Here is a 57,671-nt window from a genome sequence, read left to right as displayed (position 1 = left end):
CTTCTTGTACTTCTTGCCGCTGCCGCAGGGGCAGGGATCGTTGCGGCCTACCTTCTGGCTGGCGGTTTTGCGTACGGTGCGGGCCTTGTCGGTGCCGTCTGAGGAGGTGGAGGTGGGCTTGGCAATCTGCTCCCGCTTGGGCTCCTCCTGGGTGCGGATCTGCACGGTAAGCATCAGACGGGAGGTGTCTTCCCGGATGGCGTTAATCATCTGGTCGAACATGTCGAAGCCTTCCACCCGGTACATCACCACCGGATCCTTCTGGCCGTAGGCGCGCAGGTGAATGCCCCGGCGCAGCTCATCCATGTTGTCGATGTGATCCATCCAGTAGCGATCCACTGTTTTCAGCAGGATCACCCGTTCCAGCTCCCGCATGATCTCGCCGCCATACTGGGCTTCCTTCTTGTCGTAAATCGACATGGCCCGGTCGGTCAGGGTGTCCACCAAATCCTGCCGCTCCAGATCCTCCAGCCCCTGGGCGTCATATTGGAAATCGTCGTCCCCGGCCAGCCAGCCGCGGTAGTAATCCCGCAGCCCGTCCAGGTTCCAGTCGTCGTGGGTTTCATCGTTGGCCGTATAGGTCTTGACGGTTTCCGCAATGGATTCCTTAATCATGTTCACGATGCTGTCCCGTACGCTTTCGCCGTTGAGCACCTTGTCCCGCTGGCTATAGATGATTTCCCGCTGGCGGTTCATCACGTCGTCATACTGGAGCACGTCGCGGCGGATGCCGAAGTTGCGCTCCTCCACCTTGCGCTGGGCGCTCTCGATGGAATTGGTCAGCATCTTGTTTTCGATGGGGGTGTCCTCGTCGATGCCGAGGGCCTCCATCAGGTTGTTGATCCGATCCCCGCCGAACAGCCGCATCAGATCGTCCTCCAGCGACAGATAGAAGCGGGTGGCGCCGGGGTCGCCCTGCCGGCCGGCACGGCCGCGCAGCTGGTTGTCGATCCGGCGGGATTCATGCCGCTCGGTGCCCAGGATGAACAGGCCGCCGGCTTCCTTCACCTTTTCGGCCTCGGGCTTGATTTCAGCCTTGTATTTCTCGTTGAGCTCCTTGAAAGTGGCGCGGGCCGCGATGATTTCCTCGTTGTCCGTGTCGCCGAAGCCGGTGGATTCCACGATCATTTCCTCCGGGAACCCCATGCGGCGCATTTCCGCCTTGGCCAGGTATTCCGGGTTGCCGCCCAGCATAATATCGGTGCCGCGGCCCGCCATGTTGGTGGCGATGGTCACCGCGCCGATTTTGCCGGCCTGGGCGATGATCTCGGCTTCCTTCTCGTGATACTTCGCGTTGAGCACCTCATGGGCGATGCCCTTTTTCTTCAGCAGATTGGACAGGTGCTCGGATTTTTCGATGGAAATGGTACCCACCAGCACCGGCTGCTGCCGCTCGTGGCATTCCTCGATCTGCCGGATAACGGCGTTGAATTTGCCGGCCTCGGTCTTGTAAACGCTGTCGGGCAGATCGGTTCGGATGGTGGGCTTGTTGGTGGGAATTTCCACCACGTCCAGCTTGTAAATCTGCTGGAATTCGGTCTCTTCCGTCTTGGCGGTACCGGTCATGCCGGACAGCTTCTTGTACAGGCGGAAATAGTTCTGGAAGGTGATGGTGGCCAGGGTTTTGCTCTCCCGCTCCACCTTGACGCCTTCCTTGGCCTCGATGGCCTGATGGAGGCCCTCGTTATACCGGCGGCCGAACATCAGACGGCCGGTGAACTCGTCGACGATGATTACCTGATCGTCCTTGACCACATAATCCACGTCCCGGGTCATGACGCCCCGGGCCTTGATGGCCTGGTTGATATGGTGCAGCAGCGTGACGTTGTCCGAATCCATCAGATTTTCGAGATGGAAATACTGCTCGGCCTTTTTCACGCCCGCCTGGGTCAGGGTAGCGGTGCGGGCTTTTTCGTCCACGATGTAGTCGCCGTCCACCGTGTCCTGCTCCTCTTTGGCGTCCATTTCCTTGATGCGGGTGATTTTCAGGGTCTTGGCAAAGCGGTCGGCCTGCTCATACAGGTCGGTGGACTTGTCGCCCTGGCCGGAAATGATCAACGGGGTGCGCGCCTCGTCGATCAGGATGGAGTCCACCTCGTCGACGATGGCGTAGTTGTGGGGGCGCTGCACCTTGTTTTCCTTGTAGATGACCATGTTGTCCCGCAGGTAATCGAAGCCCAGCTCGTTGTTGGTGCCGTAGGTGATATCGGCGTTATAGGCGGCGCGGCGTTCGTTGTTGTCCAGCCCGTGGACGACCAAGCCCACCTGCAGGCCGAGATACCGATATACCTTGCCCATCCATTCCGAGTCGCGGCGGGCCAGATAGTCGTTGACGGTGACGATGTGCACGCCCTTGCCGCTCAGCGCGTTCAGATAGGCGGGCAGGGTGGCCACCAGCGTTTTGCCTTCACCGGTGCGCATCTCGGCGATGCGTCCCTGATGCAGGATGATGCCGCCGATGATCTGCACGGGGAAGTGACGCATGCCCAGCACCCGATCCGCCGCCTCGCGGCAGGTGGCAAACGCTTCCGGCAGAATATCGTCCAGCGTCTCGCCGGTTTCCAGCCGGTTTTTCAGCTTATCGGTCTGGGCCCGCAGAGTTTCGTCGGACATGGCGCGGTATTCCTCTTCCAGCGCGAGCACCTTGTCGCACAGGGGCTGGATGCGCTTGACCTCCCGCTTGCTGTAATCGCCGAAAAGAGTTTTCAGAAGTCCCATGGTTCCTAACCGTTCCTTTCGTTATCAAACTGGGCGTGTCTGCCGGCCCGGCAACCGCCGGCCGCCGGCCAATACCCGGATCGTTATAGGAATCGTACGGGCTTTCTATGGTTCCCAAGGACAGAAAGCCCGGCACGGTATCTTATATATCATACCATATTCCTGGAAGGGATACAACCAAAAAGTCGGCGGTATTGGCCGAAAACCTGAAATTTCTTCGGACAGGCGTTGACCCTTTTATCGTTTTGCGGTATAATAGCGGAGAAAAATGCGGACGATGGGCGGGCAGCAGCGCCCCGCCGCCGAATTCGGCATACCATTTTGGATAAAGAATGGACTTTCCGGGCATTCGTTTTCCCGGAGGGAAAGGACACGATTGCGCATGAAGACTGTGAGCAAAAACGGGCTCAGCGGTATCATTGAAGCGGCGCTTATCGCGCTGATGCTGGTGGCCCTGGGGCTGATGATTTCCCTGCCGTGGAGCATTACCGGCGTAACGGACAGAGAGCCCGGCATGGAAGGCTTTTTTTATGAAAAATATTTTGTGGTGCTGATGTTTTCCGGCCTGATGGCGGAGCTGATTCTCTGGCAGGCCCGGGGCATTATGCACAACGTCAATGTGGGCCGCCCCTTCTGCCGGGACACGGTGCGCCGCCTGCGCACCATCGGCACGGAATGCCTGGTGCTGGCGGTAGCCTATTTCGTCGGCATGTTCTTTGTGACCAAGTTTTTTATGGTGCTGATTTTCGTGGCTTTTTCGGTCATTGGGCTGATATTGTTCGTGTTCGCCGAGCTGTTCCGGCAGGCCATTATTTATAAGGAAGAAAACGAGATGACCATTTAGCGGCGGCGTGACGGCCGGTGTGAAGATGGATGATAGAGGTTGGGTAAACGGATGGGCATATTGGTAAACTTGGACGTTATGATGGCGAAACGGAAGATAGGGCTGACGGAACTGTCCGAGAAGGTGGGCATTACGTTGGCCAATCTGTCGATCCTGAAAAATAACCGCGCCCGGGCTATCCGGTTTTCCACCCTGGACGCCATTTGCCAGGCGCTGGACTGTCAGCCCGGCGACATCCTCGAGTTTACCGATGACGATAAGTAGTACCCGTATGGTATAAAAGAAGGCTGTTCCTGACGGAACAGCCTTCTTTTATACCATACGGTGCGCCGCCAGCCTGGCGGCCTCCAAATACGGGGCGGGCTCAAAATCCGGGCTGTCGGCTCCCACGGCGTGGACGCGCTCGGCCAGGACAGCATGAATAACGGTCAGCGGAGGCGCCAGCTGTTTTTCCAGCAGCGGCCCGCCCTCCGGCGACCCGCTGCCAGACGCGGTGAGCAGCACCAGCCTTTTCCCCTTCGAGATGGGCGGCCGTTTGCCAAGAATGAACCGGGCCGACCAATACCGCTGCAGCCGATCGATAAGGGCCTTGAGAGGGGCGGGAAAGGAAAGATGGTAGACCGGCGTGGCTATCACCACCAGGTCCGCCTCCTCCAGCGCGGCGTAAAAATCGTCCAAATCCCGCTTGGAGCATCCTTCCCGATGATAGCAGTACCGGCAGTCGTCACACGGAATGGGGCGGCGATCGTAGCAGGAAATCCGGGTGACGGCCGTTCCCTTTGGCAGCTCCGTCAAGAAAGCGTCCAGCATCCGGGCGGACAGCCCGTCCGCCCGGGGAGAGCCGAGAATGGCCAGCACCCGTTCAGCCGAGGAGGGTGCGTTCTTCGCAGTAGTCGCAGACAAGCATATCACCGCTTTTCCGGAAGGTATGGGGGAGATACGGTTCCGCATGGGTGATGCACCGGGGATTGGCGCAAACGTAACTTTCCCCCGCGGGGACGGCGTCCAGGTGCTTGACATCTCCCTCCAGCATTTTCATGATGAGGGCCATGCGGGCGTACAGGCCGTATTCGGTCTGTTCAAAGTATTTCGCGCGGGGATCGTCGTCTACCTCCTGGGTGATTTCGTCCACCCGAGGCAGGGGATGCAGCACCACCAAATCGGATTTGGCCCGCCGCATTTTGGGCTTGTCCAGCACGTAGACGCCTTTCTGCCGTTCGTATTCCTCCGCCGTTTCAAAGCGTTCCCGCTGGATACGGGTCATATACAGTACGTCGAGCAGAGGCATGGCCTCGGCCAAGTTGTCCATTTCCTGCCACGGACAGCCCGCCGCCGCCAAATAATCCTTGATGTAATGGGGAATACCGAGATGAGGGGTGGAGATCAGCACGAACCGGTTTCCAGAGAAGCGGGACATGGCCTTGATAAGGGAATGCACCGTCCGTCCGTTTTTCAGATCGCCGCACAGGCCGATGCACAAACCCGAAAAGGTGCCCTTTTCGTTGCGCAGGGTGGTCAGGTCGGTGAGGGTTTGCGTGGGATGGAGATGCCCGCCGTCTCCCGCATTGATAACCGGCACCCTGGAATACAGGGCAGCGGCCAGCGCCGCGCCGGCGGTGGGGTGCCGCATGGCGATGATGTCGGAATAGCCACTGACCACGCGGACCGTATCCTTGATGGTTTCCCCCTTGGCCACCGAGGAATTGCCGGGGTTGTCGAAGCCGATAATCCGGCCGCCCAGACGCAGCATGGCGGTCTGAAAGGACATCTGGGTACGGGTGGAGGGCTCATAGAACAGCGTGGCGAGAATCTTGCCGCGGCAGACGCCGTAATAGTCGTCCATATGCCGGCGGATATCGCTGGCCAGGGCAGTAATTTCCTCCCATTCGGCCACGGAAAGGTCGGATAAATCGATAAGATGACGGTTCTGCATAGGGACATGTCTCCTCTGCTGCGGATTTTTTTCAGTATAGCACGATCCCCGGCGGCGCGCAATGCCCCGTATGCGTAAAGGGGTGGGAGAATGCCGGAGTTTTTAGGGGTTATTGATAAACAATATGTACGAATTGTGAATCCCTGGAGAAAAGCGTTGCAAAATAGAAAGGGAACTGCTATAATATCGGTGTTTGTACCAAAATACCGGGGAGAAAATACCATGCAGTGACGAATAAACTGGGGTTTAAAGGAGATACGGACTTGAAAAAATACGACTATCTCATCGTGGGCTGCGGCCCCTTTGGGGCAGTGTTTGCCCAGCAGGCGACAGCGAAGGGAAAGCGCTGCCTCATTATTGAAAAGCGGGATCATATCGGTGGCAACCTCTACTGCGAGGATGTCAACGGGATTCATGTGCATAAATATGGCGCCCATATTTTCCATACCAACAGCCGGGACATCTGGGACTATGTTAATCGCTTTGCCGAGTTCAACCGGTACACCAATTCCCCCATCGCCAACTATAAGGGCGAGATTTATAATATGCCCTTCAATATGAACACGTTTAATAAAATGTGGGGTGTCGTGACGCCCGAGCAGGCCCGCGCGAAAATTGCGGAACAGCAGGCCGCCGTGGAAGGGGAGCCCCGCAACCTGGAGGAGCAGGCCATCCGTCTGGTCGGCTCCGACATTTATACCAAGCTGGTCAAGGGGTATACCGAGAAGCAGTGGGGCCGGGACTGCACCCAGCTGCCCGCCTTTATCATCAAGCGGCTGCCCGTGCGCTACACCTACGACAACAACTATTTCAACGACCGGTATCAAGGGATCCCCATCGGCGGCTACAACGTCCTCATCGAGGGCCTGATCGCGGGGGTCGAGGTGCGGCTGGGCGTGGATTATGACAGCGATCGGGAAGCCTTCAACGCCATGGCGGACAAGGTGGTGTATACCGGTATGCTCGACGCCTTTTATCAGTACCGGTTCGGCAAGCTGGAATACCGCAGCCTGCGCTTTGAGAGTGAAGAGCTGGACATGGAAAACTATCAGGGCGTGGCGGTTGTCAACTACACCGACCGCGAGACACCCTTCACCCGCATTATCGAGCATAAGCATTTCGAATTCGGCACCCAGCCCACTACCGTCATCACCCGGGAGTATCCCGAAACCTGGGAAGAGGGAATGGAGCCCTATTATCCCGTCAACGACGAGACCAACCAGGCGCTGTATCAGCAATATGCGGAGTTGACCAAAACGGAAACCAACGTCCTGTTTGGCGGCCGTCTGGCGGAATACCGGTATTACGATATGGACAAGGTGATCGCCTCGGCGCTGACCCTTTGCAGAAAAGAATTGGGAGAATAACAGCCGCCCTGGCCTTCCGGCCAGGGATTGCTATTTGCCGGGTTCGGCGTTGGAGGTAACAGAATGGATAACGCAGTCAAAGTCAGTGTCATTATGCCGGTGTACAAGGTGGAAAAGTTCGTTGGAAAGGCCATCGAAAGCATGCTTTCCCAGACGCTTTCCGATTTTGAGTTCCTGATTGTGGACGACGGAACGCCGGACAACAGCGGCAAGATCTGCGATGAGTACGCGCAGAAGGACAGCCGTATCCGGGTGTTCCATCGGGAAAACGGCGGCGCTCCCAGCGCTCGCAACATGGCGATGGAGGAGGCACGGGGGAAGTATTACTACTTCATGGATTCCGACGACTGGGCAGAGCCCACCATGCTGCAGGATATGGTTGAGCTGGCGGAAAAGCACGAGGCCCAGCTGGTGGTGACCGGCTTCTTCATCGATACTTACTACAATGACACCGAGTATTTGTCCCAGAACCAGGTGCAGCCCGACGCCGTTTATGACCAGAAGGCGTTCCGGGAGAATGCCTACAAGCTGTTTGATACCAATCTCCTGTACACCCCCTGGAACAAGCTCTACCTGCGCGCCTATATCGATGGCAAAGGCCTGCGCTTCCCGCAGACCATCTGGGATGATTTCCCCTTTAATCTTAGCGTCATCCGCGACGTGGAGAAAGTGGTGGTGTCCTCCAAACAGTACTATCATTTCATGCGCGCCCGGGCGGATTCGGAAACCGCCAAATATGTGCCCGCCATGTACCAGAAGCGGGAGGATGAGCACGGCTGGATGCTGGATTTGTATCAGCATTGGGGCATCCAGGACGGCCCCAGCATGGAAATGGTGGCGCGCCGCTATGTGGAACGGCTGGTTGGCTGCGTGGAAAATGTGACCAATGAGAAATGTCAGCTTCCCAAAGAGGAGAAGAAAAAGCAAATCGCGGCGATGATCCGTAGCGACAATGCGAAAACCTGCCTGAAGCTGGCCCGGCCGCGATCGACTATGATGAAAACGATGCTGGTTCCCATTAAATGGGGGAACGTATCCCTGACCATGCTGGAAAGCCGCGTCATCACCAAAATCAAAACCAAGCATACCAAAACCTTCGCCACCCTGAAGGCCAAACGGTAAACCCAGAGCGAAAGGCGGTTCCCTATGTCACAACCATTTATCAGCGTCGTCATGCCGGTATATAACGCCGGGGATTATTTGGATTCATCGGTTAGAAGCTTGTTGCAGCAGACATTTTCCGATTTTGAATTGATACTGGTGAACGACGCGTCTTCTGACAATAGTGGGAATATTGCCGACCGTCTGGCGCGGGAAGACACACGCATCCGTGTGATTCATAAAGAGGTGAACGCCGGCAGCAGCCTGGCGAGAAACACCGGCCTGGAATATGTAGTGGGTCGGTATGTGTTCTTTATGGATGCGGACGACGTTGTTGACGATACCCTGTTCGACCAAATCGTACGTTCTCTGGAGAAAAATCCGGCGCAGGCTGTGGTATTCGGACTTATAGAAGAATACTACGATGCCGAGGATCGCCTGCATCATTGTGTGCCGGTCTCTTGTGGGAAAGACCAGGTGTTGGATAGCCAGGAAGCTTTGCGCCGGGAGGTCATTTTTCTCGAGGAAAAGACCTTATATGGTTATGTCTGGAACAAGTGTTACGACACAGCCTATCTTCGTAAGTATCAGGTGCTGTTTGAGGTGGCGCCGCTCAATGAGGATTTCCTCTTTAATGTACAGGCTTTCATGGAGATGGAACGGGTCAATCTGCTGAGTAGCACGCCCTATCATTATAAAAAGCGAATTGACGGAAGTCTTACCAATCGCTTCGTGCCGGCTTATTTTGAACTCCATTATAAACGAGTGCGTTTATTATACGAACAATATCAATATTGGGGACTTCTGGATGATCAAGTCCGGCGAATCCTGGCCAATATTTATGTGCGTTATATCTTTTCTGCGTTGCAGAGAAACTGCGATCCCAGAGCCTCTATGTCGCATGCCGACCGTAAGCGCTTTTTAGCGGAACTGTATGAACAACCGCTTTTTAATGATTTGATTTCTTTCTCCCACGGAAGCAGCCGGTTAGTTCGCCTTATGGCCGCCTGGCTGAAAAAGCATCGCACCGGCCTTTGCCTCATGGGGGGACGAGGCATCTATATCGTAAAAAATAAACTGCCGATGGTTTTCGCCAAGGCTAAACAAAGCCGATAGGAGCCCTTGTTATGAATGTAAACTTAGCCTTTGCCATCAAGCGCTGTATACGGGGAATATTGCGTTTGATGCGGGTGTTTCCTGTCAAACACAACCGGGTGGTTTTTATCAGTTATGAGGGCCAGCGATATGCCTGCAATCCAAAGTATGTGTCGGAATATCTCCAGTGTGCCTATCCCGGAGAATGGGAGATTATTTGGGTACTGGATCACCCAGAACAATATCCTGAGTTAAAAGAACAAGGCATACGTGTCGTGAAAAACGACTCTCCAGCTTTTATGAAAGCTGTGATGACTGCTGGCGCCATCGTATCCAATAACGGTCTTGCCATGTACTTTCCTCCTTTGCGTAAAAATCAATGTATGGTGAACACCTGGCACGGTGGCGGCGCTTATAAGCGCGTTCTTAGTGATTGGAAAAAAGATCCCATGGAAAAAAAACTGAATGCCCTCATGGCCGAGCAAACTCGTTGGTTTATTTCCAGTTCCAAACGTTTCAGCGCCATTATGGCCGAGGCTGCCTCCCTATCTCCAGAAAAAATGAAGGAATGGGGAATGCCCCGTAACGATATTTTGTTTGATCCCCCACAGCAGGTTATCCGTAAGGTTAGACATACGTATGGAGTATCTGACGACTGTCGCATTGTTTTGTATGCCCCCACTTACCGAGGCGGCACCACTACGTCAGTGGAGGCGGCTACTCAGATGGAACCGCTCCATGTAGAGACCTGTCTGGTTTCGCTGAAGAAGCGTTTTGGCGGAGAATGGATTTTCTTTTATCGGGATCATTATTTTAATCAGCAACATCATGAACCGCAAGCAAGCGTGATAGACGTGTCGGACTATGACGATATGCAGGAGTTGTTATGTACAGCAGATATCCTGATAACGGATTACTCTTCCTCCATATGGGATTATTCCTTCACCCGCCGCCCTTGCTTCCTGTATGCCCCCGATAGGCAGCAATATCAGTCAGAACGGGATTTTTACACGCCAATTGAGCGTTGGCCTGCCCTCCTGGCCCAGAGCAATGGAGAGCTGGCAGAGCTCATCGAGTTGTTTGACGAGCAGGACTATGCTCGCCGTATACAGGAACATCATGAAGAGCTGGAGAGTTGCGAGACCGGTTATGCCGCCAAAACCCTGGGAGACAAACTCTACCAGGAGTGCTTTGGTAAGTAGAGAGGAGGGGGTTGCATATGAATGTCGCTACCATCTTTGCGGGAGGAACAGGACAACGTATGAAAACGGCAGCCTGTCCTAAACAGTTCCTCAAATTATATGGTAAGCCGATTATCATATATACCCTGGAGGTTTTTCAGCAGCATCCTGCCATTGATCACATTATTGTGGCCTGCGTTTCCGGCTGGGAAGACCGCCTTGAGAAAATGTGTACCGATTATGGGATTACCAAGCTGTATAAGATTGTCCAAGGGGGAAAAGATACCCAGGAGTCCAAGCTGAACGCCTTGTATGGCTTGGCTGATTTGTGCCAAGACGATGACATTGTGCTAATGCACGATGCCGTACGTCCCATGATTACCGCCCAGTTAATTTCCGATAATATCGAAGCGGTCAAAAAATATGGTTCTGCCATTACAGCCGATCCGTTTACCGAGACCGGCGTTGTCAGTACCGATGGCGTGACGGTGGAAAGTACCATTGAGCGCAGTAAGCTCTATATTGCTAAAGCGCCCCAGAGCTTTTATTATAAGGATGTGCTCTGGGCTCATGAACAAGGAAAATCCATGCCGGACAGCATTACGATTGACACCTGTACCCTGATGACGGCGCTCGGAAAATCCCTGCATTTTGTCCAATGCGATTTTGCCAATATCAAAATTACGCGTCCTGATGATTATTACATTTTTAAGGCCCTGGTGGATTTGCGCGAAAGCAAGGAGATTCTGGGACTGTAAAAAGGAGTACGCCATGCTGGATTTACATGCAGTTATCCTGGAGGATCTGGAGCATATCGTTTCCCAACCGGTTTCCTGGGACAAGTTGCAGGGGAAAACGGTACTCGTCACCGGCGCTAGTGGGATGATCGCATCCTATTTGGTGTTTACGCTGCTGTATTTGAACGACACACGACATCTGAATATTCGAGTGTTGGCGCTCGTGCGTAATGGCGAAAAAGCGAAGCAGCAGTTTGGGAATATTCTTGTTCGGTCCGACATTACGTTGCTGATACAGGACGTATCCCAAGTACTGGATTATTCGGGCCCTGTCGACTATATCGTGCATGCCGCCAGTCAGGCAAGTCCCCGTTTTTTCACTACCGATCCCGTTGGTACTATTCAAGCAAATACCATGGGTACTGAGAATATGCTGCGAACAGCGATGGAACGAAAAAGCGAAGGTTTTCTCTATCTGTCCACCCGAGAAATATATGGAAAGTTTGATGCCGATAAGAGTTCCATCTCCGAAGAGGAGTACGGCGTTTTGGATCCCACAGTCGTGCGGTCATGTTATCCAGAAAGCAAGCGTATGGCGGAAGCTATATGCCGCGCATACGCCCACCAGTATGGTGTTCCTGTCAGGGTAGCGCGCATAGCACATACGTATGGACCGGACTGGGTAATGGACAATGGACGCGTGTGGGGCGATTTTATCTCCAATGTTGTGCGCGGTGAGAATATTGTTTTGAAAAGTCAGGGAACCATGGAATTGGCCTTTACGTATATTAGTGATATGGTCGCGGGGCTCTTCCTCGTTTTGTTAAATGGTAAAGAATTCGTATATAATCTCTCCACTGATAAATCTACTACGGTGCGCAAGTTAGCGGAGCTGCTTGCCGAACTTTATCCAGAAAAAGGAATACGTGTAGTTATTGATATTCCCAAAGACACTAGTGCTTATCTGGCAAATCCAGTGCCAAAATTGGACTGTTCCAGAATTGTTTCATTAGGGTGGAAACCTACTATAACTCTGAAAGCAGGTTTTCAACGTACCATTGCCTATCAAGAATCGACGCATAAAGGAGGATAGTATAATGCCAGCTATCAGTGTAATTATGCCGGTCTACAATTCGGAAAACTACTTGCGCAGTGCCATTGACAGCGTTTTGAATCAGACTTTTCGGGATTTCGAGTTAATCCTTATTGACGACGGGTCAAAAGACGGCAGCGGTGCCATCTGTGACGAATATGGGGATAAAGATTCACGCGTTGTGGTGGTACATCAAGAAAATACCGGTCTGTGCGGCGCCCGTAATCGCGGGTTGACTATGGCTCAAGGCGAGTATTTGACTTTCATTGATAATGACGATTTGTATATGCCGACTCTACTGGAGGATAATTATAAGCTGGCGGTAAAACACCATGCAGGCATGGTTAAATTCGGTCGGGTTCGTGCGGATGTATGCGGAGACTCGCTGGAAAAGGTGATTTATGTCACCGCGCCAAATTTGTATGTCTATCAGGGGGAAGAAGTCCGGTCACAGTTTTTTCATATGCATGGACTACGGATATTTGACTATGTGTGGGATGGGCTCTATAAGGCATCAATAATTAGAAAATATGCCCTGCAATTTGATGAATCCATGCGTTTTGGCAGTGAAGACTCTAAAATGACTTACCAGGTTTATCAACATACCTCCACCTTGGTGATCAATCCACAGGCGTACTATATATACTTTAAAAGATTGTCACATAGTGTTTCAGCGCGCTTTGATCAAAATGTGATTGATTCTCTGCTTATTGTCTCTGATTTGCAATATGATATCTGGCAGTATGTATATCCGAATGGGCTACAGTATTCAGAGACCATCCCTCTAGCGATGACTGATCTTATTACTTTGTTGCAGCGGGCATTGCTGCATAAGTCTTGCCCATATTCCTTCGCGGAGAAGAAACGGCTTCTCCGCTCACTTAAAAAGCATCCTGCCTATGATTTCCCCTGGAATAAAACAATTTCCAAGCAGGTTCGTGCGGTCAGTAAAACTAAATGGCTGATGGCGGCTTTGTATGCGCACGCGAATTATGGCTTATTAATAAGTTTATCCAAAATATATCTGCGCTTTATTCTTGTGAAACAAAGAAAAACGATTCGGTACAATAAAATTCGTTTCGCAGATGATTTGGAAGTAATAACTCGTTGAAGTCTGCGTGAAAACTCGGAGGAATTATGGAGAAGTTTTTCGATTTAAGAACGTTTTTGATTTTTATTCTTAAAAGAGCAAAAGTTTTTTTACTAATTACCTTGCTGATTACCGTGGTGTGGGCAGGGATTCGTGCTGTTCCGCTATCTATACAATATCTCACTTATCAGGAAACACCTGCGGCAGAAAATACGGAGGAAATTTCAACGAGCGATTTGCCTTATCGCTATTCAGAAACGAGGCTTTTGTATATTGAAAAGGATGGCAATATCGATCAGACAAAAAGTCTGTTGAGTGTGTTTACCAATTTATCCAATACCAATGCTGTTATGAATCAGCAAAAAGAGTTGTTTTTTGCGAAAGCCAAAGAGGTTGATGCAGAAGATCGGCAGAAATTATTTAAAATGAAGTACCGGACTAAGCAGATTTTCAATTATCCCTTTGATTTTCAGACATTCAAGGGCTATTACAGTGTACAAACTGATGGAAACAATATGGTTAGCATCACCGTAACGACTGCGGACAAAACTCTATCTAGCGATATGTGTAAAGCCTTGGAAACCGTTCTGATTCAGCAAGTAACAGATGTCTGCGGCGATTTTTCGTATAAAACTGTTGGAACACGTTCGTATCAGGCGTTGCCGGAGCCGGATGCAGGCTTGATTCCTCAAATTGAGACAGCAAACACAGAGGTGGTGGCCGGTTCCCGGCCTAGTCTGTCCGGCATCTTAAAAAGTACGATTAAGGGTGCTATTTGGGGGTTTATGGCTGGTGCCATGATAGCTGTGGTTGTTTTGTTTTTTATGCAGGCGGTTAGTATTAAGGTATGGGAAGAAACCGATCTAAAGGAAGCTGGAATTTCGGTTTTGAGTGTGTGTCGAACAACTGGAAAAAAGCGCCGCCGAATGAAATGGCTTGATAGGTTAATTGATCGTCTGGAAGGACGCTGTGAGGCGGATATGAATGTTGATTTGTGTGCGAAAATGGTGACACAGACTCTTCAGGCTTTGGAATCTTGCCCCAAAAATATTCTTATCGCAGGTATTGCAGACCAAAAAGCCTGGGATGAAATGACTATCCCCTTAAGGGCCTGCCTGGAAAAGCAAAACTTCGCAATCGACCTTTCAAACGAAGCATTGAATCAACCGGCTGTCTTGGACAAAATTGGACAAGCAGATGGCGTGATTTTTATGGAAGAAGCGGGACGTTCTACCAAATTGTCAATTCAGCGCGAACTGGAAATATGCAATCAATTAAAAACGCCTGTGTTGGGTGCAGTTTTGCTGAAATGAGCCATTGGCCTGAGGCATAATAACCGGGAGAATATAACCATGGGAATATATGTGGCGTTGCTGGGAGTGACCATGCTGTTTGCCTGGTTTTGGAGGTGTGCAGAATGTCAACTGGCCCAGGAAATAGAGGGGGACTTTCGCGTAAACGCGAAACAGCATCAAATTCATTTATTAAAAAGAAATTTTTGGATTGCTATGACATTTTTCCCATTGTATATTTTTAATGCGGGAATGTATTATGTCGGCAATGACTATGTAAATTATGTCAAGGAGTTTGATAAGATTAGCAATGGCGGCTTATCTCAAATGGATATCGCTTATGTATGGTTGAACAAATTGGTTATTCATCTTGGTTTAAGCTTTCAATTTGTTTTGGTGTTTTTGTGTTTGGCAGCCTATATTTTGTTTTTTATCTGTATTCATAAGTATTCTGAGAACTATCCCATTAGCTTTTTACTTTATTTCATTATAGGTTATTTTTTTCTGCTAAATCTTAACCAAATTCGTCAATGGATGGCCTTGATGCTAGTAATGCTAGCCTATCAGTACATTGAGAAAAAAAGAGTAATCTCTTACATGGTATTGATTGCTTTCGCCACGATGTTCCATTTCACGGCGATTATTATGGTTTTGTTCTACTTTGTTCTTAGCGCTCGTTATAAATTGAGTGTTTATATTGTGCTGATGCTCATTTTGGCTCCGTTTAACCTATTCTATAATCAGTTGCTGCGGTTTTTGTTTGCTACTTTCCGCCCTTCGTATATTGGTTCGGCCTATATGGACAAAACATTGCAGGTTGATATGTTTATGATAGTAGCAATGTTTTCCGTCTTAATGATGATCCTGTTTTATTACGATACGATTGTTGTCAGTCGTATTCAAACGATTTTCATGAATGCTTTCTTTGTGGCACTCTTATTGACTATTTTTTGCGGCTGGATTCCAGAAGTCACGAGATTTACCTATTATTTCTATCTGCCGATGATTTTCTTAGTTCCAAATACTCTGCTAAAGGAAAAGAGACAAAGTCAGCGCTTTATTTGGCTGGTCGCAATAGTTGGACTGCATATTTTGCGCTTGTTGCGTTCAGCGGGCGGCTGGGGCTTGGTTCCATACGATCACATTTGGCTGCATTAACAGGAGGCTTGTTTTATATGAAAGGCATTATTTTAGCTGGCGGTGCCGGTACGCGGCTGTACCCGTCCACCATCGCCTGTTCCAAGCAGATTCTGACCGTCTATGACAAGCCGATGATTTATTACCCGTTGTCCACCCTGATGCTCGCGGGCATCCGGGAGGTTCTGATCATTTCCACGCCCCGGGATCTTCCCGGCTTTCGGGAGCTGTTCGGGGATGGTTCTCAGCTGGGCATGCAGTTCTCCTATGCCGTGCAGGAAACGCCCCGCGGCCTGGCCGACGCCTTCATCGTGGGGGAATCCTTCATCGGAAGGGATAACGTCTGCCTAATATTGGGCGACAACATTTTCTATGGCTACGGCTTCAGCGAACGACTGAAAAACGCCTCCGATCGTAAAACCGGTGCCACCATCTTCGGCTACCATGTCAGCAACCCCACCGAATTCGGCGTGGTGGAATTCGACAAGGACTGGAACGTGCTGTCCATTGAGGAAAAACCGCAGAAGCCGAAATCCAGCTATGCGGTTCCCGGCCTGTATTTTTATGACAATCAGGTGGTCGAGATCGCCAAGCAGGTGCAGCCCTCCGCTCGCGGCGAAATTGAAATCACAGCCGTCAATAACGAGTATCTCCGCCGCGGTCAGCTGAAGGTGGAGCTGTTCGGCCGTGGAATGGCCTGGCTGGATACCGGCAATCATAGGGCCATGCTGGCCGCCGCCAACTTTGTGGAAGCCATTCAGACACGGCAGGGCTTGTTCGTCTCCTGCATCGAAGAAATCGCCTACCGCCAGGGATTCATCAGCCGGGAGCAGCTCCTCACCCAGGCCGCGCGGTTCAAATCCTCTGAGTACGGCCACTATCTGTTTAAAATTGCGGAAGCCGAGCAGGCATGAAGGGAGCTGACACCATGAACATCCTTATTACCGGTGCGAATGGCCAGCTAGGCAACGAACTGACCTCCATGCTGTCCTCCGGCCAGGCGGAAATCGGTCCCATTCCGGCCGTCTATCGGGGCAGCCGGGTGACGGCGGTGGACGTGGATCGCCTGGATATCACCGACAGCGCTGCCGTTCAGGCTTTTATCGAGGCGGAAAAACCGGAACTTATTATCAACTGCGCCGCCATGACCAATGTTAACGGCTGCGAATCCGCGCCGGACACAGCCATGAAGATCAACGCCATAGCGCCAAGATTTCTGGCCGCCGCCGCCCAGAAAATCGGGGCCAAATTGGTGCATGTGTCCACCGACTATGTGTTTGACGGCGACGGCGCCCGCGCCAGCGACGACTCGATCATCCCCTATACCGAGTGGGACGTCTGCACCCCCTGCAGCGTCTACGGAAAATCCAAATGGCTGGGAGAGCAGTATGTCCGGGAGGTCTGTCCCCGTACCTTTGTGGTGCGGACAGCCTGGCTGTATGGGTATGTGGGCGGCAACTTTGTTAAGACCATCTGGAAAAACGGCGCGCAAAAGGGCGAGCTGAAAGTGGTTGACGATCAGATGGGCAATCCCACCAACGCCAACGATCTCGCGTATCATATCCTGAAGCTGGCCCTGACCGATACCTATGGCGTGTATCATTGCACCGGTACCGGCGTCTGCTCCTGGTACGATTTTGCCTGCGAGATCATCCGCCTGGCGGGTGTTCCCTGCCGGGTGACGCCCTGCACCACCGACGAATATCCCACCCCGGCCAAACGCCCCGCCTATTCCGCGTTGGATAACGCCATGCTGCGCTGCACGGTGGGGGATGAGATGCGGGAATGGAAAGCGGCCCTGGCCGTCTATGTGGAGAAGCTGAAAAAAGCGGGAGGCCCTCAATGAAAACGTATTTAGTCACCGGCGGCGCCGGATTTATCGGTTCCAATTTCGTGCAGTATATGCTGCAAAAGTATGAGGACGTCCGTATCCTGAACCTGGACAAGCTCACCTATGCGGGCAACCTGGAGAACCTGGCCTCGGTCAAGGACGATCCCCGGTATACCTTTATCCACGCGGATATCTGCGACAAAGCCGCGGTGGAAAAAATCTTTGCCGAAAACGCCATCGACTATGTGGTCAATTTCGCGGCGGAAAGCCACGTGGATCGCAGCATCCGGGAGCCCGAGGTGTTCGTCAAAACCAACGTGGAAGGGACAGTGTGCCTGCTGAACGCCGCCCGGAACGCTTGGAACCTTGGCGGCGACGACTATAAGGAAGGCTGCAAGTATCTGCAGGTGTCCACCGACGAGGTATACGGTTCGCTGGGTGCCGAGGGCTTCTTTACCGAGACCACGCCCCTGTGCCCCCACAGCCCCTATTCCGCCAGCAAGGCCGCGGCCGATATGCTGGTGCAGGCCTACTTCGATACCTTCCGCTTCCCCGTGAACATCACCCGCTGCTCCAACAATTACGGCCCCTATCAGTTCCCCGAAAAACTGATTCCGCTCATTATCCACAACACCCTGCAGCATAAAAGCCTGCCGGTGTACGGCGACGGGATGAACGTCCGGGATTGGCTGTATGTGGAGGATCACTGCAAGGCCATCGATATGGTGCTGCGGGACGGCGTGGTCGGCGAGGTGTACAATGTGGGCGGCCATAACGAGCGGCCCAACATCACCATTGTCAAAACCATCCTGGCCTATGTCCATGATCATGTGGATGAGGCGGTGAACGAAACCCTCATCACCTATGTGGAAGATCGCAAGGGCCACGACCGCCGTTATGGCATCGATCCCCAGAAAATCAAGGACGCCCTGGGCTGGTATCCCGAGACCACCTTCGAGGTGGGCATCGAGAAGACCATCCGGTGGTATCTGGACAACCCCGGCTGGATGGCCCATGTGACCAGTGGCCAGTATCAGGAATACTACGCCCGGATGTACGGCGGCAAATAATCGCCCGGGTCGGAGATAGGAAGCGCATTATGGGAAAATTCACCTTTACCCCCACCGGCATCGCCGGCATGATGGTCGTGGAGCCCACCCTGTTCGGAGACGCCCGCGGCTATTTTATGGAAACCTATAACTACAACGAATTTGCGGCCGCCGGCCTGGATATGACCTTTGTGCAGGACAACCAGTCCAAATCAAAGCGGGGCGTGCTGCGGGGCCTGCATTTTCAAACGAAAAACTCTCAGGGCAAGCTGGTTCGCGTCATCCGCGGCGAGGTGTTCGACGTGGGGGTGGACTTGCGGGAAGGCAGCGCCACCTTTGGCCAATGGTACGGCCTCCTTCTGAGCGAGGAGAACCACAAGCAGCTCTATATTCCCGAGGGCTTTGCCCATGGCTTCCTGGTCACCAGCGAGGAAGCGGAATTCGTCTATAAATGCACCCGCTTCTACGACCCCTCCGGCGAGGGCGGCCTGCTGTGGAACGATAAGGATATCGGCATTGATTGGCCGGTGACGGAGGATATGGACATCCTGCTATCGGATAAGGACAAGATTCAGCCCACCTTCCAGGAGTATCTGGCGCGGCGGGGCTGAGACAAGCGTAACAGTAAAAGGGGAAAGGGGCGCGGCGGATGAATTCCAAGGCCAAAAGCTTTATCAAGAATTTTTCCTACACCTTTATGGCCAACGCGGTGTCCTTTCTCATTTCCGCCGTGCTGGTGTTTTTCGTTCCCAAACGGCTGGGCGTGGAACAGTATGGCTATTGGCAGCTGTATACCCTGTATACCTCCTATGTGGGTTTTTTCCATCTCGGCTGGTGCGATGGGGTCTATCTCCGATACGGCGGGCAGGATTATCACGAGCTGGAGAAGCCGGTGTTCGTCACCCAATTCTGGATGCTGACGGCCTTTGAATTCCTCATTACGGCCGGCCTCGGCATTTATGGCTTTTGTATCGTTCCGGAAGCGGAGAAGGGCTTCATCCTGGCCATGATGGGCGTGTGCGCCCTGCTGCTGATTCCCCGCACCTATCTAGGTTTTGTCCTCCAGTTTACCAACCGCATTAAGGAATACGCCGCCATCACCATGCTGGAGCGCGTCATTTACTTTGTGCTGGTAACGGCTCTGGTGCTGGGCGGCGTCCAGGATTACCGCCTGCTGCTGGCGGCGGATTTGATCGGCAAAGCCGTGGGGCTGGTGGTGGCGGTCTGCCGCTGCCGGGACATTGTGTTCGGCCGCATGGTTCCATTTCGTTCGGGCTTAAGCGAAGCGGGGAAAAACATAAACGTCGGCTTCAAGCTGATGATCGCCAACATCGCGAGCCTGCTCATCGTGGGCATCGTGCGCATGACCATCGAAAACAAATGGGGTGTTGCCACCTTTGGCAAGGTTTCCCTGACCATGAGCGTGTCCAACCTGCTGATGGTGTTTATCAGCGCCGTCAGCATCATTCTGTTTCCCACCCTCCGCCGCACCAGCGACGATAAGCTGGCCGGTATGTATGATTTCATGCGCACCTCGATTATGACGGTGCTGCTGGGTCTGCTGATTTTTTACTATCCCGCCAAGCTGCTCCTCACCGCCTGGCTGCCGAAATACGCCGAAGCCTTGACCTACATGGCGCTGATGTTCCCCGTGTGCGTGTTCGAGAGCAAGACCTCCATGCTGGTCAATACCTATATGAAAATTCTCCGCCGGGAAAAGTGGATCCTTCTCATCAACGCCTGCACCGTGGCGCTGAGCATTCTTATCTCCGGGCTGACGGTCTTCCTGCTAGAGAATTTGACCCTGGCGGTGCTGTCCATCGTCGTGCTGCAGACCTTCCGCTGTATTTTCGGCGAGCTTCTGCTCTCCCGCGATTTGGACATCCGTGTGCGCAAGGACATCGTCCTGGAGGTCCTGATGACCGCTACCTTCATCGCCACCGCCTGGTTCCTGCGCTCCTGGCTGTGCACCATTCTGTATGGGGCGGCGTATCTGGTGTATGTGCTGATCAAACGCCAGGATATCGCCCGCATGCTGGGCCAGGTAAAATCCCTGATAAAACGCTGATGACAGGCCGCCTTCCGTGGAATGGCGGCCTGTTTTCATCGAAAGGAGGTGCGGCGCATTGGAACGCGTCAAGCTGTCGGTTCATCGGGTAGTGGACTGGGTGCTGCGCTGCGGCGATATCGATAGCCGCTATGTGGACGCCTCCACCATGCAGCAGGGGGCGGCCGCCCACCGGAAAATCCAAAAAGCCATGACCGGCGACTACCGCAAGGAGGTCTCCCTCTCCCTGGAAACCGAGGCCGGCGGCTTTCCGCTCCTTTTGCAGGGGCGGGCCGATGGCGTGTTCACCGCTGAGGACGGACTGCTGACTATCGACGAGATCAAATCCACCACCCTGCCCCTGGAAAAGCTGGCTGTCCAGCAGGCTCAGCACCTGGGTCAGGCGCAATGCTACGCCTATATGCTCCTTCAAACGCTGGATGCCCCGCCGGAAACGGTGGGCGTCCAACTGACCTATTATCAGCTGGAAACCGAGGAGCTGCAGCGCCGGCGGTTTGTCTTCAGCCGGGAGGAGATCGCCGCCTTTTTCGCGGATCTCCTCCTGCGCTATGGCGATTGGCTGCGCTTTGAGCATGAGTGGAAAGTCCTGCGGGATGCCTCGATTGCCGCCGCCGCCTTTCCCTTCCCGGCCTACCGCCGGGGCCAGCGGGACTTGGCCGCCGCGGCCTACCGCACCATCGTCAACCGCAAAAAGCTGTATGTTCAGGCCCCCACCGGCATCGGGAAGACTCTTTCCACCCTGTTTCCCGCCGTCAAAGCCGTGGGGGAGGGCCGGCTGGAAAAGCTCTTTTACCTCACCGCCAAAACCGTCACCCGCACCGTGGCGGAGGAGGCCGTCACCCTCATGGAAAGCCAGGGCCTGCGCTTCAAATCCGTCACCCTGCGGGCCAAGGATAAAATCTGCTTTTGCGAGGAAACCATCTGCAACCCCGACAGCTGCCCCTACGCCAAGGGCCACTACGACCGGGTCAACGACGCGCTGATGGACATGCTCACTCATCACGACCGCATCACCCCCGCCGTGGTGGAGGCCTATTGCCGGCAGTACCGCCTCTGCCCGCACGAAACCGCCCTGGACGCGGCCCTGTGGGCGGACTTGGTTATCGGGGATTATAACCACGTGTTTGATCCCGCCGCCTATCTCCGCCGCTTTTTCGACGGGGACGAGGAGCATAACTACGGCTTTCTCATCGACGAAGCCCATAACCTGGCTGACCGGGTGCGGGATATGTATTCCGCCGTCCTGCGCCGTTCCGCCTTTTCCCGCCTGGTGAGACAGCTGCCGGATAAAACCAAAACCGCCGCCGCCCTGCGCAAATCCCTGCGGGCCGTGGCCAAATACCTAGCCGACGCCGGTAAGGCCTTGGGCGATGCCGATGAAGCCGCCAATCCCGAAAAGGACGCGGCGATAGGGGCGTTGGTGACGCTGTTTTGCTCCGCCGCCGAGGACTGGCTGGCTGAGGAGCAGAACAACAGCCACGAACGGCTGCGGGACGTGCTGGAGCTCTACTTTGAAGCCACCGCCTTCCAGGGCATCGCCGAGCTGTACGACGAGCATTTCACCACCCTGACGGAAACCGGGGAGGGGGATGTCATCCGGACGCTCTTCTGTCTGGATCCCTCCGCCATCATCGCCGGGCGGCTGAAGCTGGCCAAGGCGTCCGTCCTCTTTTCCGCCACCCTCACCCCGCTGCCTTATTACCGGGAGCTGCTGGGCGGGGACGAGACCGATCCCCTGCTGTCCCTGCCCTCCCCCTTTGAGGAGGAGCGCCTGCTCCTGGTGGCCCATGGCGGCATTTCCACCAAATACAAGGATCGCGCCGCCAGCTATGCCCCCATCGCGGAGGCCATCGCTGCGGTTATCGCCCGGAAAACGGGCAACTATCTGATCTTCTTCCCTTCCTATGACTATATGCGGCAGGTGCACGAGCGCTTTACGGCCCTGTGCCCCGGGGTGGACGCTCCCATGCAGGACAGCCATATGGACGAGGAGGAACGGGCCGACTTTCTCGCCCGGTTCGACGCGGAGAATGCCGATACCCTGGCCGGGTTCTGCGTGCTGGGCGGCCTGTTCTCCGAGGGTATCGACCTGAAGGGCGACCGGCTAATCGGCACCGTCATCGTGGGGGTGGGCCTGCCCGGCCTTTCCCTAAGGCAGAATGAGATCCGGGAATATTTTAATCGAAAAAACGGTCGGGGCTACGATTACGCCTATGTCTATCCTGGCATGAATAAGGTGCTGCAAGCCGCCGGCCGGGTCATCCGGTCGGCGGACGACGCGGGGGTGGCCGTCCTCATCGACAGCCGGTTTCATACCGCCGCCTACCGGGCCCTGTTCCCGCCCCATTGGTCGCAGATGCGGCGCGTCCGGGACACGGCATCCCTGCGCCGGCTCCTCGCCGCCTTTCCCTACTTTTCGGCAGAGCCCGAACAGCCCTCCTCAGGCGAATAGCGGGGCGCGATCACACAGCTTTTCATTTGGAAAGAAGGAGATGACTTATGAGCAGAACCGTGCAGGCCGAACTGACCACTATGGTGATGGTGCGCCGCCGCGATACCGGCGAGGTGCTGGTGCAGCAGCGGACCAAAAGTTGGAAGGGTATCGCCTTCCCCGGCGGCCATGCGGAGCCGGGGGAGAGTCTTCTCGCCTGCGCCGTCCGGGAGATTTACGAGGAAACCGGCTTGCGTGTCAGCGATCTGCAGTCCTGCGGGCTGGTGGATTGGTGCTGCCGCGCCACCGGCGATCGCTATCTGGTCTTCCTCTACCGGACGCAAACCTTTGCCGGCGACCTTTTGGACGAAACGGAGGAGGGCCGGGTGTTCTGGACGGATCCGGCTTCTTTGCACACCCTGCCCCTGGCGGAGAATTTCGAGCGGTATTGGCCCCTGTTCTTTTCTCCCGGCGAGCTGTTTGCCCAGTGGGGTGAGGGGGAGCCGGACGACTTCCAGGTGTATCCGGATAAGGAGGCGGCCGTATGTTGATCGCCGCCGCCAAGCTGACTCTGCGCGCCCCCTGGGTGCGCTCGCTCAAAGAGAAACGGATGATTGTCCAGAGCCTGATCGCCCGCGTGTCGCAGAAGTTCCATGTCTCCGCCGCCGAGGTGGAGCAGCAAGATGTCCACCAGACCATCGTCGTCGGCGTGGCCGCTGTGGTGGGATCCGCCGCCCTGGGCGACGCCGTGCTGGACAAGATCCTCCGCTTCGTGGAGGAAACCTGCGAGGCTGAGCTGACCGGGGTGGAGCGGGAGATCCGATAAGAAAAGGCCCGCGGCCGTCCGGAACGGCAGGCCAGGGGGAGAAGCCTGCTGTTCCGGGACGCGGCTGCGGGCCCAGTCTATGCGGTTTTAGGTACTCCTTCCGGTTTAACGGCAGGAGGAAATGGGCCTGGACCAGCCGGTGGCCGCGGGGCGCAGCACATCGCTGGTACAGTGCGCGGAAGCGGAAGCCGGGCGCACGCAGTCGCAGCCGCGGTTTTCGCGGGCCTCGGCGCGAGCCGCCGCCATCTCTTCACAGCGGCGCTGTTCAGCTTCTCTTTCGGCGCGTTCCTCGCACTCCCGGTCGCGGGCGGAAGCTCCGCAGCAGTCGCAGCAGCAACAGCATTTGCAGCCGCGCTCGCCGGAGGGGCGCTCGTCATCGTGGTTGCGGCAGCACCGGCCGCAGCCGCGGTTGCAGCCGCGTTCGCTCGCAAGAAGCAGGGCGGTGGCGGATACGGGATCAAAACACATCGTTATCACCTCCTACAGTACAAGCTATGCGAACAAGCCCCGGAGAGTTCCGCCCACTTGCGCATTTCGCGCCGATCGGGTACAATAGCCAAAAAAGAAAGGACGTGCCGCGATGAAATCCTACCGCAAGGAGCTGCATTTTCATCTGCCCGCCCGCCGTGGCCTGGTCAATATCACTTCCCAGGTCCGCCAGGCCCTGGAGGAGAGCGGGATTCAAGAGGGGCTGCTGCTGGTCAATGCCATGAACATTACGGCAAGCGTGTTCATCAATGACGATGAAAGCGGTCTGCACCACGACTATGAGGTCTGGCTGGAAAAGCTGGCTCCCGAAAAGCCATACAGCCAGTACCGGCATAACGGCTTTGAGGACAATGCCGACGCCCATCTGAAGCGGACGGTCATGGGCCGGGAGGTGGTGGTGGCCGTCACCGGCGGCCGCCTGGACTTCGGCACATGGGAGCAGATTTTCTATTTTGAATTCGACGGCAAACGGGATAAGCGGGCGCTTATCAAAATCATCGGCGAATAAGGAGGAACCATGAGCGTGTTGTTTTTGGAATACCCGCCCTGCTCCACCTGTCAGAAGGCGAAGCGGTGGCTGGAGGACAACGGGGTGGCCTATACCGCCCGGCATATCAAGACAGATAACCCCACGAAGGAGGAGCTGACCGCGTGGATCGCCCGCAGCGGCCTGCCGATTAAGCGCTTTTTCAATACCAGCGGCCTGGTGTATAAGGCCATGGGCCTTAAGGATAAGCTGCCGGCCATGAGCGAGGAGGAGCAGATTTCTCTGCTCGCCTCCGACGGCATGCTGGTCAAACGTCCCCTGGCGGTGACCGAGGAGCGGGTCATCCCCGGCTTTCGGCCGGCAGAATGGGAAGCGCTGAAAAAATAATTTTATTTTTTTCGAAAAAAGGCTTGCATTTTGTCAAAACATCGTGTATACTCTTATCTCGTTGGTGCCGATGGCGGTGGGGGTACACCCGTTCCCATCCCGAACACGGCAGTTAAGCCCACTTGCGCTGAAAATACTTGGCTGGAAGCGGCCCGGGAAAATAAGCAGGTGCCAACATCAAAACCGCAGCACGAACGTGCCGCGGTTTTTTTGTGCCCGGCCTGGGCCGGTGTGGCCAAACCGCCCTACGCGATCCTTAACTCTTCCTGAATTTTCCCCCCGGCCTCTTGGGCGGTCCGCGCCGCTGTGCTATACTGGATGTATCACCCGCGTCCAAGGAGGACTGTCTCATGAGCCGAACCCGTCAAATAACTGAACGGCACCACCGTCCCCGCCGGCAGTGGGGGCGGCTGCCCCGGATTCTTCTGGGTGTCTTTTTTGCCCTCCTGCTGCTTGTTTCCCTGCTGCCCCTGGCGGGCCGCGTCATCAATATTGGGGTGGTCGCTCCCGCCGCGGCCAGCGCTCTGGGCCTGGCCGCCTGTGTTTGGACGCCCTTTTTCCGGCGCATACTCCAATATATCTGGCAACGAAAGGGGCTGCGGGTTATTTTGATCGTTCTGATGGCGCTGGTCGCCATCTTGCTTGTCTGGTTCATCGTGGTGTCCGTGATGATGCTGCGGGGCGCGGCCCGTCCCGCCCCGAAAAACGCCACCGTCATCGTCCTGGGCGCCGCCGTTTATGGGGAAACCCCCTGCCTGATGCTGACGCAGCGGCTGGACGCCGCCGCCCGTTACCTGGATGCCAATCCGGACGCCGCCTGTATCCTCTCCGGCGGCCAGGGCCCCGGCGAGGATATTTCCGAGGCGGAGGCCATGAAGCGGTATCTGCTGGAGAAGGGCGTGGACGAAAGCCGTCTGTATATGGAGGACAAATCCACCAATACCTTTGAAAATATTCAGTTCTCCAAGAGGATCCTGGAGGAGCATCGGCTCAGCCCCACCGTGGTCATCGCCACCCAGGAATTTCATCAGTACCGCGCCCAGGCCTTTGCCCGGAGGGCGGGGCTGACCGGCGCAGGCCCCTGCACCTGCCATACGCCGCCCTATCTGCTGCTGTGCTACTGGGTGCGGGAGTTCGCCGCCATCAGCCGCATGCTGCTCTTGGGTTACTAATCAGAAAATATCAACGGTGCCGCGTGTTCCAAAGTCACGCGGCGCCGTATTTTTTCTCCATATTCTGCCAACACTTGGATATCGGTATAAAAAAACAAAAAAAATCGCCAAATTGCAACTTTGCAATTGACAATCCAATTTCTATGATGTATTATAGTATACTGCATAATCATGGGGAGATATGCCTGGGAATAGATTTAGTATAGCACAACATGCGACAATTGGCAAGTATCTGCTGGCAAGTTTTTAGATATTTGTTCCCTTTGTCCGCCGGGCTATTCCACCCGCCGTGATTTTTCCCCGGAACAGGCGGCCGGCCTCCTGCCGGGCCGGCGTGAATACAAAGAACAGGAGTGATCGAGCCTATGGCGAATATCAAACCGGTAAAGCTGGGCAACAATGTTCGCATGAGCTTCGCAAAAATCAATGAGGTGCTGGATATGCCCAACCTCATCGAGGTGCAGAAGAACTCATATCAATGGTTTCTGGAGGAGGGCCTCCGGGACGTTTTCAACGACGTGTCCTCCATTACCGACTATACCGGGAACCTGGTTTTGGAATTCATCGATTACCGCCTGGACGAGGAACCCAAATACACCGTGGAGCAGTGCAAGGAGCGGGACGTCACCTACGCCGCCCCCCTGCGGGTGCGCGCCCGCCTGCTCAATAAGGAAACCGGCGAAATCAAGGAATCCGAAGTGTTTATGGGCGATTTCCCCCTGATGACGGAAAGCGGCACCTTTGTCATCAACGGCGCGGAGCGAGTCATCGTCTCCCAGCTGGTGCGTTCGCCCGGCGTGTACTTCGGCATGAACTACGACACCACCGGCAAGAAGCTGTTCAACGCCACCGTCATCCCCAACCGGGGCGCCTGGCTGGAATATGAAACCGATTCCTCCGATGTGTTCTATGTCCGTATCGACAAAAACCGCAAGCTGCCCATCACCGTTTTCGTGCGGGCCCTGGGCCTGGGATCCGACGCCGAGCTGCTGGATTTCTTCGGCGACGACGAGCGGATTCACGCCACCATCGAGAAGGATATCACCAAGAACACCGAGGAAGCTCTGCTGGAGGTTTACCGCAAGCTGCGCCCCGGTGAACCGCTGACGGTGGAGAACTCCCAGCAGCACCTGGAGAGCCTGTTTTTCGATCCCCGCCGGTACGACCTGTCCCGTGTGGGCCGGTATAAGTACAACAAAAAGCTGGGGATTTCCAACCGGCTGGCCGGCTGCCGCCTGTCCCGCCCGGTGGTCAACCCGAACACCGGCGAGGTCATGGGCGAGCCGGGCGAGCTCATCGATCGCGCCCGCGCCATGGAGATGGAAGACGCCGGCGTGACGGTGGCCTATGTCCAGGTGGACGATCACGGCGAGGGTCACGAGGTCAAGATCGTCTCCAACGGCATGGTGGACATTAGCAAATACGTGGATTTCGACGTGGCGGAGCTGGGCATTCACGAGCGGGTGCGCTATTCCGTGCTGCGGGAAATCCTGGATGCCTGCGAAACCGACGAAGAGAAGAAGGAGGCCATCCGCGCCCGCGCGTCCGACCTCGTTCCCAACCATATCATCATCGACGATATGCTGGCCTCCATCAACTATGTCAACTGCCTGGGCCATGACATCGGCACCACCGACGACATCGACCACCTGGGCAACCGCCGCATCCGTTCGGTGGGCGAGCTGCTGCAGAACCAGTTCCGCATCGGCTTCTCCCGCATGGAGCGCGTCATCCGGGAGCGCATGACCCTGCAGGCCCAGGATATGGACGTCATCACCCCCCAGGCGCTGATCAATATCCGCCCGGTGGTGGCCGCCATCAAGGAGTTTTTCGGCTCCTCCCCGCTGTCTCAGTTCATGGATCAGAACAACCCCCTGGCCGAACTGACCCATAAGCGCCGCCTGTCCGCCCTGGGCCCCGGCGGCCTGTCCCGTGACCGCGCCGGGTTCGAGGTGCGCGACGTGCACTACAGCCATTATGGCCGTATGTGCCCCATTGAGACCCCTGAAGGCCCCAACATCGGCCTGATTTCATACCTGGCCACCTTCGCCCGCATCAATGAATACGGCTTCGTCGAAGCGCCCTTCCGCCGGGTGGACAAGGTCACCGGCGTGGTCACCGACGAAGTGGTGTATATGCCCGCCGACATGGAGGACGATTTCATCGTCGCCCAGGCCAACGAGCCGCTGGACGAGGAGGGCCGGTTCGCCCGCGCCCGCGTCAACGCCCGTTACCGCAGCGAATTCCTGGAAATCGAGCGGGAAAAGATCGACTACATGGACGTCTCCCCGAAGATGGTCGTGTCCGTCGCGACGGCCATGATCCCCTTCCTGGAAAACGACGACGCCAACCGTGCCCTGATGGGCTCCAACATGCAGCGCCAGGCCGTGCCGCTGCTGAAAACCGATTCCCCCATCGTCGGCACCGGCATGGAATACAAGGCCGGCGTCGACTCCGGCGTCTGCATCCTGGCCAAGGAAGCCGGCACCGTGGCGGCGGTTTCCGCCGATCGCATCGTCGTGCGCCGCGATTCCGACGGATCCCAGGATACCTATAAGCTCATCAAATTCGCCCGTTCCAACCAGGGCACCTGCGTCAACCAGCGCCCGGTGGTGGAGCATGGCCAGCACGTGGAAGCCGGCGAGGTCATCGCCGACGGCCCCTCCACCTGCAACGGCGAAATTTCCCTGGGCAAGAATGTCCTCATCGGCTTCATGACCTGGGAGGGCTATAACTACGAGGACGCCGTTCTCATCAACGAAAAAGTGGTGCGGGACGACGTGTTCACCTCCATCCACATCGAGGAATACGAGGTGGAATCCCGCGACACCAAGCTCGGCCCGGAGGAAATCACTCGGGATATCCCCAACGTGGGCGAGGACGCCCTCAAGGATCTGGACGAGCGGGGCATCATCCACATCGGCGCCGAGGTGCGGTCCGGCGATATCCTGGTCGGTAAGGTCACCCCCAAGGGCGAGACCGAACTGACCGCCGAGGAACGCCTGCTGCGCGCCATTTTCGGCGAGAAAGCCCGCGAGGTGCGGGATACCTCCCTGCGCGTTCCCCACGGCGAATACGGCATCATCGTGGACGTCAAGGTCTTCACCCGCGAAAACTGTGACGAGCTGAGCCCCGGCGTCAACATGGTCGTCCGCTGCTACATCGCCCAGAAGCGCAAAATCAGCGTCGGCGATAAAATGGCCGGCCGCCACGGCAATAAGGGCGTCGTCTCCCGCATCCTGCCCAGCGAGGATATGCCCTTCCTGCCCGACGGCCGTCCCCTGGACATTGTGCTTAACCCCTTGGGCGTGCCGTCCCGTATGAATATCGGCCAGGTGCTGGAAGTGCACCTGGGCTACGCCGCCGCCGCCCTGGGCTTCAAGGTTATGACCCCCGTCTTCGACGGCGCCCACGAGGGCGACATCCAGGATCTGCTGGAGCAGGCGGGCAAGCGCCGCGACGGCAAGACCGTCCTGTACGACGGCCGTACCGGCGAGGCCTTCGACAACCCCGTCACCGTCGGCTATATGTACTTCCTCAAGCTCCACCACCTGGTGGACGATAAGATCCACGCCCGTTCCACCGGCCCCTACTCCCTGGTCACCCAGCAGCCGCTGGGCGGCAAGGCCCAGTTCGGCGGCCAGCGCTTCGGCGAAATGGAAGTCTGGGCGCTGGAAGCCTACGGCGCCGCCTACACCCTGCAGGAAATCCTCACCGTCAAATCCGACGACGTGGTGGGCCGCGTGAAAACCTACGAGGCCATCGTCAAGGGCCAGAACGTGCCCCAGTCCGGCGTACCCGAATCCTTCAAGGTGCTGGTCAAGGAGCTGCAGTCCCTGGGCCTCGACATCAAGGTGCTCAATAAGGACAAACAGGAAATCGACCTCAAGCAAACCTTTGAGGACGACGACGAGCTGAGCATGGTGACAGTGGACGACGACGCGTTCTCCACCGTGACGAACGAAGGCGAACTGGACGGCTACGGTGTGGAAGACGCCGAGCCGGAGGACGACCTGGCCGCCGAGGAAGACGTGTTTGAACCCGACGGCGACCTGGCCTTCGACGACGAACTTTAATAGGGGAGGGCTGTAACTTTTATGATGGAATTCAATGTGTTCGACTCAATCAAAATCGGTCTGGCCTCTCCCGACCAAATCCGGAGCTGGTCCTACGGCGAAGTGAAGAAGCCGGAAACCATCAACTACCGCACCCTGAAGCCGGAACGGGACGGCCTGTTCTGCGAACGGATTTTCGGCCCGACCAAGGACTGGGAATGCCACTGCGGCAAATATAAGCGCATCCGCTACAAGGGCAAGATCTGCGACCGCTGCGGCGTCGAGGTCACCCGCAATAAGGTGCGCCGGGAGCGGATGGGTCACATCGAGCTGGCCGCCCCCGTGTCCCATATCTGGTACTTCAAGGGCATCCCCTCCCGGATGGGCCTGATTTTGGATATCTCCCCCCGCCTGCTCGAGCAGGTGCTGTATTTCGCCTCCTACATCGTGGTGGATCCCGGCCGCACCCCCTTGACCAAAAAGCAGATCCTCACCGATAAGGACTACCGCGACATGCGGGAGAAATACGAGGATGAATTCGACGCCGGCATGGGCGCGGAATACATCAAGAAGCTGCTGGAAGAAATCGACCTGGAGGCCCAGTCCAAGGAGCTCAAGGAAGAGCTGGAATCCGCCACCGGCCAGAAACGCGCCCGGCTGCTCAAACGCCTGGAAGTGGTGGAATCCTTCCGCCTGTCCGGCAACCGCCCCGAGTGGATGATCCTGGACGTGGTGCCCGTCATCCCGCCGGATATCCGCCCCATGGTGCAGCTGGACGGCGGCCGCTTCGCCACCTCCGACCTGAACGACCTTTACCGCCGGGTGATCAACCGGAACAACCGCCTCAAGCGTCTGCTTGAGCTGGGCGCGCCCGACATCATCGTGCGCAACGAGAAGCGGATGCTGCAGGAAGCGGTGGACGCCCTCATCGACAACGGCCGCCGCGGCCGTCCGGTCACCGGCCCCAATAACCGCCCCCTGAAATCCCTGTCCGATATGCTCAAGGGCAAGCAGGGACGCTTCCGCCAGAACCTGCTGGGTAAGCGCGTCGACTATTCCGGCCGTTCGGTTATCGTCGTCGGCCCGGAACTGAAAATGTACCAGTGCGGCCTGCCCAAGGAAATGGCCATCGAGCTGTTCAAGCCCTTCGTCATGAAGCGGCTGGTGGAAACCGGCGCCGCGGGCAACATTAAGTCCGCCCGCAAGATGGTGGAACGGCTGCGCCCCGAGGTTTGGGACGCTTTGGAAATCGTCATCAAGGACCATCCGGTCATGCTCAACCGCGCCCCCACCCTGCACCGTCTGGGCATTCAGGCGTTCGAGCCCGTTCTGGTGGAAGGCCGCGCCATCAAGCTGCACCCCCTGGTCTGCACCGCCTTCAACGCCGACTTCGACGGCGACCAGATGGCCGTTCACGTGCCCCTGTCCGCCGAAGCCCAGGCCGAGGCCCGCTTCCTGATGCTGGCCGCCGGTAACCTGCTCAAGCCCTCCGACGGCAAGCCTGTCGCCGTGCCCACCCAGGACATGGTGCTCGGTTCCTATTACCTGACCATCGATAAGCCCGGCGAGCCGGGCGAAGGCAAGATTTTCCGCGACGAAAACGAGGCCGTCATGGCCTACGACGAGAAGGTCATCGGCCTGCACGCCAAAATCAAGGTGCGCCGCACCCTGGAAATCGATGGCGTGATGCAGTCCCGCTTGGTGGAAACCACCATCGGCCGCATCATCTTCAACCGTCCCATTCCTCAGGATTTGGGCTTCGTCGACCGTTCCACCGTCGATAATCGCTTCCTGTACGAAATCGACTTCAAGGTGGGCAAAAAGCAGCTGTCCCGGATCATTGAAAAGTGCATCAAGGTGCACGGCGCCGCCCAGACCTCCGAGGTGCTCGACGCCGTCAAGGCCCAGGGCTATAAATACTCCACCCGCGGCGCGCTGACCGTCGCCGTGTGCGACGCGGCCATCCCGCCGGAGAAAAAGCAGCTCATCGCCGAGGCGGAAGCCAACGTCGACAACATCACCCGCCTGTTCAATAAGGGCCTGATGAGCGACGAGGAGCGGTATCGCGGTGTCATTTCCACCTGGAACTCCACCACCGAGAAGGTCACCCAGGCCCTGAACGACAACATGGACCCCTATAACCCCATTTTCATGATGTCCGACTCCGGCGCCCGTGGTTCCATCTCGCAGATCCGTCAGCTGGCCGGCATGCGCGGCCTTATCGCCAATACCTCCGGCCGCACCATCGAGGTGCCCATTCGGGCCAACTACCGTGAAGGCCTGAACATCCTGGAATACTTCATTTCCTCCCGCGGCGCCCGAAAGGGCCTGGCCGATACCGCCCTGCGCACCGCCGACTCGGGCTACCTGACCCGCCGTCTGGTGGACGTGTCCCAGGACGTGATCATCCGCGAGACCGACTGCGGCACCCACGAGGGCATCGAGGTCTACGACATCAAGGACGGCAAGGAAATGATCGAGCCCCTGACCGAGCGTCTGGTGGGCCGGTACCTGGCCGATGATTTCTGCGACCCGGCCACCGGCGAGGTGGTTGTCAGCCGCGATAAGATGATGAACGACAAGGATGCCGAGATCATCGTCGAGAAATACGGCGTCCAACGCATCAAAATCCGTTCGGTGCTCACCTGCGAGGCCAAGCATGGCGTCTGCGCCCATTGCTACGGCTCCAACCTGGCCACCGTTGACCCGGTGACCGTGGGCGAGGCCGTGGGCATCATCGCCGCCCAGTCCATCGGCGAGCCCGGCACCCAGCTGACCATGCGTACCTTCCACACCGGCGGCATCGCCTCCGGCGAGGATATCACCCAGGGTCTGCCCCGTGTCGAGGAACTGTTCGAGGGCCGCAAACCCAAGCACTTGGCCATCATCAGCGAAATCGACGGTGTGGTCCGGTTCGCGGAGGAAAAGAAAAAGCGTCTGGTCATCGTCACCAGCACCGATACCGAGAACCCCGACGAGCGCTCCTACGTCATCACCTATGGCTCCCGCCTGCGGGTGAACGAGGGCGATTTTATCAAGAAGGGCGACCGGATTACCGAGGGGTCTATCAATCCCCACGACATTCTGGCCATCAGCGGCGCCGAGGCGGTGCAGAACTACCTCATCATGGAAGTCCAGCGCACCTACCGGATGCAAGGCGTTGACATCAACGACAAGCACGTCGAGGTTATCGTCCGCCAGATGATGCGCAAGGTCCGGGTGGACGAGGCGGGGGATACCTACCTGCTCTCCGGCGCCCTCATCGACCGCTCCGAGTTCGACGCCGAGAACGCCCGCGTGCATCAGCGGATTGAAAACGGGGAGGTTCATCTCAAAGAGGCCACCTGTTCGCCCGTCCTGCTGGGCATCACCAAGGCGTCCCTGGCTACCGACAGCTTCCTTTCCGCCGCCTCCTTCCAGGAGACCACTCGCGTGCTGACCGAAGCCGCCATCAAAGGCAAGGTCGACCCGCTCATCGGCCTGAAGGAAAACGTCATCATCGGCAAGCTGGTTCCCGCCGGCACCGGTATGCAGGTGTATACCGACGTCGACGTGGTGGGCACCAAGGAGCCCGAGTCGGATCCCTATATCGCCACCCTGCGTTCCATGTTGGAAGAGGAGGACAAGGAGGAGGAACTCCCCACCTTTGCCGGCGAGGACGACGAGGACGAGCCGGAACTGGAGCCGGAAGAATCGGACTTGACAAACGTCTGATTGCCGTGCTAGAATACCGAATTGGGTATTCGCCCGGACGGGTTGTCCGGCCCTGTCATGGTTTTTGGCGGCACTGCCGCTGAAAATAGAAATTAGAACCAGTCCCAATAGCCATTCAACGGCCATTGGTACAGGTTCATCAACAGGAGGTGTTATGATTGCCAACCTTTAACCAGTTAGTCCGCAAGGGACGGGAAGTGATGGAGAAGAAGGCGAAGGCGCCGGCTCTGCTCAAGGGCTGGAACTCCAAAAAGCGCGTTCCGATCGATCAGAATTCTCCCCAAAAGCGCGGCGTGTGCACCGCGGTGAAAACGTCCACCCCGAAGAAGCCGAACTCGGCTCTGCGTAAAGTGGCCCGTGTGCGCCTGTCCAACGGGATCGAGGTCACGTCCTATATCCCCGGCGAAGGCCACAACCTGCAGGAGCACAGCGTGGTGCTCATCCGCGGCGGCCGTGTGAAGGACCTGCCCGGTGTGCGTTATCACATCGTGCGCGGCACCCTGGACGCCCAGGGCGTTGCCAAGAGAATGCAGGCCCGTTCCAAATACGGTGCGAAGCGTCCCAAGGCCGGAGCGGCCAAGAAGTAAGCGGATTGTATCCGGCTTGCGTCAAAAACCCGACATTTTCATCAGCGGCTGCGATGTAGCGGCAGTTGACTATATATACGAAGCGGTTCCCGGCCCAGCCGGGGGCGGCGGCGTTGTGTGGTGCTGTCCTCTATGTCGGCCAACGGGAGCATGTCACTTTCGAGTACCTGTGATATCATCATTATGAAGGAGGGAAGTAAAGTGCCGAGAAGAGGTTCCATCGCAAAACGCGACGTTTTGCCTGACCCGCTTTACAATTCCAAATTGGTGACCAAGCTCATCAACAACGTGATGGTTGACGGCAAGAAGGGCGTTGCCCAGAAGATCGTCTACGACGCGTTCGACATCATCCGCGAAAAGACGGGCAAAGAGCCCCTGGAGGTTTTCGAGGCGTGCATGGAGAATCTCATGCCCGTCCTGGAAGTCAAGGCCCGCCGTGTCGGCGGCGCCACCTATCAGGTGCCCATCGAGGTCCGTCCGGATCGCCGCCAGACCCTGGGCCTGCGCTGGCTGACCACCTATTCCCGCGCCCGGTCCGAGCGGACCATGCGGGAACGTCTCGCGGGCGAGATCCTGGATGCCATCAACGGCAACGGCGGCGCCGCCAAGAAGCGCGACGACACCCACAAGATGGCCGAGGCCAACCGCGCGTTCGCTCACTACAGATGGTAATAGCCCTCTAGGGCATGAGGCCCCACCGTTCCCATAGGAGCGCTACGCTGTTAACGGAACGCTGCGGGGAATCCCCCCGCCCTCCGTTGGCGGCGGAATTTTGGATAGGACGCGGATGCCGCGTGTATCCGGGATGCGGCCGCGTCGGAGGGATGCGGCCGCATTTTTCTGTCCCCGCGCGGCATGCTATATACCACATCTTTCCGCTAGTCAGCGGCGTTGCGACCTATTGAGGATAAAAAGGAGGACATTTATGGCAAGGCAAGTCTCTCTGGAAAAAACCAGAAATATCGGTATCATGGCGCACATCGACGCCGGCAAAACGACGACGACCGAGCGTATCCTGTTCTATACCGGTATCAATCATAAACTCGGCGAAACCCATGACGGCGGCGCCACCATGGACTGGATGGCGCAGGAGCAGGAGCGCGGCATCACCATCACTTCCGCCGCCACCACCTGCTTCTGGCAGAACCACCGCATCAATATCATCGACACCCCCGGCCACGTGGACTTCACCGTCGAGGTGCAGCGCTCCCTGCGCGTGCTCGACGGATCCGTCACCGTGTTCTGCGCCAAGGGCGGCGTGGAACCCCAGTCGGAAACCGTGTGGCGTCAGGCGGATCAGTACCAGGTTCCCCGCATGGCCTACGTCAATAAGATGGACATCATGGGCGCCGATTTCTATCGCGTTGTCAACATGATGAAGGAGCGGCTCAAGTGCAACGCCGTGCCGATCCAGCTGCCCATCGGCTCCGAGGATACCTTCAAGGGCATCATCGACCTGGTGGAAATGAAAGCCTACGTCTATTATGACGATCTGGGCAAGGACATTCGGGTGGAGGAGATCCCCGCCGATATGGCCGACGACGCGCAGATGTATCATGAGCAGCTGCTGGAGCATGTTGCGGAGCAGGACGACGCCCTGCTGGAGAAGTATTTTGCCGGCGAGACGCTGACCATCGAGGAGATCAAGTCCTGCATCCGCAAGGCCACCCTGGCCAACGCCATGGTGCCCGTGACCTGCGGCACGTCCTATAAGAACAAGGGCGTGCAGAAGCTGCTCGACGCCATCATCGACTATATGCCCGCCCCCACCGACGTCCCCGCTATCAAGGGTATCAATCCCGAGACCGAGGAAGAGGTGGAACGGCATTCGTCCGACGACGAGCCCTTCGCCGCTCTGGCATTTAAGATCGCCACCGACCCCTTTGTGGGCAAGCTGGCTTTCTTCCGGGTCTATTCCGGCACCGTCAACGCCGGCACCACGGTGTACAACTCCTGTAAGGACAACAACGAGCGGCTCGGCCGCATTCTGCAGATGCACGCCAACCACCGGCAGGACATCGAGACCGTCTACGCGGGCGACATCGCCGCCGCGGTGGGCCTGAAAAACACCACCACCGGCGATACCCTGTGCGACGAGAAGAATCCCGTCATCCTGGAATCCATGGAATTCCCGGAGCCGGTTATCCGCGTGGCCATCGAGCCGAAAACCAAGGCCGGCCAGGAGAAGATGGGCATCGCCCTCGCCAAGCTGGCGGAGGAAGACCCCACCTTCAAGACCTACACCGACGAGGAAACCGGGCAGACCATCATCGCCGGTATGGGCGAGCTGCATCTGGAAATCATCGTCGACCGTCTGCTGCGTGAGTTCAAGGTGGAGGCCAACGTCGGCGCTCCCCAGGTGGCTTACAAGGAGACCGTGCGCAAGCTGGCCGACGTGGATCACAAGTACGCCCGTCAGTCCGGCGGCCGCGGCCAGTACGGCCATGTCAAAATCAAGCTCGAGCCCAACGAGCCGGGCAAGGGCTATGAGTTTGTCAACGCCATCGTCGGCGGCGTCATCCCGAAGGAATATATTCCTGCGGTCGACGCCGGTATCCAGGGCGCTATGCAGTCCGGCGTGCTCGCCGGCTACAACGTCGTGGACGTGAAGGTCACCCTGTACGACGGCTCCTATCACGAGGTTGACTCCTCTGAAATGGCGTTTAAGATCGCTGGCTCCATGGCCTTCAAGGAGGCCATGCGCAAGGCAGATCCCGTGCTGCTCGAGCCGATTATGAAAGTGGTCGTCATCGTGCCGGAGGATTACATGGGCGACGTCATCGGCGACATCAACTCCCGCCGTGGCCTGATGCAGGGCATGGAAGCCGTTACCGGTGCCCAGCAGATCAACGCCCTCGTGCCCCTGTCCGAGATGTTCGGCTACGCTACCGACCTGCGCTCCCGTACCCAGGGCCGCGGCCAGTACGTCATGGAGCCCTCTCACTACGCGGAGGTTCCCAAGAGCGTGGCCGAAGCCATCATCGCCAAGCGCGTCAAGAAAGAGGATTGATGCGCGAAAGCCTCCCTCTTGAAGGAGAGGTAGCGTCTGGCATTCTTACGCTCAACCCCTCATTCCTTCCCTAGCCCATCGGAAAAGGACGGAATTCGCCCTTTTCCGGCAGCCCTCCGCTTTTCATGGAGGGAGGATGGCCTCTTCCCGGTGAATTTCTTTGGAAAACACTTGAAATTCCCACGGGGACTTGCTAAAATGGGGAAGTGCACTGCTGCATTTTTGATTGGTTTATAAAAAGGAGGAAATCCAAATGGCAAAGGCAAAGTTTGAAAGAAACAAGCCCCACGTAAACATCGGCACCATCGGCCACGTCGACCATGGCAAGACCACCCTGACCGCCGCTATCACCAAGGTGCTCGCGATGAAGGGCGACGCTGAGTTCGTCGACTACGCCAACATCGACAAGGCTCCCGAGGAGCGCGCCCGTGGTATCACAATCAACACCTCTCACGTGGAATACGAGACGGAGAACCGTCACTATGCCCACGTTGACTGCCCCGGCCACGCCGACTATGTCAAGAACATGATCACCGGCGCTGCGCAGATGGACGGCGCTATCCTGGTGGTGTCCGCTGCCGACGGCCCCATGCCCCAGACCCGTGAGCACATCCTGCTCTCCCGTCAGGTCGGCGTGCCCTATATCGTCGTGTTCATGAACAAGGTCGACCAGGTCGACGATCCCGAACTGCTCGAGCTCGTCGAGATGGAAATCCGCGAGCTGCTCAACGAGTATGAGTTCCCGGGCGACGACACCCCCATCATCCAGGGCTCCGCTCTGGTCGCGCTGGAGTGCACCTCCACCGATCCGAACGCTCCCGAGTATGCGCCCATCCTCAAGCTGATGGAAGCTGTCGACAGCTATATCCCCAGCCCGGAGCGCACCACCGACAAACCCTTCCTGATGCCTGTTGAGGACGTCTTCACCATCACCGGCCGCGGCACCGTCGCTACCGGCCGTGTGGAGCGCGGTCAGCTGAAGCTCAGCGAAGAAGTGGAAATCATCGGCCTGACCGACGAGCGCAAGAAGACCGTCGTCACCGGTATCGAAATGTTCCGCAAGCTGCTTGACTACGCGGAGGCCGGCGACAACATCGGCGCCCTGCTGCGCGGCATTCAGCGTACCGAGATCGAGCGCGGCCAGGTTCTGTGCAAACCCGGCTCCATCAATCCTCACACCAAGTTCCATGGCCAGGTTTACATCCTGTCCAAGGACGAGGGCGGCCGTCATACCCCCTTCTTCAACAACTACCGCCCGCAGTTCTATTTCCGCACCACCGACGTGACCGGCGTCATTTCCCTGCCCGAGGGCGTGGAAATGTGCATGCCTGGCGATAACGTCGAGATGGACGTGGAGCTGATCACCCCCATCGCCATCGAGGAAGGCCTCCGCTTCGCTATCCGCGAAGGCGGCCGCACCGTTGGCTCCGGCGTTGTCAGCAAGATCAACGGCTAATTTCGCTTAAAAACGGCCCGCTTTTACAGCGGGCCGTTTTTCTTATGGCATATCCCGGGCGGCTTTCCGGCATACTAAACGCGTAAAGCGCCGCTTGCCTTTGCCGCCCTTTTGTGGTTTAATAATGGACGGAGTCGTCGCTTACCTCAAGCAGAATGAATAAAAGGGGCAGACAATATGGGGATTATCGGCATCATCGGCGCCATGGCGTCGGAAGTGGAGCTGCTCACGCAGCAGATGGAGGAGGGGGCGGTGCTGCGTCACGCGGGCCTCGAATTCCATTACGGCCTGCTGGCCGGAAAGCCCGCCGTGGTGGCCCGCTGCGGCATCGGCAAGGTCTGCGCCGCCCTGTGCGCCCAGGCCCTGATCGATCGCTTCCACGTGGGGGCGCTTATCAATACCGGCGTGGCGGGCGGCCTGGATCCTTGCCTGGCGGTGGGGGATCTGGTGGTCGGCGCCGCCTCGGTGCAGCACGATTTTGATTTGACCAGCTTCGGCCATGTTAAGGGCTATATGAGCGGGGAGGACGATTCCCTTCCCACTCTCTACGCCGCCGACAGGCGGCTGATCGCCGCCTTTGAGGCCGCGGCCCGGGATGAGGCCTTTGCCGGGAAGGTGATCGAGGGCGTCATCGCCTCAGGGGACGTGTTTGTCTCCGATGAGGCGGTCAAGGCGGACGTCCGGGAACGCTTCGGGGCCGCCGCCGTGGAAATGGAGGGCGCCGCCATCGCGCAGACTGCCGCCGCCAACGGGGTGCCCTTCGTGGTGGTGCGGGCTATATCCGACCTGGCCGGCCAGCAGGCCGTGGTGTCCTTCGATACCTTTGAAAAGCAGGCCGCCCGTGCCAGCGCCGGCATCGTCATGGCCATGCTGAAAAACCTCCCGGATGTGGAGGAATGGGAGGGGGCGCGGGGCGATTGACTGCCGCTTTTCTGTCCCGGCTGAATAAGGTCTGCCGCGTCCTCTCCCTGCTCGCGGCGGTCATCGGCGCCTTCGTCCATTGGGTGCTGCCCCTGACGGTGATCGCCCCCGGGGATGAAAAAGCCTCGACGGTCGCTGTCGTATCGGGGGACGACGGTCCGACAGCCGTCTATTTGTCCAATACCCGCGGGCTGAAAAAATTCGGCCTGCTTGCCGCCTTCTGCACCCTCGGCGTCCTGCTCTCCCTGCTGCAAAACTGGCTGCGAAATGCTCTGAAAGGCTAAAAAGCCGCCCTTGGAACACACGTTCCAAGGGCGCTTTTTTTAGCCCTGAGCCAAGCTGAACGACAGAGCGACGGCGGGCGAAACCGGAAGAAAACAGGCGAAACAAAGCGCTTGCGGGCGAAAAAAAGCGGATAGTGATCCAAGGAAATCGAGGCGAATTGACATATTTTAGGGAGAATTGTACATGCTATCCTTATCGGAGCATAGGAGGATCAGCATGGAAAAACAAAGGGAAAACGGGGCGGATATGGAACGGGAAGAGGAGGCCTTGACCCGGTCTCTGGTGCGGGAAACCCTGGCGGAGCCCGCCAAAACCGCCCGCCTATGGCGCTTGGCCAGGGAGCTGCGCCGGGCCATGCGCACCCTGCGGCGCAGCTATCGCCGGGCGGTACAATGCGGCAAAACAGCGGCAGACGAATGGCTAGGAGACAACTACCACCTCCTGCTGCGTGAAGGCGAAGGCGCCCTCTCCGCCCTGCGCCACGCCGACCGGCAGCCCTGTGCTGACGGGGAGCCGGTGACCTACCGGCTGTTCCGCCGGATGCTTAAGGAGCAGGGGCTGCCGGGGGCGGAGGAGATTCGGCGGCTGCTGGACATGGCCGATGAAGAGCGGCCTCTAACCGTCTTCGAGTTGGCACAGCTGCCCTTGTGCCTGAAGGCCGCGCTGGTGATGCTGGCGGCCGACGCCTGCGGGGCGGAGCCGGAGCAGGGGGAGCGGTGGATAAGTGCCGCGGTCACTGGCCTGCGCCAGATGGCGGAGCTGGATTTTGTCGCCATGGCGGAGGAGCACAGCGTGGTAGAAAAGCTGCTGACCGGGGATCCGGCCGGCCTGTATACCCGCATGGACGAGGACACCCGGGCCGACTATCGCCGGGCGGTGGCTCTCAAGGCCATCCGCCAGGAGATCGGGGAGGGGGCGGTGGCCGCCGCCGCGGTGGAGGCCGCTGCCACCGCCCCGGAGGGCCGCAAGAGGCACGTGGGCCACTGGTTGCTGGATGAAGACCGGGCGGCCCGCCGGGCGCGTGGACGGGCCGCTCTGGCCTGCACCCTGGTGCTGCCTCTGCTGGCCGCGGTTTCCCTGGCCGTGCTTATCGGCAGCCCCTGGGCCATCCCGCTGCTCTATTTCCCGCTGTGGGAGCTGCTGCGCCCCGTGGTGGAGCACGTCGCCCGCATGGGCCTCAAGCCCCGCCGCCTGCCCCGCATGGATTTGGAAGGGGACGTGCCGGAGGAGGGACGGACCCTCATTACTGTCTCCACCCTTCTGCCCACGGCCGACAGCGCCGGCAAGGTAGCGGCCCATCTGGCCCGCCTGTACAACACCAACGGCACCGGAGCGGTGCAGATCTGCCTGCTGGCCGATCTCAAACAGGCGAAATACCCCGCCATGCCCCAGGACGAGGCCGACATCGCGGCCATGACCCGGGAGATCCGGCGGCTCAACCACTACTGCCCCGGCAGCTTTGTGCTGGCCGTGCGGCCCCGCACCTTCAGTCCCACCATGCAGAGCTATTCCGGCTGGGAGCGCAAGCGGGGGGCCATCACCCAGCTTGTCCGCCTCATCCGGGGACAGGAGGGGGAATTCCTGGCCCTGGAGGGGAATATTGACCGGCTGCGGCGCACCAAATACCTTCTGGCTCTGGACAGCGACACCGACATGCGCATGGACACCGTCTCCCAGCTGGTGGGAGCGGCTCTGCACCCCTGCAACCGGCCGGTCATCGACCCCATCACCCAGCGGGTGGTGGCCGGTTACGGCATTCTCACCCCCCGGATGGGGGTTACCTTGGATTCCGCCGACCGCACCCCCTTTTCCCGCGTGATGGCGGGGCAGGGGGGGATCACTGCCTACGACGTGGTGGCGGGCGATTTGTATATGGACGGGTTTGAGGAGAGCATTTTCGCGGGCAAGGGCCTCATCGACGTGGAGGCCTTCGCCCTGGTGACCGAGGAAGTGTTCCCGCCCGAGCAGGTGCTCAGCCACGACATTTTAGAGGGCAGCCTGCTGCGCACCGGCCTGGTCTCCGACGTGGAGATGACCGACGGCGTTCCCTCCGGCATGGGCGGCTGGCTCGACCGGCTTCATCGCTGGATCCGGGGAGACTGGCAGAATATCACCTTTTTATGGCATCCCGCCCTCTGCTTTACCCGCCTGGACAAGTGGAAGCTGCTGGACAACCTGCGCCGCTCCCTGACGCCGGCGCTCATCCTGCTGTGCCTGCTGCTCTCCCCCTTGTTTGAACGGGGTGGGGTTCTGGCTTTGGCGGCCATTCTCTCCGCCGTCAGCGGCCAGCTGCTGGCCGCCTTCCTTTCCCTGGTGCATGGCGGCTGGCTGACCCTGACGGGCAAATATTACTCCCGGGTGATGCCCCGCGCCATGGGCGCCCTGGCGCAGGCGGGCGTCACCTTTGTCATGCTGCCCGCCACCGCGTGGGTGGGACTGTCGGGCATGGGCATCGCCCTGTGGCGGCTGAAAAGCCGGAAACGGATGCTGGAATGGGTCACCGCCGCTGAGGCGGATAGCCGGCGGGGCGGCTTTCTCTCCGCCCTGCGCCGGTTCTGGTATTCCCTGCCGGCGGCCGCCATCTGCCTGGTTTTCGGCGGGGCACTGTTGCGGCTGGCGGGGCTGTTTTTCTTGGCGCTCATCCCCCTGGCGCTCTGGTCGGCCCGTCCGGCGGCCGCCAAAAAGCCGGATCTGTCCGCCGCCGGGCGGGAGCAGGTGCACACCTATGCCGCCGCCATGTGGCGGTTCTACGAAGAGCTGTGCACCCCGGAGGATCACTACCTCCCCCCTGATAACCTGCAGGAATCCCCGGTCTGGCGGGTGGCCCACCGCACCTCTCCCACCAACATCGGGCTGTACCTGCTGTGTGTGCTGGCCGCCCGGGATTTGGGCTTCATCGACGTGTCCGACATGCTGAACCGGGTGGAGAACACCGTCGCCACGGTGGAAAAGCTGGAAAAATGGAAGGGAAACCTGCTCAACTGGTACGACACCCGCACCCTGCGGCCCCTGTCGCCCCGGTATGTCTCCACCGTGGACAGCGGCAACCTGGCCTGTTGCCTGGTGGCCCTGCGGCAGGGGCTGCTGGAGCTGAGGGATCCGCGGGGGGAGGAGCTGGCCGCCCGCATCCGCGCGCTGTACATGGCCGTGGATCTCACCTCCCTGTACAACAAGCGGCGGGCCCTGTTCCATATCGGCCTAGATCCCGATACCGGGGAAGCCAGCCCGTCCTATTACGATCTGCTGATGAGCGAGAGCCGGATGACCGGGTATTTTGCCATTGCCACCCGCCGGGTGAGCAAGAAGCACTGGGGTGCGCTGGGCCGGATGCTGGCCAAATCCGCCGGCTATGTGGGGCCGGTGTCCTGGACAGGCACCATGTTCGAGTATTTCATGCCCCGGCTGCTGCTGCCGGCTTACGAGGGCTCCATGGGGTATGAGGCGCTGCGCTTCTGCCTCCACTGCCAGAAACGGCGGCCGCCCAGAGGCGTGCCGTGGGGCGTCAGCGAAAGCGGGTTTTACGCCTTCGACAGCAATCTCAACTATCAATACAAGGCCCATGGCGTGCCCCGCCTGGCCCTCAAGAGGGGAATGGCGGCGGATCTGGTCATTGCCCCTTATGCCACCTTCCTGACCCTTACCACCGATCCGGAGGGGGCGCTGCGCAACCTGTCGCGGCTGGAGCGGCTGGGCATGACCGGGCGCTGCGGCTTCTACGAGGCCGCGGACTTCACCAAGGGCCGGGCGGCGGGCGGCGGGTATTCCGTCGTGCGCAGCTATATGGCCCACCATGTGGGCATGAGCATGGCGGCCTGCGCCAACGTGCTGCTGGACGACGTGTTTGTTCGCCGCTTTTTGCGGGACGGGGACATGGCCCGGGCCAGCGAGCTGCTTAACGAGCAGGCGCCGGTCAACTGCTCCGTCTACGACATGGTCAAGGAGCCGACGGCCCCTGAGCTGCCGGGGCGCAGCGTGGCCGTGACGCAGGACATCGCTCTGGTCAATCCCCGCTCCCCTCAGGTGCATCTGCTGTCCGGCGGGGAGTGGATGCTGGCCGTCAGCGACAGCGGCACCGGGGTATCGGTCTGCCGGGGAATGGACATGACCATGCACAGCGGCGATCTGCTCCGTCGGCCCCAGGGGATATTCACCCTGGTGGACGGCGGGGAGGGCGCTTTTTCCCTCACCCGGGCCCCCGATCTGGCGGCGCTGGACAATCACCGGGCCACCTTTGGGGACGGCTACGCCGCTTTTTTTGCCGAGAAGGGAATTCTCAGCGCCGGGCTGCGAGTGATGGTGCATCCCCGCCTGCCCGGGGAACAGCGGCAGCTGATCCTCCAGAACAAATCGGCGGCCACGGTGCAGGCCCGGGTGCTGTTCTATTTCGAGCCCTGCCTGTCCCGGCGGCAGGACGTGGAGGCGCATCCAGCCTTCTCCCGCCTGTTCCTCTCCGCCCATAAGGAGGAGGCGGCCCAGGCGTTGGTAGTCACCCGCCGGCGGCGGGGGGACGAGCCGCCCATGTGCCTGGCGGCGGGCTTCTTGGAGGGGGCGCCCTTCGAATACGAGGCCGACCGGGAGGCGCTGCTGACCCGGCCCCTGGGCACCGCGTCCCTGCCCGGCAACATGAACGCCCCCTTTAGCAGTGCGGGCAGCGGGGTGCCCGACGGGGCCGTGGCCCTGCGGCTGAGTCTGGACGTCCCCCCCAAGGGGAAGGCGGCGCTGACCTTTGTGCTGGCCGCCGCCCCCACCGAGGGGGAGGCGGTGACGCGTCTGGTGGAAATGCGCCGGGAGGGGCGGCTGACCGCCGCCAAAGCGGCCAAGTCCCCCTTCGGCGGGGTGGAGGCCCAGCTGGCGGCCCAAATTCTGCCCGATCTGTTTTATCCGCCCCGGATGTCCCGGGAGTGGGCCCAGGCGGCCCGGGAAAACACCCGGGGACAGGCGGCCCTTTGGCCCCTGGGTATCTCGGGGGATTTCCCCATCGTGCTCATGGAGGTGCACAACGCGGCGGACGCGTCCCGGGCCGAGCCCTATATGCGGCTGCACCGTTCCCTCCAGCTGGGGGGCGTGGACTCCGAGCTGGTCATCCTCTACCGGGAAGGCGGCGATTATGACGCGCCGGTGCTGGAGGCCCTGCGGGAGGCTGCCCAGGCGGTGGACTGTATCCAGATGCTGGGGGCCAGGGGCGGCATTCACACCGTCAACCTGATGCAGCACGGGGAGGAAGCCGCCGCCCTGCTCACCGCCGTCTGCGTGCACAACGGGGCCCGGGATCTCCAGCGCACCGGTCTGCCTCCTGTCGAATATATGCCGATTTCTATACAACCTGTAGAACGAGACGGAAAAATAACAGAAAGTCCTCGAAATTTGCTGGAAATCCCAGGTGGGCGGTTCGAGGGAGAGCGCTTTGTGCTGCACGATCCGGCCGGGGGCGGGCCCCGGCTGCCCTGGTGCCATGTGCTGGCCAACCCGACCTTTGGCACCCTGGTATCTGACAAGGCGCTGGGCTTTACCTGGGCGATCAACGCCCGGGAGAACAAGCTGACCCCCTGGTTCAACGACGTGTCGTCGGACAACCGGGGTGAGATGCTGCTGCTGCGGGCCGGCGGCAGGGTGTACGACACGGTGTGGGGCTCCACCCCCATATTCGGGGACGGCTACGCCCGGTACGAGGGGCGGGCCGGGAGCCTGCGCACGGCGGTGATGGTGACGGTGCCCGCGGCCGGCATGGTCAAGCGGGTGACCCTGGAGATCGAGAACACAGCGGAGGAGGAAACGGACGTGCAGGCTGCCTATTATACCGAGCCGGCGCTGGGGGTGGATCGCCGCCAGGCGCGCCATACCGTGGCCCGCTGGGAGCAGGGAGCCCTGTTACTGCGCAACCCCTTTTCCGACATCCACGGCGGCCTGATACTCACCGCCGTGGGAGGGGCGGACGGCTGTGACTGCGATCGGGGGAGCTTCCTCGCGGGGAACTGGGGCGGCGGCACCCTGTCGCCCATCCCCGACCCCTGCGGGGCGGTCATCGTGCGTAGAAGGCTGCCCCCGAAAAGACGGGAGACCATCACCTTCGTGCTGGGCTACGGCGCCCATCAAGAGGGAGTCATGGCCCTACCCCGGCTGGCGGAGGGTGGCAAGCCCATGACCCTGCCGGCACCGGCGCTGGACTGCCCCGACAGGGAGCTGGCGGCGCTGTGCAGCCACTGGCTGCCCCGGCAGATCGTCACCTGCCGTCTGTTCGCCCGCACCGGGTTTTACCAGTGCGGCGGGGCATGGGGGTTCCGGGATCAGCTTCAGGACACGCTGGCCGCCCTATGGCTGCGGCCGGAGCTGACCGCCCGACAGCTCCAGCGGTGCGCGGCCGTCCAGTTCGAGGAGGGGGACGTGCTCCACTGGTGGCACCGGCTTCCCGGCCGGCGGCTGCGGGGGGTGCGCACCCGCTGCTCCGACGATCTGGCGTGGCTGCCCTTCGTGCTGGCGGCGTATACCGAGTTCACCGGGGACACCGGCATTCTGGACGTGCCGATCCCCTGGCTGACCGGCCCGGCGCTGACCGAGGAGGAGCAGGAGCGGTATTTTGAGCCGGAGACGGCCGGATACCGATCCTCCCTGTACGAGCACGCCGTGCGGGCGCTGGACAAGGCCATCACCCACGGCAGCCATTATCTGCCCCTGATGGGATCAGGGGATTGGAACGACGGCTTCAACCGAGTGGGGGCCGAGGGACGGGGGGAAAGCGTCTGGCTGGCCATGTTCCTGGCCCTGACGCTCACCAGGTTTTCTCCCATCTGCCGAGGACGGCAGGACGAGGAGCGGGCCAGACGATACGAGGCTGTGGCCGAGGGATACCGCCAGGCGGCGGAAAGCTGCTTTGACGGCGACCGCTATCTACGGGCCTATTTGGACGACGGCACCCCACTCGGCCGGGAGGGCGCCGGGGCCTGCGCCATTGACAGCCTGTCCCAGAGCTTCGCGGTGCTCTGCGGCCTGAACGCCTCACACACGGGAACCGCGCTGGACACCGCCCTGCGGCAGCTGGAGGATGGGGAAAACGGGCTGCTCAAGCTGTTCGCGCCTCCCTTCGGACAGCCGGACAAGCGGGTGGGCTACACCTCCTCCTACCCCGCCGGGGTACGGGAAAACGGGGGGCAGTACACCCACGCCGCGGCCTGGCTGGCCATCGCCCTGTTTGAGGCGGGGCGGCCGGAGGACGGGACGCGGGTGCTCCGCCTGCTGAACACCATCGCCAAGTACACCGACGGGCTGGGAGAAAAATACCGGGGCGAGCCCTATGCGCTGGCGGGGGACGTCTACGCCAATCCGGCCTGCCCGGGCCGGGTGGGGTGGAGCCAGTACACCGGCGCGGCGGGGTGGATGTATACGGCGGTGTTCCGGCACCTGCTGGGGCTGCGACCCCGGGGGAACGCGATGGATTTGCAGCCCTGCCTGCCTGTCGGGTGGCCGGGGTACAGCCTGAAAATCACCCTGCTGAACACGCCGCTGTCCATTACAGTGGCCCGGGAGGAGGCCAAGGGGCTGACGGTGGACGGCAAGGAGGCGCAGGAGGTCCCGCTGGACGGGAAGAGGCACAAGGTGCATTTGAACCTGTAAGAGGCGGCCATGGGAGCCATTGGAGGAAAACCCAAGGGCGGGAGATTGTTTTGGCTTTCCACCTCATCCGGCGTCCGGCGGGGCCGGACGCCACCTTCCCCCTTGAGGGGGAAGGCTTTGACTATGCTTAAGCATGTAGGGGACAGCGCGAAGCGGTGGCCCCTACAAAAAGCCGCCCGCTAGGCGGGTGGGATTGTGGGCTTAAGCAAGAGCAACACCTTTCCTGGTATAATGACGATGTTCAAGCCGTCAAAAAAGAAGGAAAGGTGTTGCTCTATGGCACAAAGTTTAGCACATTCAAAATGGGTATGCAAGTACCACATCGTGTTCAGTCCGAAGTATCGAAGAAAGATCATCTACAACCAATTACGAGTGGATATACAGCAGTATATTCGGGATTTGTGCAAATGGAAGGGTGTGGAGATATTGGAGGGGCATATGATGCCCGACCATGTGCATCTGCTGTTGTCGATACCGCCGAAATATTGCGTCTCCAGCTTTATGGGGTACTTGAAAGGGAAATCGGCAATGATGATCTTTGAAAAACACGGGAATCTGAAGTACAAGTTCGGCAACAGGCACTTCTGGGCAACCGGGTATTACGTGAGTACCGTTGGACTGAATGAGGCAACCATCAAGAAATATATCCGAGAGCAGGAAAAGCAGGATATGCTCGAAGACAAATTGACTACCAAAGAATACGACGACCCTTTCAAGGGTAGCCGGTAGTCAGTCCACTACGGCTTGAACATAGTGAAAGCCAGCGTCTTTTAGGCGCTGGCCTTCCTATGCCCTTCTAGGGCTCCTTCATGCCACCCGTTTTACGGGTGGTCATGACTCGGCGGGCTAGTTCATGTTCTATCGGGTTAGGGGTAGGTATGCGGGGTAGGACCCCGCGTCCCTATTGAACTTGTGCCGCTCCCGCACCCCTTCTTTCTTTTTCGTGCGTGAAAAAGAAAGAAGGGGGAGAAAGAAAAAGCCTTATAGAACCAGCCGGCGGGGGGAGGCCGACGTTGTGGCTCGCGGCGAGCGCTGTGTCGCTGCGGGCTTCGACCCGCCACAGGAGAAATGAAACCTTTTGTAAGCCTGCGTCGCCGCAAGTGCGCCCGCTAATGCCCATGCGGTGGCAGCGTTCTGCTTGCTGCCGGCCCCGCCTCGTTTGTGCGTCGCCACGTGTTGCGGAAGTGGGGCGACCGACTGTCTTGGGGCTGGACTGCGTGGGAGGATGGACGGATTCGGGGGGATGCTCTGAATCTGCCGGTCTCAGCGTCTTTAGACGCCGAGCCCATACGGGGATCCGGGGGTGGGGTGCCGTAAGTGGGTTCTTGTTCCGCATTTTCCACCTCATCCAACGTCCGACGGAGCCGGACGCCACCTTCCCCTCAAGGGGAAGGCTTTGGCTCGCCGTTGGTAGTGGGGGAGGGTGGGATTGAGCGCTGTCCTACGGGCGAGCGGTGGCCGTTCCTACAAGGCTGGCGCTGGTGTTTGCGGGGTTCTATTGGACTTTCGCCGGAGAATTTGGTATACTGGTAAAAATTACAGCCCCGCCGGTGCGGCAGGGCTGATTGGAACAAAGGATGTGATGTGACTTGCCGCCCATTCCGCAAACAATCGCCCCGGGCGTTTCCTTTTTATCCCTGCCTGACAGCCGCTTCAAAACGGCCCGCCTGACGGCGGCGTTTTTGCTGCCGCTTAAGGAGGAGACCGCCGCCCGGTACGCCCTGGTGCCCCATCTCCTCTGCCGCAGCTGCGCGGCGTATCCGGATATGACGGCCCTTAACCGGCGGTTGAACCAGCTGTACGGCGCGCGGATTCACGCTGGGGTGTCCCGGGTGGGGGATCAGCAGGCGCTGCTGCTGACCGCCGACTGCATTGACGACCGGTACGCCCTGAAGGACGAGCCGGTGGCTGCCGACTGCGCGAAGCTGCTGCTGTCCATGATTTTCAATCCCGCGCTGGAGGACGGCGTATTTCGCGAGGCCGACGTGGACCCGGAGAGGCGCTGCCTCGTGGAGATCATCGAGTCGGAAATCAACGAAAAACGGCTGTACGCCCGCCACAAGTGCGAGCAGCTGCTCTGCCCGGGCGAGCCCTACGCGGTGGGGGTGTACGGCGATATCGAGCGGGCGAAGGCCCTGACCCCCGCCGACGCCACCGCCGCCTGGAAGGAACTGCTTTCCACGGCGTCAATCCTCTGGATTTACCAAGGCGGGGCCGAGGGGGCCGATGCGGCCGCGGCCATCGGGGCCGGGTTTGCCGTGTGGGGCGATCGCCACCCCGCCGCGCTGACCACCCGCACGGCCTTCACACCGCCGGAGCAGCCCGTGCGGCGCACCGAGACCATGGCGGTCAACCAGTCCAAGCTGGACATGGGCTTCCGGGTGGGGATCGCCGATCCGGACGAGGCGTGCATGGCCGCCCGGCTGATGAACGCCCTGTTCGGCGGGACGCCCCATTCCATGCTGTTCCGCAGTGTGCGGGAAAAGCTGAGCCTATGCTATTACTGCGCCTCCTCCTACGACTATATCAAGGGCGTGATGCTGGTGGACAGCGGGGTGGAGGCGGCCAAGGCCGACGAGGCCCAAGCGGAGATCCTACGGCAGCTGGATTTGCTGCGGCAGGGGGCGTTCACCGACGAGGATTTGGAGGCCGCCCGGCGCAGCGTGCTCAACCAGTTCCAGGAGGTGGACGATCTCCAGTCTAGCCGGATGGGCTGGTACCTGCGGCAGAGCGTCAGCCCCCGGTTCACCTCGCCGGAGGAATCGGCGGCCGCGCTGGCCGCCGTGACCCGGGACGAGGTCTGCGCCGCCGCCCGGCAGGTGCATCCGATATGCGTGTATCTGCTGCAATCCGAGAAAGGGGGCGAGGACTGATGGAGGTTATCCGCAGCGAGCGGACGGGGGAAGAATGCGTGCGCATCGACCATCCCTCCGGCCTGCCGATTTTCGTCTGGCCCAAGAAGGGGTACCAGTCGGCCTACGCGGTGTTCGCCACCCGGTACGGCTCCATCGACACAGCGTTCACCACCGAACAGGGGCCGGTCACCGTGCCGGCGGGCATCGCCCATTATCTGGAGCACAAGCTGTTTGAAAACGAGGACTGCGACGCCTTCGAGCGGTACGCCCGTACCGGCGCGTCGGCCAACGCGTACACCAGCTTTAGTCAGACGGCCTACCTGTTCACTTGCACCGAGCGGGTGGAGGAGTCGCTGGAAATCCTGCTGGATTTCGTGCAGAAGCCGTATTTTACCCCCGAGACGGTGGCCAAGGAGCAGGGGATCATCGGCCAGGAAATCCGGATGTGCGAGGATTCTCCCTCCCGCCGGGTGCTGTTCAACCTGCTGCGCGCTCTCTACCACGAGCATCCTATCAAAATTGACATTGCGGGCACGGTGGAATCCATCGCGCAAATCACGCCCGAGCTGCTCTACGGCTGCTACAACACCTTCTACAACCTGCGCAACATGGTGCTGGTGGTGGCGGGAAATGTGACGGCAGAGCAGGTGCTGCGGGTGGCGGACAGGATGCTGAAGCCCGCGCCGGCGTGGCAGCTGGAGCGCACGCCGGCCGACGAGCCCGCCGACGCCGTGACCTCCCGGGTGGAGGAGACCATGCCGGTGAGCGCCCCGCTGTTCTATCTGGGCTACAAAGAGGTCATTCCGCGGGAGGAGGGCACCCGCTGCCGCACGGCGGAGGAGCTGGCGGCGGCGGAGGTGCTGCTGGACCTGCTGGCGGGCAAGGCGTCCCCGCTGTACGCCCGGCTGATGGACGAGGGGCTGATAAACGCCCAGTTCGGCGCCGATTATTTTGAGGGGCCGGGTTACGCGGTCTGGCTGTTCGCCGGGGAATCCCGGGACCCGGACGCGGTGCGGCAGGCCGTCGAGGCGGAGCTGGCCCGCGCCAGACGGGAAGGATTCGCCCCCGCCGATTTTGAGGCGGCGCGCAACGCCCTGTACGGGCGGCTGATTACGGCGCTGAACAGCGTGGAGAATTGCGGCGATTTTCTGGTAAACGATTATTTTTACGGCAGAAAACCCTTCGCCCTTATTGACGCGGCGGCCTCACTTGATCTACAATCGGTATATGACCTTCTGCACGGCAGTCTGCGGGCGGAATCGTCCGCGCTGTCGGTGGTGCACGCTTAAGTCCCCGGAGGGGGACTACATATGCGACCGAAAGGACTGGTAGTTTCCATGCAGCATTACGTGGAGTTTCCCAATTTGGGATGGAAAATCCCCATCTCGCCCGATCTTATCAGCATCGGGCCCGTTACCATCAAATGGTACGGCGTCATCATTGCCGTGGGGTTCCTGCTGGCCATGATTTACGCGCTCAAGCGGGCCAAGGAGTTCGACCTGAACCCCGATCGCATGATCGACGTGGTGCTGGTGTCCGCGCTGTTCGCCTTTGTGGGCGCGCGGCTGTATTACGTGGTGTTTTCCGAGGATCGGGCGCAGTTCTTCAGCGATCCCATCACCATTCTGCAGGTATGGAACGGGGGCCTGGCCATTTACGGCGGGGTGATTTTCGCGTTCCTGACCGCGCTGTGGATGTGCCGGGTGCGCAAGGTGAACACCCTGGCCATGTTCGACATCGCGTCTCTGGGCTTTCTCATCGGCCAGAGTATTGGCCGCTGGGGCAATTTCGTCAACCAAGAGGCCTTCGGCGGCAACACCAACCTGCCCTGGGCCATGACCGGCGACATCATCAAGCAGGGCGTCGTGGGCGGCGGATACGATCCGGATTTGCCGGTGCATCCCACCTTCCTGTATGAATCCCTTTGGTGCCTGGTCGGCCTGGTGCTGCTGCATGTGGTATCCAAGAAGGCGTACCGGTTCAAGGGCCAGATTTTCGCCATGTATATCGGCTGGTACGGGCTGGGCCGGTTCTGGATCGAGGGGCTGCGCACCGACAGCCTGATGCTGGGCACCATGCGGATTTCCCAGGTGGTGGCGGTGCTGGCCGTTCTGGGAGGCATCGCGCTGTTCTTTATCTTTAAAAACGTGGCCGCCCAGTCCCCCAAGGATTTGTTCGAGGAGAGCCTGGAGCTGGCCGAGGAAGCGGCGGAAGAGGCCGCCAGGGAAACGGAAGAGGGCGCGCAGGACGCCGAGGCTGGAGGCGAGCCGGCCGAAACGGCGGGCGAGGACGCGCCTCAGGCCGCCGGCGAAGACGAGGCCGTGACGGAGGAGCCGGCGCCGGACGGGACGGAAGAAACGCCCGCCCAGGAAACGGCCCCGGACGGGGAAAGCGACACGGACAAACAGGTCTGAAATCCGGCCGCGGCGGTGCGTACCGCCGCGGCCGGAACGCGTGCCTGTGGGAAGATAAAGAAATGGGGAATGGAACATGGCGACCATCATTGACGGAAAAGCGATTGCGGCGGCGGTGCGGGCCGATGTGGCGTCCGACGTGGCGGCGCTGAAGGAGAAGGGGATCGTCCCGGGCCTGGCGGTCATCATCGTGGGCAGCGATCCGGCCTCTCGCGTCTATGTCAACAACAAGAAAAAGGCCTGCGCCGAGGCGGGGATTTATTCGGAGGAATTCGCCCTGCCGGAGGACACCACCCAGGACGAACTGCTCGCGCTGGTGGAAAGCCTGAACAACCGCAGCGACATCAACGGCATCCTCTGCCAGCTGCCGCTGCCGGCCCATCTGGAGGAGAAGGCGGTCATCGAGGCCATTTCCCTGCGCAAGGATGTGGACGCTTTTCACGCGGCCAACGTGGGGCATATCATGATCGGCGATTATCACTTCCTACCCTGTACGCCGGCGGGCGTGATGGAGCTGCTCCACCGCACCGGTGTGGAGGTGGCGGGCAAAAACTGCGTGGTGGTCGGGCGGAGCAACATCGTGGGCAAGCCCATGGCCATGCTGCTGCTGCACGAAAATGGCACGGTGACCATCTGTCACTCTAAGACCCAGGATTTGCAGGGCATCTGCCGGAACGCCGACATTCTGGTGGCGGCGGTGGGGCGGCCGAAGTTCATCACCGCCGACATGGTCAAGCCGGGCGCGGCGGTCATCGACGTGGGGATGAACCGGGACGAAAACGGCAAGCTGTGCGGCGACGTGGACTATGCCGCGGTGGAGCCGGTGGCGGGCTGCATCACCCCGGTGCCCGGGGGCGTGGGGCCCATGACCATCGCCATGCTGCTGAAAAACACCGTCATGGCGGCCAAGCTGCAGAACGCGCTGCTGATGGGGAAATAAGCATTCCGTACAGGCCGACCGGCGCCGCCGGGCGGCCTGTTTTGGGGATGCGCGCCCTTGAAAAGACGGGCGGAGAGCCAAAAATTCACAGAGAATTTCCGTTTTCCGCTTTACACTGGGCGCGGACTATAGTAAAATAGAACGCAAGAAAATAGCGGGACGGCGGGCGGGCGCAACACCCCGCCTTTGCTCTGCCCGGGATGCGCGCCGACGGCGCGGGGAGGTTGACAATGGAACCGAAGTATAAACGGATTCTGCTCAAGCTGAGCGGAGAGGCCATGGCGGGAAGCAACGGACAGGGGCTGGATTTTGACACGGTGCTGCGCATCTGCGGCGCGGTCAAGAAATGCGCCGACATGGGGGTGCAAATAGGCATTGTCGTGGGCGGCGGCAACTTCTGGCGGGGCCGGTCGAGCGGGAAAATGGATCGCACCCGCGCCGATCACATGGGGATGCTGGCCACCACCATCAACGCGCTGGCCCTGGCCGACGCGCTCGAGCAGCTGGACTGCGACGTGCGGGTGCAGACCGCCATTGCCATGAACCAGGTGGCCGAGCCGTACATCCGCAACCGGGCCATGCGGCATCTGGAAAAGGGCCGGGTGGTCATCTTCGGCTGCGGCACCGGCAATCCGTTCTTCTCTACCGACACGGCGTCCGCCCTGCGGGCCGCCGAAATCGAGGCGGACATCATCTTCAAGGCCAGCATGGTGGACGGCGTGTATGACAGCGATCCGAAGAAGAACCCGGACGCCGTCAAGTTCGACAGGCTGAGTTTCCTGGACGTGCTCAACAAGGATCTCAAGGTGATGGATTCCACCGCCGCCACCCTCTGCAAGGACAATGAAATCCCGATTTTGGTGTTCAATCTGGAGGAACCGGAAAATATTGTGCGCGCTGTGCGCGGCGAGACCATCGGCACGATTGTGGAATAAGTTTTCTGCCTCATCCCATACTACAGAAAAGGAGATGCCCATCCCATGAAAGAAGTGTTTGAAGCCGCCGAGACCAAGATGAACAAGACCGTCAACGCGCTGATAAACGAATACGCCGCCATCCGCGCGGGCCGCGCCAATCCGGCGATCCTCGACAAAATTGCGGTGGATTACTACGGCGTGCCCACGCCGGTCAACCAGATGGCGGCCGTGTCGGTGCCCGACGCCCGCACCATTCTCATCGCCCCGTGGGACAAATCCACCCTCAAGGCCATCGAAAAGGCCATCCAGACCTCCGACATCGGCCTCAACCCTCAGAACGACGGCTCCAGCCTGCGCCTGAATTTCCCGCCGCTGACCGAGGAGCGCCGCAAGGAGCTGGTCAAGGGCGTGTACAAGTACGCCGAGGAGGCGAAAGTGTCTGTGCGCTCGGTGCGCCGGGACGCGATGGAAAAGCTCAAGGACATGAAGAAAAAGGCGGAAATCACCGAGGACGATCTGAAAAACGCCGAGAAAAAAATGCAGGACTTGACCGATAAGTTCTGCAAGGAGATCGACGTCACCGCCTCCAAAAAGGACAAGGAAATCATGGAAATCTGATAGAGGTTTCGTCAGGGGTATTGCAGAACCCGCCGTTCTGCAATACCCCGATTTCCAATCGGACGCCGGGAAAAACGGCCGGCAGGAGGGTACGGATGCGCTGGTTTCAGAGAAAAAAACCGATTCCTCCCGTGGAGGACGTGCATATTCCCCGGCATGTGGGGATTATTATGGATGGGAACGGTCGTTGGGCGAAGAAGCGGGGGCTGCCCCGCCAGGCTGGACACGTCACCGGCGCCCAGGTGTTCCGGAAAATCACCAAATACTGCGAGAAGAAGGGCGTCGGGTATCTGACGGTCTACGCCTTCTCCACCGAAAACTGGAGGCGGCCTGCCGAAGAGGTGGACGCCATCATGAACCTGTTCCGTGACTACCTCAAGGAATCCCTGCGGGATTTTAAGAACGAAAACATCCGCACCCGCTTTATCGGCGACAGGGAGCCGCTCGCGCCTGACATCCGCCGGCTCATCGAGGAGGCGGAGGCTTCCACCGCCCATAAAGACGGGATGGTTTTGAATATCGCCATCAATTACGGCGGCCGGCAGGAGATTGTCCAGGCCGCCCGCCGGCTGGCCGAGGACGTCCGGCAGGGCCGCCTGAACCCCGAGGACGTTACCGAGGAGCGGCTGTCCGACCGGATGTACACCGCCGGCCAGCCCGACCCGGATCTCATTCTGCGGCCCAGCGGTGAATTCCGCTTGTCCAATTTTCTCATTTGGCAGTCCGCCTACGCGGAATATGTTTTTATGGATATTCTGTGGCCGGACTTCACCTCGAGGGATTTGGACGAGGCTTTTGCCGAATACGCGCGGCGGCACCGCCGTTTTGGAGGAGTTTGATTCATGAAATCCCGGATAATCACCGGCGTCGTGGGCGGCGGGCTGCTTCTGGCGATATTGCTGCTGTGCCCCGATATCTGCCTCAATATCGCCTTTGTGCTGGTCTGCGCCCTGGCGATGTACGAGGTGCTGATTGTCACCCGGTTTGTGGAGCACAAGGGTCTGATGGCCGCGGCGGTGGCTTTTTCCATGCTGACCCCGTTTTTCCTGGAAACCACCAGCCGATATCCGGCGTTTATTGTGATTTTGCTGTTTGTGCTGGGGCTGGCGTTCGTGCAGGTGCTGTATCACGAGACTCTGCGGGTGGAGCGCACCGGCTTTGTCTTTTTTGTCTCCATCATCGTGCCCATCGCCCTGTCCTGCACCCCGTATTTGCAGACCCTCTCCCGGGTGCACGGCCGGTTTTATGTATTTCTCGCGTTCATCATCCCTTGGATGTGCGATATCGGGGCCTATTTTGTGGGCACCTTCCTGGGCAAGCATAAGATGTGTCCGAAAATCAGCCCCAAAAAGACGGTGGAGGGCCTAGTGGGCGGCATCGTCATTTCCGTGGCCGCCAGCGTGCTGGCCGCCTGGCTGTACCAGGTGCTGCATCTGACCCCCAACCAGCTCGGCACTGTCAGCCTCTGGCAGGTGGGGCTGCTGGCCCTGGTGCTCTCGCCCCTGTCGGTGATGGGCGATTTGTTCGCCTCCATCATCAAGCGGCAGAGCCAGGTCAAGGACTTCGGCCATATCATGCCGGGACACGGCGGCATCATGGATCGCTTTGACAGCATGATTTTCGTCTCGCCGGTTCTGTTTGTCGTGCTGCGTTTCCTGCCGCTGATTTACTAGAGAAGATTCGAAAACACGGACGTCTGCGGGAGGAATAGGTATGGCGGATACAAAATCGCTGGTGCTGCTCGGCTCCACCGGCTCCATCGGGGTGCAGGCCCTGGAGGTGGCGCAGGGGGCCGGCTATCGCGTCGCCGCCCTGGCCGCCGGCAGCCGGGTGGAGCCTTTTGAGGAACAGATTCGCCGGTACCGGCCGGCGGCGGCGGCCATGTTTGACGAGAAGGCAGCGGCCGACCTAAAGGTGCGGGTGCGGGATCTGCCGGTGCGGATAACGGCCGGCATGGAGGGCC

At 59.0% G+C, this 57,671-nt stretch carries 46 protein-coding genes and 1 rRNA gene (2 of these 47 cut by a window edge); 43 read left to right on the top strand and 4 right to left on the bottom strand.

Annotated elements, in window-relative coordinates:
* Positions 1-2,718: the 5' portion of a preprotein translocase subunit SecA gene (gene secA, locus ACSAMM_RS10075; RefSeq protein WP_457791247.1), read on the bottom strand. It extends 42 nt beyond the left edge of the window; the window shows 2,718 of its 2,760 coding nt (coding positions 1-2,718); it begins with the start codon at positions 2,716-2,718; the stop codon falls past the left edge of the window.
* 382 nt (positions 2,719-3,100) lie between these two features.
* Here secA and ACSAMM_RS10070 point away from each other — a divergent pair, with 382 nt between their 5' ends.
* Entirely contained in the window at positions 3,101-3,562 is a 462-nt protein-coding gene (locus ACSAMM_RS10070; protein WP_457791246.1) for a DUF2975 domain-containing protein, read from the top strand.
* Between the two features lie 51 nt (positions 3,563-3,613).
* Complete coding sequence (locus ACSAMM_RS10065; protein ID WP_457791245.1) at positions 3,614-3,826, top strand: helix-turn-helix domain-containing protein; 213 nt, start codon at positions 3,614-3,616, stop codon at positions 3,824-3,826.
* 48 nt (positions 3,827-3,874) lie between these two features.
* Here the strand turns inward: ACSAMM_RS10065 and ACSAMM_RS10060 are convergent, their stop codons facing one another.
* Both ACSAMM_RS10060 and pyrB read right to left on the bottom strand, forming a co-directional pair.
* The gene (locus tag ACSAMM_RS10060; protein ID WP_457791244.1) at positions 3,875-4,465 is read right to left on the bottom strand and encodes a flavodoxin family protein; all 591 of its coding nucleotides are present in this window, start codon (positions 4,463-4,465) and stop codon (positions 3,875-3,877) included.
* Positions 4,425-5,495 carry an aspartate carbamoyltransferase gene (gene pyrB / locus ACSAMM_RS10055; protein WP_457791243.1) on the bottom strand — a complete coding sequence of 357 codons (1,071 nt, stop codon included), beginning with the start codon at positions 5,493-5,495 and terminating at the stop codon, positions 4,425-4,427. Before pyrB ends, ACSAMM_RS10060 begins: the two co-directional genes overlap by 41 nt.
* 90 nt (positions 5,496-5,585) lie before the next feature.
* On the opposite strand from pyrB, the gene ACSAMM_RS10050 reads away from it, so the two are divergent.
* The 18 genes from ACSAMM_RS10050 to ACSAMM_RS09965 all read left to right on the top strand — a co-directional run bounded on the left by ACSAMM_RS10050 (position 5,586) and on the right by ACSAMM_RS09965 (position 23,793).
* Positions 5,586-5,726: a hypothetical protein gene (locus ACSAMM_RS10050; RefSeq protein ID WP_457791242.1), complete on the top strand. Its 141-nt coding sequence runs from the start codon at positions 5,586-5,588 to the stop codon at positions 5,724-5,726.
* Between the two features lie 32 nt (positions 5,727-5,758).
* On the top strand, positions 5,759-6,862 hold the full coding sequence (glf, locus tag ACSAMM_RS10045; RefSeq protein ID WP_457791241.1) for a UDP-galactopyranose mutase: 1,104 nt from the start codon (positions 5,759-5,761) through the stop codon (positions 6,860-6,862).
* Between the two features lie 63 nt (positions 6,863-6,925).
* Positions 6,926-7,984: a glycosyltransferase family 2 protein gene (locus ACSAMM_RS10040; RefSeq protein ID WP_457791240.1), complete on the top strand. Its 1,059-nt coding sequence runs from the start codon at positions 6,926-6,928 to the stop codon at positions 7,982-7,984.
* A 24-nt stretch (positions 7,985-8,008) separates the two neighbouring features.
* Positions 8,009-9,079, top strand: a complete 1,071-nt coding sequence (locus ACSAMM_RS10035) for a glycosyltransferase family 2 protein (protein ID WP_457791239.1) — start codon at positions 8,009-8,011, stop codon at positions 9,077-9,079.
* Between the two features lie 11 nt (positions 9,080-9,090).
* The gene (locus ACSAMM_RS10030) at positions 9,091-10,260 is read left to right on the top strand and encodes a CDP-glycerol glycerophosphotransferase family protein (protein ID WP_457791238.1); all 1,170 of its coding nucleotides are present in this window, start codon (positions 9,091-9,093) and stop codon (positions 10,258-10,260) included.
* Between the two features lie 17 nt (positions 10,261-10,277).
* Positions 10,278-10,997: an IspD/TarI family cytidylyltransferase gene (locus tag ACSAMM_RS10025; protein ID WP_457791237.1), complete on the top strand. Its 720-nt coding sequence runs from the start codon at positions 10,278-10,280 to the stop codon at positions 10,995-10,997.
* Positions 10,998-11,010: 13 nt separating this feature from the next.
* Positions 11,011-12,069 (top strand): NAD-dependent epimerase/dehydratase family protein, encoded by a 1,059-nt coding sequence (locus tag ACSAMM_RS10020; RefSeq protein ID WP_457791236.1) that lies wholly within the window; start codon positions 11,011-11,013, stop codon positions 12,067-12,069.
* A 4-nt stretch (positions 12,070-12,073) separates the two neighbouring features.
* Positions 12,074-13,180, top strand: a complete 1,107-nt coding sequence (locus ACSAMM_RS10015; protein ID WP_457791235.1) for a glycosyltransferase family 2 protein — start codon at positions 12,074-12,076, stop codon at positions 13,178-13,180.
* Between the two features lie 26 nt (positions 13,181-13,206).
* A complete protein-coding gene (locus ACSAMM_RS10010; protein ID WP_457791234.1) occupies positions 13,207-14,472 on the top strand; it encodes a hypothetical protein in 1,266 nt (421 codons plus the stop codon).
* 39 nt (positions 14,473-14,511) lie between these two features.
* On the top strand, positions 14,512-15,609 hold the full coding sequence (locus ACSAMM_RS10005; protein WP_457791233.1) for an EpsG family protein: 1,098 nt from the start codon (positions 14,512-14,514) through the stop codon (positions 15,607-15,609).
* A 17-nt stretch (positions 15,610-15,626) separates the two neighbouring features.
* Positions 15,627-16,502, top strand: coding sequence for a glucose-1-phosphate thymidylyltransferase RfbA (gene rfbA, locus ACSAMM_RS10000; RefSeq protein ID WP_457791232.1), 876 nt, complete (start codon positions 15,627-15,629; stop codon positions 16,500-16,502).
* Positions 16,503-16,516: 14 nt separating this feature from the next.
* Positions 16,517-17,434 (top strand): dTDP-4-dehydrorhamnose reductase, encoded by a 918-nt coding sequence (rfbD, locus tag ACSAMM_RS09995; protein WP_457791231.1) that lies wholly within the window; start codon positions 16,517-16,519, stop codon positions 17,432-17,434.
* On the top strand, positions 17,431-18,489 hold the full coding sequence (gene rfbB / locus ACSAMM_RS09990; RefSeq protein ID WP_178724841.1) for a dTDP-glucose 4,6-dehydratase: 1,059 nt from the start codon (positions 17,431-17,433) through the stop codon (positions 18,487-18,489). The genes rfbD and rfbB overlap by 4 nt, the downstream gene beginning before the upstream one ends.
* A gap of 29 nt (positions 18,490-18,518) precedes the next feature.
* Positions 18,519-19,079 (top strand): dTDP-4-dehydrorhamnose 3,5-epimerase, encoded by a 561-nt coding sequence (gene rfbC / locus ACSAMM_RS09985; protein ID WP_178724839.1) that lies wholly within the window; start codon positions 18,519-18,521, stop codon positions 19,077-19,079.
* 38 nt (positions 19,080-19,117) lie between these two features.
* Positions 19,118-20,536: a hypothetical protein gene (locus ACSAMM_RS09980; protein WP_178724836.1), complete on the top strand. Its 1,419-nt coding sequence runs from the start codon at positions 19,118-19,120 to the stop codon at positions 20,534-20,536.
* A 58-nt stretch (positions 20,537-20,594) separates the two neighbouring features.
* Positions 20,595-22,988 (top strand): helicase C-terminal domain-containing protein, encoded by a 2,394-nt coding sequence (locus tag ACSAMM_RS09975; protein ID WP_457791230.1) that lies wholly within the window; start codon positions 20,595-20,597, stop codon positions 22,986-22,988.
* A 47-nt stretch (positions 22,989-23,035) separates the two neighbouring features.
* Entirely contained in the window at positions 23,036-23,518 is a 483-nt protein-coding gene (locus ACSAMM_RS09970) for an NUDIX domain-containing protein (protein ID WP_178724834.1), read from the top strand.
* A complete protein-coding gene (locus ACSAMM_RS09965) occupies positions 23,512-23,793 on the top strand; it encodes a DUF503 family protein (protein ID WP_178724832.1) in 282 nt (93 codons plus the stop codon). The genes ACSAMM_RS09970 and ACSAMM_RS09965 overlap by 7 nt, the downstream gene beginning before the upstream one ends.
* A 105-nt stretch (positions 23,794-23,898) precedes the next feature.
* Here ACSAMM_RS09965 and ACSAMM_RS09960 read toward each other — a convergent pair whose 3' ends face one another.
* Entirely contained in the window at positions 23,899-24,261 is a 363-nt protein-coding gene (locus tag ACSAMM_RS09960; RefSeq protein ID WP_178724830.1) for a hypothetical protein, read from the bottom strand.
* A 112-nt stretch (positions 24,262-24,373) separates the two neighbouring features.
* Here ACSAMM_RS09960 and ACSAMM_RS09955 point away from each other — a divergent pair, with 112 nt between their 5' ends.
* The 23 genes from ACSAMM_RS09955 to ACSAMM_RS09845 all read left to right on the top strand — a co-directional run.
* Positions 24,374-24,790 (top strand): secondary thiamine-phosphate synthase enzyme YjbQ, encoded by a 417-nt coding sequence (locus tag ACSAMM_RS09955; protein ID WP_178724828.1) that lies wholly within the window; start codon positions 24,374-24,376, stop codon positions 24,788-24,790.
* Positions 24,791-24,799: 9 nt separating this feature from the next.
* On the top strand, positions 24,800-25,156 hold the full coding sequence (locus tag ACSAMM_RS09950) for an arsenate reductase family protein (protein WP_457791229.1): 357 nt from the start codon (positions 24,800-24,802) through the stop codon (positions 25,154-25,156).
* Positions 25,157-25,216: 60 nt separating this feature from the next.
* Positions 25,217-25,333: ribosomal RNA gene (gene rrf / locus ACSAMM_RS09945) — 5S ribosomal RNA — on the top strand.
* Positions 25,334-25,506: 173 nt separating this feature from the next.
* Complete coding sequence (locus ACSAMM_RS09940) at positions 25,507-26,328, top strand: ElyC/SanA/YdcF family protein (protein WP_178723665.1); 822 nt, start codon at positions 25,507-25,509, stop codon at positions 26,326-26,328.
* 365 nt (positions 26,329-26,693) lie between these two features.
* Positions 26,694-30,404 (top strand): DNA-directed RNA polymerase subunit beta, encoded by a 3,711-nt coding sequence (gene rpoB, locus ACSAMM_RS09935; protein WP_457791228.1) that lies wholly within the window; start codon positions 26,694-26,696, stop codon positions 30,402-30,404.
* Positions 30,405-30,425: 21 nt separating this feature from the next.
* A complete protein-coding gene (gene rpoC / locus ACSAMM_RS09930) occupies positions 30,426-34,097 on the top strand; it encodes a DNA-directed RNA polymerase subunit beta' (protein WP_178723669.1) in 3,672 nt (1,223 codons plus the stop codon).
* A 158-nt stretch (positions 34,098-34,255) separates the two neighbouring features.
* Positions 34,256-34,684 (top strand): 30S ribosomal protein S12, encoded by a 429-nt coding sequence (gene rpsL, locus ACSAMM_RS09925; protein ID WP_178723671.1) that lies wholly within the window; start codon positions 34,256-34,258, stop codon positions 34,682-34,684.
* A 201-nt stretch (positions 34,685-34,885) separates the two neighbouring features.
* Complete coding sequence (rpsG, locus tag ACSAMM_RS09920) at positions 34,886-35,356, top strand: 30S ribosomal protein S7 (RefSeq protein ID WP_178723673.1); 471 nt, start codon at positions 34,886-34,888, stop codon at positions 35,354-35,356.
* Positions 35,357-35,609: 253 nt separating this feature from the next.
* Positions 35,610-37,694 (top strand): elongation factor G, encoded by a 2,085-nt coding sequence (gene fusA / locus ACSAMM_RS09915; protein WP_457791227.1) that lies wholly within the window; start codon positions 35,610-35,612, stop codon positions 37,692-37,694.
* Between the two features lie 253 nt (positions 37,695-37,947).
* Positions 37,948-39,150, top strand: coding sequence for an elongation factor Tu (gene tuf / locus ACSAMM_RS09910; protein ID WP_457791226.1), 1,203 nt, complete (start codon positions 37,948-37,950; stop codon positions 39,148-39,150).
* Positions 39,151-39,327: 177 nt separating this feature from the next.
* On the top strand, positions 39,328-40,071 hold the full coding sequence (locus ACSAMM_RS09905) for a 5'-methylthioadenosine/adenosylhomocysteine nucleosidase (RefSeq protein WP_178723973.1): 744 nt from the start codon (positions 39,328-39,330) through the stop codon (positions 40,069-40,071).
* On the top strand, positions 40,068-40,355 hold the full coding sequence (locus ACSAMM_RS09900; RefSeq protein WP_178723974.1) for a hypothetical protein: 288 nt from the start codon (positions 40,068-40,070) through the stop codon (positions 40,353-40,355). Before ACSAMM_RS09905 ends, ACSAMM_RS09900 begins: the two co-directional genes overlap by 4 nt.
* A 217-nt stretch (positions 40,356-40,572) precedes the next feature.
* A complete protein-coding gene (locus ACSAMM_RS09895; protein ID WP_457791225.1) occupies positions 40,573-47,964 on the top strand; it encodes a GH36-type glycosyl hydrolase domain-containing protein in 7,392 nt (2,463 codons plus the stop codon).
* A gap of 276 nt (positions 47,965-48,240) precedes the next feature.
* Positions 48,241-48,693 (top strand): IS200/IS605 family transposase, encoded by a 453-nt coding sequence (gene tnpA, locus ACSAMM_RS09890; protein ID WP_457790176.1) that lies wholly within the window; start codon positions 48,241-48,243, stop codon positions 48,691-48,693.
* Between the two features lie 860 nt (positions 48,694-49,553).
* Entirely contained in the window at positions 49,554-50,837 is a 1,284-nt protein-coding gene (gene yfmF / locus ACSAMM_RS09885) for an EF-P 5-aminopentanol modification-associated protein YfmF (RefSeq protein WP_457791224.1), read from the top strand.
* A complete protein-coding gene (gene yfmH / locus ACSAMM_RS09880; protein WP_457791223.1) occupies positions 50,837-52,108 on the top strand; it encodes an EF-P 5-aminopentanol modification-associated protein YfmH in 1,272 nt (423 codons plus the stop codon). The genes yfmF and yfmH overlap by 1 nt, the downstream gene beginning before the upstream one ends.
* A 21-nt stretch (positions 52,109-52,129) precedes the next feature.
* Positions 52,130-53,233 carry a prolipoprotein diacylglyceryl transferase gene (gene lgt, locus ACSAMM_RS09875; protein ID WP_457791222.1) on the top strand — a complete coding sequence of 368 codons (1,104 nt, stop codon included), beginning with the start codon at positions 52,130-52,132 and terminating at the stop codon, positions 53,231-53,233.
* 76 nt (positions 53,234-53,309) lie between these two features.
* The gene (gene folD / locus ACSAMM_RS09870) at positions 53,310-54,173 is read left to right on the top strand and encodes a bifunctional methylenetetrahydrofolate dehydrogenase/methenyltetrahydrofolate cyclohydrolase FolD (protein ID WP_457791221.1); all 864 of its coding nucleotides are present in this window, start codon (positions 53,310-53,312) and stop codon (positions 54,171-54,173) included.
* Between the two features lie 230 nt (positions 54,174-54,403).
* The gene (gene pyrH / locus ACSAMM_RS09865) at positions 54,404-55,108 is read left to right on the top strand and encodes a UMP kinase (protein ID WP_457791220.1); all 705 of its coding nucleotides are present in this window, start codon (positions 54,404-54,406) and stop codon (positions 55,106-55,108) included.
* A gap of 45 nt (positions 55,109-55,153) precedes the next feature.
* Positions 55,154-55,708 carry a ribosome recycling factor gene (gene frr, locus ACSAMM_RS09860; protein ID WP_178723400.1) on the top strand — a complete coding sequence of 185 codons (555 nt, stop codon included), beginning with the start codon at positions 55,154-55,156 and terminating at the stop codon, positions 55,706-55,708.
* A gap of 95 nt (positions 55,709-55,803) precedes the next feature.
* Positions 55,804-56,547 (top strand): isoprenyl transferase, encoded by a 744-nt coding sequence (locus ACSAMM_RS09855; protein WP_457791219.1) that lies wholly within the window; start codon positions 55,804-55,806, stop codon positions 56,545-56,547.
* A gap of 3 nt (positions 56,548-56,550) precedes the next feature.
* Positions 56,551-57,381: a phosphatidate cytidylyltransferase gene (locus ACSAMM_RS09850; protein ID WP_178722696.1), complete on the top strand. Its 831-nt coding sequence runs from the start codon at positions 56,551-56,553 to the stop codon at positions 57,379-57,381.
* 40 nt (positions 57,382-57,421) lie between these two features.
* Positions 57,422-57,671: the start of a 1-deoxy-D-xylulose-5-phosphate reductoisomerase gene (locus ACSAMM_RS09845; protein WP_457791218.1), read on the top strand. Its footprint extends 902 nt past the window's final position; only the first 250 of its 1,152 coding nucleotides appear in the window; the start codon lies at positions 57,422-57,424; its stop codon lies off the right edge, out of view.

Source organism: Anaeromassilibacillus sp. SJQ-5, from assembly GCF_054108045.1.
The sequence above is the reverse complement of the archived record's forward strand: the minus strand, read 5'-3'. Positions and strand labels throughout refer to the sequence as shown.

Coding starts and splice junctions, on each gene's coding strand:
- ACSAMM_RS10070 (WP_457791246.1), top strand. CDS start 3,101: ATGAAGACTGTGAGCAAAAACGGGCTCAGCGGTATCATTGAAGCGGCG.
- ACSAMM_RS10065 (WP_457791245.1), top strand. CDS start 3,614: ATGGGCATATTGGTAAACTTGGACGTTATGATGGCGAAACGGAAGATA.
- pyrB (WP_457791243.1), bottom strand. CDS start 5,495: ATGCAGAACCGTCATCTTATCGATTTATCCGACCTTTCCGTGGCCGAA.
- ACSAMM_RS10050 (WP_457791242.1), top strand. CDS start 5,586: ATGCCGGAGTTTTTAGGGGTTATTGATAAACAATATGTACGAATTGTG.
- ACSAMM_RS10040 (WP_457791240.1), top strand. CDS start 6,926: ATGGATAACGCAGTCAAAGTCAGTGTCATTATGCCGGTGTACAAGGTG.
- ACSAMM_RS10035 (WP_457791239.1), top strand. CDS start 8,009: ATGTCACAACCATTTATCAGCGTCGTCATGCCGGTATATAACGCCGGG.
- ACSAMM_RS10030 (WP_457791238.1), top strand. CDS start 9,091: ATGAATGTAAACTTAGCCTTTGCCATCAAGCGCTGTATACGGGGAATA.
- ACSAMM_RS10025 (WP_457791237.1), top strand. CDS start 10,278: ATGAATGTCGCTACCATCTTTGCGGGAGGAACAGGACAACGTATGAAA.
- ACSAMM_RS10020 (WP_457791236.1), top strand. CDS start 11,011: ATGCTGGATTTACATGCAGTTATCCTGGAGGATCTGGAGCATATCGTT.
- ACSAMM_RS10015 (WP_457791235.1), top strand. CDS start 12,074: ATGCCAGCTATCAGTGTAATTATGCCGGTCTACAATTCGGAAAACTAC.
- ACSAMM_RS10010 (WP_457791234.1), top strand. CDS start 13,207: ATGGAGAAGTTTTTCGATTTAAGAACGTTTTTGATTTTTATTCTTAAA.
- ACSAMM_RS10005 (WP_457791233.1), top strand. CDS start 14,512: ATGGGAATATATGTGGCGTTGCTGGGAGTGACCATGCTGTTTGCCTGG.
- rfbA (WP_457791232.1), top strand. CDS start 15,627: ATGAAAGGCATTATTTTAGCTGGCGGTGCCGGTACGCGGCTGTACCCG.
- rfbD (WP_457791231.1), top strand. CDS start 16,517: ATGAACATCCTTATTACCGGTGCGAATGGCCAGCTAGGCAACGAACTG.
- rfbB (WP_178724841.1), top strand. CDS start 17,431: ATGAAAACGTATTTAGTCACCGGCGGCGCCGGATTTATCGGTTCCAAT.
- rfbC (WP_178724839.1), top strand. CDS start 18,519: ATGGGAAAATTCACCTTTACCCCCACCGGCATCGCCGGCATGATGGTC.
- ACSAMM_RS09980 (WP_178724836.1), top strand. CDS start 19,118: ATGAATTCCAAGGCCAAAAGCTTTATCAAGAATTTTTCCTACACCTTT.
- ACSAMM_RS09970 (WP_178724834.1), top strand. CDS start 23,036: ATGAGCAGAACCGTGCAGGCCGAACTGACCACTATGGTGATGGTGCGC.
- ACSAMM_RS09965 (WP_178724832.1), top strand. CDS start 23,512: ATGTTGATCGCCGCCGCCAAGCTGACTCTGCGCGCCCCCTGGGTGCGC.
- ACSAMM_RS09960 (WP_178724830.1), bottom strand. CDS start 24,261: ATGTGTTTTGATCCCGTATCCGCCACCGCCCTGCTTCTTGCGAGCGAA.
- ACSAMM_RS09955 (WP_178724828.1), top strand. CDS start 24,374: ATGAAATCCTACCGCAAGGAGCTGCATTTTCATCTGCCCGCCCGCCGT.
- ACSAMM_RS09950 (WP_457791229.1), top strand. CDS start 24,800: ATGAGCGTGTTGTTTTTGGAATACCCGCCCTGCTCCACCTGTCAGAAG.
- ACSAMM_RS09940 (WP_178723665.1), top strand. CDS start 25,507: ATGAGCCGAACCCGTCAAATAACTGAACGGCACCACCGTCCCCGCCGG.
- rpoB (WP_457791228.1), top strand. CDS start 26,694: ATGGCGAATATCAAACCGGTAAAGCTGGGCAACAATGTTCGCATGAGC.
- rpoC (WP_178723669.1), top strand. CDS start 30,426: ATGATGGAATTCAATGTGTTCGACTCAATCAAAATCGGTCTGGCCTCT.
- fusA (WP_457791227.1), top strand. CDS start 35,610: ATGGCAAGGCAAGTCTCTCTGGAAAAAACCAGAAATATCGGTATCATG.
- tuf (WP_457791226.1), top strand. CDS start 37,948: ATGGCAAAGGCAAAGTTTGAAAGAAACAAGCCCCACGTAAACATCGGC.
- ACSAMM_RS09905 (WP_178723973.1), top strand. CDS start 39,328: ATGGGGATTATCGGCATCATCGGCGCCATGGCGTCGGAAGTGGAGCTG.
- ACSAMM_RS09895 (WP_457791225.1), top strand. CDS start 40,573: ATGGAAAAACAAAGGGAAAACGGGGCGGATATGGAACGGGAAGAGGAG.
- tnpA (WP_457790176.1), top strand. CDS start 48,241: ATGGCACAAAGTTTAGCACATTCAAAATGGGTATGCAAGTACCACATC.
- yfmH (WP_457791223.1), top strand. CDS start 50,837: ATGGAGGTTATCCGCAGCGAGCGGACGGGGGAAGAATGCGTGCGCATC.
- lgt (WP_457791222.1), top strand. CDS start 52,130: ATGCGACCGAAAGGACTGGTAGTTTCCATGCAGCATTACGTGGAGTTT.
- folD (WP_457791221.1), top strand. CDS start 53,310: ATGGCGACCATCATTGACGGAAAAGCGATTGCGGCGGCGGTGCGGGCC.
- pyrH (WP_457791220.1), top strand. CDS start 54,404: ATGGAACCGAAGTATAAACGGATTCTGCTCAAGCTGAGCGGAGAGGCC.
- frr (WP_178723400.1), top strand. CDS start 55,154: ATGAAAGAAGTGTTTGAAGCCGCCGAGACCAAGATGAACAAGACCGTC.
- ACSAMM_RS09855 (WP_457791219.1), top strand. CDS start 55,804: ATGCGCTGGTTTCAGAGAAAAAAACCGATTCCTCCCGTGGAGGACGTG.
- ACSAMM_RS09850 (WP_178722696.1), top strand. CDS start 56,551: ATGAAATCCCGGATAATCACCGGCGTCGTGGGCGGCGGGCTGCTTCTG.